The organism is Streptomyces sp. 142MFCol3.1, assembly GCF_000424945.1.
In the GTDB taxonomy this organism is placed as follows: domain Bacteria; phylum Actinomycetota; class Actinomycetes; order Streptomycetales; family Streptomycetaceae; genus Streptomyces; species Streptomyces siamensis.
This window is the reverse complement of sequence record NZ_AUKV01000031.1, coordinates 56,564-102,361: the sequence shown is the minus strand read 5'-3', so window position 1 is coordinate 102,361 and position 45,798 is coordinate 56,564. Positions and strand designations below refer to the sequence as shown.

Annotated in this window: 34 protein-coding genes, 9 tRNA genes, 4 pseudogenes and 1 riboswitch (1 of these 48 running past the window's edge); of the genes and pseudogenes, 22 read left to right on the top strand and 25 right to left on the bottom strand. The window is 71.1% G+C overall.

Annotated elements, in window-relative coordinates:
* The 3 genes and pseudogenes from H305_RS0135000 to H305_RS0134990 all read left to right on the top strand — a co-directional run.
* A pseudogene (locus H305_RS0135000) lies at positions 1-196 on the top strand (L-2-hydroxyglutarate oxidase); the annotation flags it as partial.
* A gap of 148 nt (positions 197-344) precedes the next feature.
* A complete protein-coding gene (trmB, locus tag H305_RS0134995) occupies positions 345-1,199 on the top strand; it encodes a tRNA (guanosine(46)-N7)-methyltransferase TrmB (RefSeq protein WP_028804547.1) in 855 nt (284 codons plus the stop codon).
* 115 nt (positions 1,200-1,314) lie between these two features.
* Positions 1,315-2,700, top strand: coding sequence for a PrsW family intramembrane metalloprotease (locus H305_RS0134990; protein ID WP_028804546.1), 1,386 nt, complete (start codon positions 1,315-1,317; stop codon positions 2,698-2,700).
* Between the two features lie 46 nt (positions 2,701-2,746).
* Here the strand turns inward: H305_RS0134990 and H305_RS0134985 are convergent, their stop codons facing one another.
* The 5 genes and pseudogenes from H305_RS0134985 to H305_RS0134965 all read right to left on the bottom strand — a co-directional run bounded on the left by H305_RS0134985 (position 2,747) and on the right by H305_RS0134965 (position 7,686).
* Complete coding sequence (locus H305_RS0134985) at positions 2,747-3,691, bottom strand: aldo/keto reductase (protein WP_028804545.1); 945 nt, start codon at positions 3,689-3,691, stop codon at positions 2,747-2,749.
* A 432-nt stretch (positions 3,692-4,123) separates the two neighbouring features.
* The gene (locus H305_RS0134980) at positions 4,124-5,161 is read right to left on the bottom strand and encodes a M23 family metallopeptidase (protein ID WP_028804544.1); all 1,038 of its coding nucleotides are present in this window, start codon (positions 5,159-5,161) and stop codon (positions 4,124-4,126) included.
* An 11-nt stretch (positions 5,162-5,172) separates the two neighbouring features.
* Positions 5,173-5,327, bottom strand: a riboswitch (cyclic di-AMP (ydaO/yuaA leader).
* 191 nt (positions 5,328-5,518) lie between these two features.
* Positions 5,519-5,871 (bottom strand): annotated as a pseudogene (locus H305_RS56495) (SpoIIE family protein phosphatase); the annotation flags it as partial.
* A gap of 507 nt (positions 5,872-6,378) precedes the next feature.
* Positions 6,379-6,452, bottom strand: a tRNA-Met gene (locus H305_RS0134970).
* A gap of 88 nt (positions 6,453-6,540) precedes the next feature.
* Positions 6,541-7,686 carry a dihydrofolate reductase family protein gene (locus H305_RS0134965; protein WP_028804542.1) on the bottom strand — a complete coding sequence of 382 codons (1,146 nt, stop codon included), beginning with the start codon at positions 7,684-7,686 and terminating at the stop codon, positions 6,541-6,543.
* 102 nt (positions 7,687-7,788) lie between these two features.
* Between H305_RS0134965 and H305_RS0134960 the strand changes: the two genes are divergently transcribed.
* Positions 7,789-8,292 (top strand): MarR family winged helix-turn-helix transcriptional regulator, encoded by a 504-nt coding sequence (locus tag H305_RS0134960; RefSeq protein WP_028804541.1) that lies wholly within the window; start codon positions 7,789-7,791, stop codon positions 8,290-8,292.
* Positions 8,293-8,489: 197 nt separating this feature from the next.
* The gene (locus tag H305_RS0134955; protein WP_028804540.1) at positions 8,490-9,116 is read left to right on the top strand and encodes a GTP cyclohydrolase II; all 627 of its coding nucleotides are present in this window, start codon (positions 8,490-8,492) and stop codon (positions 9,114-9,116) included.
* 79 nt (positions 9,117-9,195) lie between these two features.
* On the opposite strand, the gene H305_RS0134950 is transcribed toward H305_RS0134955, so the two are convergent.
* The 5 genes from H305_RS0134950 to H305_RS0134930 all read right to left on the bottom strand — a co-directional run bounded on the left by H305_RS0134950 (position 9,196) and on the right by H305_RS0134930 (position 14,562).
* Positions 9,196-9,268: transfer RNA gene (locus tag H305_RS0134950), tRNA-Lys, on the bottom strand.
* 121 nt (positions 9,269-9,389) lie between these two features.
* The gene (locus H305_RS0134945; RefSeq protein ID WP_028804539.1) at positions 9,390-10,925 is read right to left on the bottom strand and encodes an amino acid permease; all 1,536 of its coding nucleotides are present in this window, start codon (positions 10,923-10,925) and stop codon (positions 9,390-9,392) included.
* A 267-nt stretch (positions 10,926-11,192) separates the two neighbouring features.
* Positions 11,193-13,346 carry a DEAD/DEAH box helicase gene (locus H305_RS0134940; RefSeq protein WP_028804538.1) on the bottom strand — a complete coding sequence of 718 codons (2,154 nt, stop codon included), beginning with the start codon at positions 13,344-13,346 and terminating at the stop codon, positions 11,193-11,195.
* A gap of 238 nt (positions 13,347-13,584) precedes the next feature.
* A complete protein-coding gene (locus tag H305_RS0134935) occupies positions 13,585-14,097 on the bottom strand; it encodes a hypothetical protein (RefSeq protein WP_051371286.1) in 513 nt (170 codons plus the stop codon).
* 114 nt (positions 14,098-14,211) lie between these two features.
* Entirely contained in the window at positions 14,212-14,562 is a 351-nt protein-coding gene (locus H305_RS0134930; RefSeq protein ID WP_028804536.1) for a metallopeptidase family protein, read from the bottom strand.
* 203 nt (positions 14,563-14,765) lie between these two features.
* On the opposite strand from H305_RS0134930, the gene H305_RS0134925 reads away from it, so the two are divergent.
* From H305_RS0134925 to H305_RS0134890, 8 genes are all read left to right on the top strand, one after another.
* On the top strand, positions 14,766-16,349 hold the full coding sequence (locus H305_RS0134925) for a metallophosphoesterase family protein (RefSeq protein ID WP_028804535.1): 1,584 nt from the start codon (positions 14,766-14,768) through the stop codon (positions 16,347-16,349).
* Positions 16,350-16,429: 80 nt separating this feature from the next.
* Positions 16,430-16,502, top strand: a tRNA-Glu gene (locus H305_RS0134920).
* Between the two features lie 49 nt (positions 16,503-16,551).
* Positions 16,552-16,626 (top strand) — tRNA-Asp (locus H305_RS0134915).
* Positions 16,627-16,650: 24 nt separating this feature from the next.
* A tRNA-Phe gene (locus tag H305_RS0134910) sits at positions 16,651-16,724 on the top strand.
* Positions 16,725-17,200: 476 nt separating this feature from the next.
* Positions 17,201-17,560: a hypothetical protein gene (locus tag H305_RS47930; RefSeq protein ID WP_051371279.1), complete on the top strand. Its 360-nt coding sequence runs from the start codon at positions 17,201-17,203 to the stop codon at positions 17,558-17,560.
* A 68-nt stretch (positions 17,561-17,628) separates the two neighbouring features.
* Complete coding sequence (gene hrpA / locus H305_RS0134900) at positions 17,629-21,573, top strand: ATP-dependent RNA helicase HrpA (RefSeq protein ID WP_028804534.1); 3,945 nt, start codon at positions 17,629-17,631, stop codon at positions 21,571-21,573.
* A gap of 128 nt (positions 21,574-21,701) precedes the next feature.
* A tRNA-Asp gene (locus H305_RS0134895) sits at positions 21,702-21,776 on the top strand.
* 234 nt (positions 21,777-22,010) lie between these two features.
* Entirely contained in the window at positions 22,011-22,202 is a 192-nt protein-coding gene (locus H305_RS0134890) for a DUF6274 family protein (protein WP_028804533.1), read from the top strand.
* Between the two features lie 468 nt (positions 22,203-22,670).
* Here H305_RS0134890 and bldC read toward each other — a convergent pair whose 3' ends face one another.
* Both bldC and H305_RS0134880 read right to left on the bottom strand, forming a co-directional pair.
* A complete protein-coding gene (bldC, locus tag H305_RS0134885) occupies positions 22,671-22,877 on the bottom strand; it encodes a developmental transcriptional regulator BldC (RefSeq protein ID WP_003949541.1) in 207 nt (68 codons plus the stop codon).
* A 568-nt stretch (positions 22,878-23,445) separates the two neighbouring features.
* Positions 23,446-24,294 carry a hypothetical protein gene (locus tag H305_RS0134880; RefSeq protein ID WP_028804532.1) on the bottom strand — a complete coding sequence of 283 codons (849 nt, stop codon included), beginning with the start codon at positions 24,292-24,294 and terminating at the stop codon, positions 23,446-23,448.
* Positions 24,295-24,516: 222 nt separating this feature from the next.
* Here H305_RS0134880 and H305_RS0134875 point away from each other — a divergent pair, with 222 nt between their 5' ends.
* Together H305_RS0134875 and H305_RS0134870 are read left to right on the top strand one after the other, a co-directional pair.
* A complete protein-coding gene (locus H305_RS0134875) occupies positions 24,517-25,602 on the top strand; it encodes a Leu/Phe/Val dehydrogenase (RefSeq protein WP_028804531.1) in 1,086 nt (361 codons plus the stop codon).
* Positions 25,603-25,914: 312 nt separating this feature from the next.
* Positions 25,915-26,169 carry a DUF3073 domain-containing protein gene (locus H305_RS0134870; protein WP_028804530.1) on the top strand — a complete coding sequence of 85 codons (255 nt, stop codon included), beginning with the start codon at positions 25,915-25,917 and terminating at the stop codon, positions 26,167-26,169.
* Positions 26,170-26,317: 148 nt separating this feature from the next.
* Here the strand turns inward: H305_RS0134870 and purM are convergent, their stop codons facing one another.
* The 5 genes from purM to H305_RS0134845 all read right to left on the bottom strand — a co-directional run bounded on the left by purM (position 26,318) and on the right by H305_RS0134845 (position 31,558).
* Complete coding sequence (purM, locus tag H305_RS0134865; RefSeq protein WP_028804529.1) at positions 26,318-27,391, bottom strand: phosphoribosylformylglycinamidine cyclo-ligase; 1,074 nt, start codon at positions 27,389-27,391, stop codon at positions 26,318-26,320.
* 43 nt (positions 27,392-27,434) lie between these two features.
* The gene (gene purF, locus H305_RS0134860) at positions 27,435-28,961 is read right to left on the bottom strand and encodes an amidophosphoribosyltransferase (protein ID WP_028804528.1); all 1,527 of its coding nucleotides are present in this window, start codon (positions 28,959-28,961) and stop codon (positions 27,435-27,437) included.
* A 61-nt stretch (positions 28,962-29,022) separates the two neighbouring features.
* Positions 29,023-29,817, bottom strand: a complete 795-nt coding sequence (locus tag H305_RS0134855; protein WP_028804527.1) for an META domain-containing protein — start codon at positions 29,815-29,817, stop codon at positions 29,023-29,025.
* A 294-nt stretch (positions 29,818-30,111) separates the two neighbouring features.
* Positions 30,112-30,909 (bottom strand): maleylpyruvate isomerase family mycothiol-dependent enzyme, encoded by a 798-nt coding sequence (locus H305_RS0134850; RefSeq protein ID WP_028804526.1) that lies wholly within the window; start codon positions 30,907-30,909, stop codon positions 30,112-30,114.
* 10 nt (positions 30,910-30,919) lie between these two features.
* Complete coding sequence (locus H305_RS0134845; protein WP_028804525.1) at positions 30,920-31,558, bottom strand: TetR/AcrR family transcriptional regulator; 639 nt, start codon at positions 31,556-31,558, stop codon at positions 30,920-30,922.
* Between the two features lie 96 nt (positions 31,559-31,654).
* Here H305_RS0134845 and H305_RS0134840 point away from each other — a divergent pair, with 96 nt between their 5' ends.
* A complete protein-coding gene (locus tag H305_RS0134840) occupies positions 31,655-33,148 on the top strand; it encodes an MFS transporter (protein WP_028804524.1) in 1,494 nt (497 codons plus the stop codon).
* A gap of 58 nt (positions 33,149-33,206) precedes the next feature.
* Here H305_RS0134840 and purL read toward each other — a convergent pair whose 3' ends face one another.
* The 3 genes from purL to purS are packed head-to-tail and all read right to left on the bottom strand — an operon-like array spanning position 33,207 to position 36,405.
* On the bottom strand, positions 33,207-35,465 hold the full coding sequence (gene purL, locus H305_RS47925) for a phosphoribosylformylglycinamidine synthase subunit PurL (RefSeq protein WP_037766284.1): 2,259 nt from the start codon (positions 35,463-35,465) through the stop codon (positions 33,207-33,209).
* The gene (purQ, locus tag H305_RS0134830) at positions 35,462-36,142 is read right to left on the bottom strand and encodes a phosphoribosylformylglycinamidine synthase subunit PurQ (RefSeq protein WP_028804523.1); all 681 of its coding nucleotides are present in this window, start codon (positions 36,140-36,142) and stop codon (positions 35,462-35,464) included. Before purQ ends, purL begins: the two co-directional genes overlap by 4 nt.
* Positions 36,139-36,405: a phosphoribosylformylglycinamidine synthase subunit PurS gene (purS, locus tag H305_RS0134825; RefSeq protein ID WP_028804522.1), complete on the bottom strand. Its 267-nt coding sequence runs from the start codon at positions 36,403-36,405 to the stop codon at positions 36,139-36,141. Before purS ends, purQ begins: the two co-directional genes overlap by 4 nt.
* A gap of 361 nt (positions 36,406-36,766) precedes the next feature.
* On the opposite strand from purS, the gene H305_RS0134820 reads away from it, so the two are divergent.
* From H305_RS0134820 to H305_RS0134795, 6 genes and pseudogenes are all read left to right on the top strand, one after another.
* A complete protein-coding gene (locus H305_RS0134820) occupies positions 36,767-37,084 on the top strand; it encodes a histone-like nucleoid-structuring protein Lsr2 (protein WP_028804521.1) in 318 nt (105 codons plus the stop codon).
* Positions 37,085-37,226: 142 nt separating this feature from the next.
* Positions 37,227-37,298, top strand: a tRNA-Gly gene (locus H305_RS0134815).
* 79 nt (positions 37,299-37,377) lie between these two features.
* Positions 37,378-37,453: transfer RNA gene (locus H305_RS0134810), tRNA-Gly, on the top strand.
* Between the two features lie 194 nt (positions 37,454-37,647).
* Positions 37,648-37,975: pseudogene (locus H305_RS0134805) on the top strand (histidine kinase); the annotation flags it as partial.
* Between the two features lie 83 nt (positions 37,976-38,058).
* A pseudogene (locus H305_RS51455) lies at positions 38,059-38,647 on the top strand (DNA-binding response regulator).
* 23 nt (positions 38,648-38,670) lie between these two features.
* Positions 38,671-38,743, top strand: a tRNA-Gly gene (locus tag H305_RS0134795).
* Between the two features lie 201 nt (positions 38,744-38,944).
* On the opposite strand, the gene H305_RS0134790 is transcribed toward H305_RS0134795, so the two are convergent.
* The 5 genes from H305_RS0134790 to H305_RS0134770 form a co-directional block, all read right to left on the bottom strand.
* Positions 38,945-39,844 carry a phosphoribosylaminoimidazolesuccinocarboxamide synthase gene (locus H305_RS0134790; RefSeq protein WP_028804518.1) on the bottom strand — a complete coding sequence of 300 codons (900 nt, stop codon included), beginning with the start codon at positions 39,842-39,844 and terminating at the stop codon, positions 38,945-38,947.
* 110 nt (positions 39,845-39,954) lie between these two features.
* Positions 39,955-41,490, bottom strand: a complete 1,536-nt coding sequence (locus H305_RS0134785) for a N,N-dimethylformamidase beta subunit family domain-containing protein (RefSeq protein WP_028804517.1) — start codon at positions 41,488-41,490, stop codon at positions 39,955-39,957.
* 643 nt (positions 41,491-42,133) lie between these two features.
* Complete coding sequence (locus tag H305_RS0134780; protein ID WP_037766281.1) at positions 42,134-43,966, bottom strand: membrane protein; 1,833 nt, start codon at positions 43,964-43,966, stop codon at positions 42,134-42,136.
* Between the two features lie 378 nt (positions 43,967-44,344).
* Positions 44,345-45,598 (bottom strand): phosphoribosylamine--glycine ligase, encoded by a 1,254-nt coding sequence (gene purD, locus H305_RS0134775; protein ID WP_028804515.1) that lies wholly within the window; start codon positions 45,596-45,598, stop codon positions 44,345-44,347.
* 113 nt (positions 45,599-45,711) lie between these two features.
* Positions 45,712-45,798: the end of a DNA polymerase III subunit gamma and tau gene (locus H305_RS0134770; protein WP_028804514.1), read on the bottom strand. Its footprint extends 2,202 nt past the window's final position; 87 of the gene's 2,289 nt are visible here — the last part of the coding sequence; the start codon falls outside the window, past its right edge — the gene reads right to left on this strand; the stop codon is at positions 45,712-45,714.

Here is a 45,798-nt window from a genome sequence, read left to right as displayed (position 1 = left end):
GGACCTGGTCCCCGCGGCGGCCGGGGTGCGGGCCCAGGCGGTCCTGCGCGACGGCACCCTGGTGGACGATTTCCTGATCAAGGAGGGCCCCCGGACGGTCCACGTGCTGAACGCGCCGTCACCCGCGGCCACGGCCTCACTGCCCATCGGACGGGAGGTCGCCCGCAGGGCACTGGCCGCGCTGGCCGGCACATAACACCCCGGCGGCCCCCCGGCCTGCCCCTGCCCCTGCCCCTGCCCCTGCCCCTGCCCCTGCCCCTGCCCCTGCCCCTGCCCCTGGGGGGACCTTGCCCCGGCGGACCCGGATCCCCCACCCCGCACACCCCCGTAAAATCGACATCACTGTGTCTGAATTCCTTGACTCCCCCGAAGATGCCGGGCCGGCCACCGACGCCGGCTCGGGGCGGCATACCCGTGCGAAGGGCGAGCCCCGGTTCCCCGACGGCCCGAAGGCCGACCCCGCCGGGTCGCACTTCGAGCGGCGCATCCGGAGCTTCCAGCCGCGTCGCAGCCGGGTGACCGCCGGGCAGGCGGACGCGCTCCAGCGGCTGTGGCCCAAGTGGGGTCTGGACATCGACGGGCAGCGGACGATCGATCTGGCCGAGCTGTTCGGGACCGACTGTCCCGTCGTGCTGGAGATCGGCTTCGGGATGGGCGAGGCCACCGCGCAGATGGCGGCCGAGGACCCGAAGACCGGGATCCTCGCGGTCGACGTGCACACCCCGGGCCAGGGCAACCTGCTCAATCTCGCCGACCACAACGGCCTGTCCAATGTCCGGGTGGCCAACGGCGACGCGATCATCCTGCTCAGGGAGATGCTCCGGCCACAGTCCCTGAGCGGTCTGCGGGTGTATTTCCCCGACCCCTGGCCCAAGAAGCGGCACCACAAGCGGCGGCTGATCCAGCCCGAGTTCCTCAGCCTGGTGGCGACCCGCCTCAAGCCGGGCGCCCTCGTGCACTGCGCGACCGACTGGGAGCCCTACGCCGAGCAGATGCTCGAAGTGCTGAGCGCGCACCCCGACTTCGAGAACACCCAGCCCGACGGCGGTTACGCGCCACGTCCCGGCTTCCGGCCCCTGACCCGTTTCGAGGGCCAGGGACTGGACAAGGGTCACGTGGTGAACGACCTCCTCTTCCGGCGCGTACAGCAGCTCGAAGAACACGAAGAACACCCGGACCAGCAGTCCGCCGACGGCTGAAGGGCCGCTGAAGCCCCGGGAGCCACCCGGGCGTCCCTTCGGTGTCCGCGCGGGTGCCCCGGGCAGTGCCAGGCACCGTCGCGGGCTGAGCCCTTCCCTCGTTAGGGTCGATGCCGTGGCCACCTGCCCTCCGTACCCGACGTATCCGACGCACCCCGGCGGTCCCGCCGGCGGTGGGCTGCGGCACGCGCACTGGTGGCAGCGCCGATGGGTCCGCTACGGCGCGCTGATCACCCTGCTCGCGATGTCGGGGCTCGTGATCCTGGCGCTCGTCCGCGAGCAGACCGGCACCGAGGGCTTTCTGGTCGGCCTCGGTCTCGCCGTGTTCCCCGTGCCGCTCCTGATCGCCGCGTTCCGCTGGCTGGACCGTGTCGAACCGGGCCCCTGGCGCAATCTGATCTTCTCGTTCGCCTGGGGTGCCTGCGCCGCCGCGCTCATAGCGATCGTCGCCAACAGCTTCGCGACCAGATGGATAGCGACCTCGACCGCGGACCCGTCCAGCGCCGACACGCTCGGCGCGACCGTCATAGCGCCGATCGTCGAGGAATCCGCGAAGGCGGCGGCCGTGCTGCTGGTCTTCCTCTTCCGCAGACGGGACTTCACCGGGATCGTCGACGGGGTCGTCATAGCCGGGATCACGGCGACCGGCTTCGCGTTCACCGAGAACATCCTCTACCTCGGCACCGCGTTCGGTACCGACCAGCTCAGCGGGGAGAGGGGGCTCGCCTCTCTCACCGCCGCGACCTTCTTCGTCCGCGTGGTCATGTCACCGTTCGCGCATCCGCTGTTCACCGTGCTGACCGGCATCGGATTCGGCTTCGCGGCGCTGTCCGCGGAACGCCGGCATCTGCGCCGCGTGCTGCTGCCCTTCGGCGGACTGCTGCTCGCCATGGGCATGCACTCCGTCTGGAACGGCTCCTCGACGTTCGGGGAGTACGGGTTCTTCGCGGTGTACGCCGCGTTCATGGTGCCCGCGTTCGGACTGCTGACCTGGCTGGTCGTCTGGACACGGCAGCGTGAACTGCGCACCGTGCGCACGGAGCTTCCGGCGTACGCCGTCGCCGGCTGGCTGACCCCGGTCGAACCCCATGTGCTCGGCTCCATGCGGGCGCGGCGGCTCGCCCGCGAGTACGCGGGGCACCACGCCGGGAAGGCCGCGGCGCGCTCGGTCGCGGAGTACGAGGCGTATGCGACCTCGCTCGCGTTCCTGCGTCACCGCGGCCGCCGCGGCCGTGCCGGCGCCGACTTCGTCGTGCGCGAGCGGGAGTTGCTCGACGAGCTGTGGCGGCGCAGGGAGATCGCCCGGCCCGCCCTGGCGTACGCGGCACGGACGGTCGCGCCGCGGATTCCGGCCCCGCCGTGGCCCGCCCGGGGAAGCGCGTACGGCTACGGGTACACCTGGGCGTACGGACGGCCCGCGGAGCAACCGCAGGGACAGCCGCACGGGAACCCGTACGGCCCGGTGGCCCCGTACCCCGCCTACAACCCCTACCGCACCTAGCGACTGCTCCCGTCGGGCCGACGCCTTCGCCAGACCGACGCCTTCCTCAGGCCGACGCCTTCGTCAGCTTCGCCAGTTCCCCTTCCGTGAGGACCAGGTCCGCCACGCCCAGCAGCGCCGGGAGCTGTCCGACCGTGCGGGCGGAGGCGATGGGGGCCACGACAGTCGGCTGGGCGGCCAGCCAGGCCAGGGCGACCGTGGCGACCGGTGCGCCGTGCGCCTCGGCGACCTCGTCGAGGGCGGCCAGGACGCGAATGCCGCGTGCGGAGTCGAGGTGCTTGCCCGCCCCGGCGGCGCGGGCCGAGTCGACGCTCGCGCCCGGGCGGTACTTGCCCGTGAGGAAGCCGGACGCGAGGGCGAAGTACGGGACGGCGGCGAGGCCGGCGTGGGCGGCCACGTCGTGCAGGGGCCCCTCGTACGTGTCACGCGAGACGAGGTTGTAGTGGGGCTGCAGGGCGACATAGCGCGCGAGGCCCTCGCGGTCGGAGAACTCCAGGGACTCGCGGAGCCGCTCGGGGGAGATGTTGGACGCGGCGATGTGCCGGACCTTGCCCGCCCGCACCAGTTCGTCGAGCGCGCCGATGATCTCCTCGACGGGCACCTCCGGCTTGTCGAAGTGCGTGTAGTACAGGTCGATGTGGTCGGTGCCGAGGCGGCGCAGGGACGCGTCGGCCGCCGCCTTGATGTTGGCACCGGTCAGGCCCGGGTACCGGGGGTGCTGGCTGACCTTGGTGGCGAGGACGACGTCGGCGCGGTTGCCGCGCTTCTTCAGCCACGTGCCGATGAGGGTCTCGGACTCGCCACCCTCGTTGCCGTCGACCCACGCCGAGTAGGAGTCGGCGGTGTCGATGAAGTTGCCGCCCGCGGCGGTGTACGCGTCGAGCACGGCGAAGGAGTGCGCCTCGTCGGCGGTCCAGCCGAAGACGTTGCCCCCGAGGGCGAGCGGGAAGACTTCGAGGTCGGACGGACCGAGCTTGCGGAGAGGAGTCATACCTCACTGCAACACCCTTACCGGATGGGTGTATTCCGCACGCATCTGAAGACACCCGGATGCACCTGACCGGCAGCCCTGACGTCGAGGGGGTTGTCGTCAGGACCGCCGGAGACCGTTGCCGCGGAGGAAGGGGCGCCGCCTCGGCGGACGACGTGTGGTCGCGCCTCAGGAGTGGCGTCCCTCGCACCAGGGTCTGGACCCTCGGATCGGGATGAAGCCCTTGTACCCAGGGCGCGAAGCCCTGGGGTCGGGTGGAGACCCTCGACCCCAGGGTCGGATCCCTGAGCACAAGGGTGAAGACCCTCGGTCAGGAGAGATCCCCCGGCACAAGGGTGGAGCACCTCAGCCTGGGTTCGGTCCCCTCGGCACGAGGGTGAAAACCCTCGGCCCGGAACCGGAGCACCCGGCGCAAGGGTGGAGACGGTCGGCTCAGGGATTGAGGCCCTTGCCCCGCAGCCAGGCCATCGGGTCGATGGAGTCGCCCCCGCCGGGGTGCACTTCCAGGTGCAGGTGCGGTCCGGTGACGTTGCCCGTCGCACCCACGCGCCCGATCACTTCGCCCGTGGTGACCTTCTGCCCGGCGGTGACACTGATCGACGACTGGTGGCAGAACCACAGCTCCGTGCCGTCGTCGAGGGTGAGGACCGTGCGGTAGCCGTACGCGCCGGCCCAGCCGGCCTCCGTGATGGTGCCGCCGTGGATCGCCTTGATGAGCGTCCCGGTGGGCGCCGCGAAGTCGAGGCCGGTGTGGTAGCCGGAGGACCACATGGAGCCGGCCTCACCGAAGGTGGAGGTCAGCGTGTACGAGGAGGTGGGCAGCGAGTAGCTCTTGGCGAGCTCGGCGAGGCGCTCCGCCTCGGCCTTGGCCTTGGCCTCCTCCTCCGCCTTCTTCTTGGCGGCGGCGGCCTTGGCCTCGGCGGCGTCCTGCTGCTTGGCGGCGGTCTCGGCGGCCTGCTTCGCGGCGGCCGTCTCGGCGGCCTCCTGGGCCGCGCTGTCGACCTGATCCTGCTGAGACTCGGCCTGCTGCATGATGCGGGCGCGCAGCGCCTCACCGGCGTCGGCGCTGCCCTGCGCGGCGTCCGCGGTGGTCAGTCCGGCGGTGGTGAGGGGGGTGCTGGAGCCCTTGGGCGCGCTGGATCCGCCGTCGGAGATCAGGGCCTTGGCGGACTCGGTGACCGAGGAGAGGTCGGGCAGGGAGATCGAGACCGGCGGCTTGCCGGGCGCCGCGGTGGCCATGCCACCAGCGCCGACGGCGGCTATGACACCGACACCGAGGACGGTGGAGCTGCGCGCGAGTCCTCCGCCGCGCTGCTTGCTGACGCGGTGCCGGCCGCGGACGGGACGGACGGAATCCGCGGTGGGATTCCACTCCTCCCAGGGGCCCTCGTCGTTGCCGTACGCGTAGCCGATGGACTGGGTTTCGTCCGCCGCGAACGAGGTTGGCTGGGCAGGCCGGTTTGACGCCACGTGGGCGCGCTCCTTTCCTTCCTTCTCGCCTACCGGGTTAGCTGACGGGTTCGGAGCAGGAAGGTCTCCTACGTGCGTCCCTCACGGATATGACCGCGAAGAACGCCCGATTCACCCCAAGTTAGTGGTTCCCCGGTTCCCTTGCGGGATTCGGCGCGTGCGCACGGAGCCGCCTCTTGTGACGGCTGGGACGACCGCGCTGCGTTATCGAACGTTAATAGACGCGGGCCCCGGATTCCAAGCCGTTCGGATTGATCGTTAACGCTTTTGGCCTGGACTTTGGGGGCACCACCGCCGGAAACCGGGCGAGTTGACCGCACCTCGTAAACACGCCTTTCCCTGACGGTACGTCAGTCGTTATGCGGAGGGGTACGGTCCGGTCACCCCGGGTGACAACGATCGGGGACGTCGTACGGCGAGCAACGCCATGTCGTCCGTCGTGCCGCCTCCCGCGTGCCGCCGGACCTCCCCGGCCAGGACGGTCAACAGGGCGTCGGGACCGGGGAATACGCGTCCGGCGAGACGCGCCGCCGGGTCGTAGAAGTCCCCGCGTCCGTCGCGCGCCTCGGACAGACCGTCGGTGTAGAGGAGCAGCGTCGCGCCGTGCGGGAACTTCTCGCCCACCGCCCGTCGGGCCGGCCGTCCAACTCGCCCATCCCGAGCGGCAGTGCCGACGGCGCGCCGTCGAGCGTGACGAGCGTGCCGGCGGCGACGGCCGGCAGGCCGGCGAGCGCCGTGCTCAGCAGCGTGTAGAGCGGTGCGGCCACCAGCGGGGCGGCCGTGAAGAAGGGGGCGGCGGCGAACTCCGCCGCGGTCAGGTAGTCGTAGAGGACCCCGGCGACGACGAGCAGCGCGGGCGGCGTCTTGACGAAGGTCCGCACGGAGGAGACCCCACGCTTCCCGGTGCCCGCCGGGCGGGGCCGCGGGGTGTCTCCGACGCCGGGGTCGGGCACGGGGTCGCCGGGCAGCCGTCCACCGGACCGGTCGTACGGGCCCATGGCCACTCGCCGCTCGCTTCCTGCTCGCCCCACCCGTCCAGATATCCCGGCACGCGGGCGGGCAGCGACCGATGTGGACCGACCGGGGGAACGCGCCAGGTCGTGACCGGCCGCCAACAGGGGGCGCGGCAAGGACGAGGGGAAAGACCGAGAACCGGGAAGGGCCGGGGGAAAGACCAAGGGCCGGACTCGTCATTCCGAGTCCGGCCCTTGTTTCAGTAGCGGGGACAGGATTTGAACCTGCGACCTCTGGGTTATGAGCCCAGCGAGCTACCGAGCTGCTCCACCCCGCGTCGTTGAAACCAGTGTACGCCATCCGCGGGACCCGAAGCACACACGTCTGCCCCCGCCCCCGCCCGGCGTGTCGCGCGCGGCCGGGGGCTAGCCGAGAAGGTGCCGGTTGGGCGCCTTCGCCCGCTCCTCGAACTCCGGCAGTTCGAGGACGTCGACGCCCGCCGCCGTGAGCAGCCCGCTCCCGTCGGCCTCGGCGACGAACGTGTCGGGCTCGCGCCACGCGGTGACCACGCGCCGCACTCCGGCGTCGAGGATCAGCCGGGCGCAGGGGGCGGGCCGGGAGGCGCGTCGGGCACACGGCTCCAGGCTGCTGTACACGGTGGCGGAGGCCAGTCGGGGGTCGGCGGGGTCGATCTTGGCGAGCGCGGCCTCCTCGGCGTGCACGACGGGGTCGTCGCCCTCCCGGGAGTGACCGCGGGCCAGCTCGGTGCCGTCGGCCGCGACCACGACCGCGCCCACGCTGAACGCCGTCTCCGAGGGCGGGCACTGCGCGGCCAGCTCGCAGGCGAGGGCCAGCCACTGCCGGTCCGCGGCACCGGCGAGCTCCCCGGCGCCGGGTGCCGTGGGGACGTACCGGATGAGGACGACGTCTCCGACGGCCCGCGTCTCCACGAGGCGCATCCGCCCGGGGGGATACGCGCCCGGGCCGAACAGCCGCGGCGCGTCCGGCTGGCCCACGAAGAGCGGTGCGACGGCGAGTTGCAGCTCGTCCGCGAGCCCTTCGAGCATCAGCTGGGTGTGGACCCGCCCGCCCCCCTCGACCATGAGGCGGCGCACGCCGCGGACGTCGTGCAGGTGCTCCAGCAGCGCGCGCCAGTCGAGCTCGGGGCCGGTGGAGACGATGTCGATGCCGAGGTGGTCGAGTCCGCGCAGGGCCTCGGCCGCCCGGCCCGCCCCCTTGTCGGTCGTGTAGACGGCCTTCTCGCCGCCGGTGTGCCAGAACTGCGCCGCCGGGTCGAGGTCGCCGGACCCGCTGACGGTGACCTTCAGCGGATACTCCGGGCGCCCCGCGGCGATGCGTGCCGCGCGGCGCTCGGCGGAGTTGACCAAAAGGCGCGGGTTGTCCGCGCGGATCGTGCCGGCTCCGACGAGGATCGCGTCGCTGGACGCCCGCACCTCGTCGACCCGGTCGAAGTCGGCCGCTCCCGAGAGCAGCAGCCGCTCGGGGCCGGTGTCGTCCAGGAAGCCGTCGAGGGAGACGGCGGCGGACAGCAGGACGTAGGGATGGGGCATGGGAGACGCACCCTCCGGCTCTAGGCGGTTCGAACCGGCTCGCGGCGGCCCGGCCCGGCTGACTCAGTGGTTCAACTTTTAAACAATACCTAGACTGGCGGCATGACGACCCGCTGGCTCTCCCCCGCCGAACAGCGCGCCTGGCGCTCGTACGTCTCCGCCTCCTCGCTCCTGGAGGACACGATCGACCGCCGGCTCCAGGCGGAGGCGGGCATGCCGCACCTTTACTACTCCATCCTCGCCATGCTCTCCGAGGCGCCGGACCGGCGGCTGCGCATGACCGAGCTGGCCGAGCTCCTGAAGATCACCCGCAGCCGGCTGACGTACGCGGTGACACGGCTGGAGAACGACGGGACGGTGCGCCGCGAGGGCTGCCCCACCGACAGGCGCGGCCACGTGGCGGCCCTCACCGACGAGGGCATGGCCGTCCTGGAGCGGACGGCGCCGGGGCACGTGGAGACGGTGCGGGCGGCGCTCTTCGACCATCTCGCCCCGGAGCAGGTCGGCCAGCTGGAGGAGATCTGCGGGGCCATCACGCGGGCGATCCAGGGCGAACGGGCCGGAGCCTGCGGGGAAGATCTGCCCTGGCGGCGGCGTTCTTCGTGAGGTCCGCGCGAGACGCGCGGAGTGGGGGGACACCCGAGTCGGCACCGGCCTCGGGCCGCGCCGCAGGGCACATCGGGCGCCACGCGGCACGGAACGCATTGCTTGAACTTTAAAGCACCATGTATTGTCTCCCTCCGAGTGCTTGCTTCAAATCTGAAGCACCCGTCGGGAACGAACCCGCTGGACGGAGAGACAACATGCGCGACTACCCCACCGCCACGGTGCGCACCCGCGTCCGCGTGCCGCTGCGCTTCGGTGACGGCTACTCCGTCGACGCGGAGCTGGTCACCTTCCACGGCCTCGCCGACGAGCAGGAGCACCTGGCGGTCGTGCTCGGCGAGCCCGGGGCCGATCCGCTGGTGCGGCTGCACTCCGAGTGCCTGACCGGCGACGTCTTCGGCTCGGCCCGCTGCGACTGCGGCCCGCAGCTGCGCGAGGCGGTGGAACGGATCGCGGACCGCGGAGGCGTGCTCCTGTACCTCCGCCAGGAAGGCCGCGGGATCGGCCTCTACAACAAGCTCGACGCGTACGCCCTCCAGGACCAGGGCCTCGACACGTACGCCGCCAACGCCGCGCTCGGGCTGCCCGAGGACGGTCGCGACTACACGGCCGCCGCCCAGATGCTCCGGGCCCTCGGCATCGACTCCGTGGACCTGCTCTCCAACAACCCGGACAAGGCCGACCAGCTCCGCGACCTCGGCATCACGGTCGCCCGGCGTGTCCCGACGGGCGTCTTCACCACCGCGCACAACGTCCGCTACCTGCGCGCCAAGGTCCTCCAGACCCAGCACACGATGCCCCTGCCGGAACTGACGGCGGGCTGACGCCCCGCCGCCCCGCGGCGCTCGCCCGCACGGACGACGACGGCGCCCCACCCGAGACCGGGTGGGGCGCCGTCCGCGGTAGACCCTGTGGGACTCGAACCCACAACCAATGGATTAAAAGTCCACTGCTCTGCCAATTGAGCTAAGGGTCCACGCACCGGCGGATGCCCACGCGCCGCACCGGCCCGCGCCGATGCACCCCCGAGCATAGCCGGACGTGGCCGGGACTCCGATCGGGTATCGGCGCACCGGCCACGCCAAAAGCGCGCTAGGTCACGGATCGACCGGTTCGGGCGTACCCCGGCGCGCCGCCTCACGGGCGATCGTCCGTTCGTGGTCGGGATTGAGGAACCAGTGGCGCGCCGAGACCAGCCACCAGGTCGCCGCGAACCCGAGGACCACGAGCACCGCCACCGGGGCGTAGTTGAAGGTCTCCCAGGTGACGGGCGAGACCTGCGGCAGCATGAACAGGACCGTGATGACCACGACCCAGGAGACCGCGACCACACCCACGAGGCGGGACCAGCGGCCCAGGTGCCAGGGGCCGCGCTCGAAGGCGTCGCCCTTGCGCACGCGCAGCAGCGTCGGGATGACGTACGCGACGTACAGTCCGATGACCGCGATCGAGGTCACCGCCGCATAGGCCGTGTAGTTGATCAGGTACGGCAGGCCGAGCACCAGCGCTCCCATCGCGGCCAGCCACACCGCCGCCACCGGTGTCCGCGTCCGCGGGTTCACGGTGTGCCACACATGGGAGAACGGCAGCGCGCCGTCCCGCGAAAAGGCGTAGATCATACGGCTGTTGGCCGTGACCGACGCCATCCCGCAGAACAGCTGCGCGCCGATCACGACGAGCAGGAGCAGCTTGCCCGCCGTCGCGCCCAGCGCGTCGAGCAGGATCTGGGCGGGGGGCGCGCCCGTCGCCGAGTTCAGCTCCGCGTCGTAGGACTGGATGGCGTACGTGAAGCCCAGCAGCAGGACGAAGCCGGCGATCCACGACGTCCAGATGGACCGCACGATGCCCTTGGGACCCGCCGTGGACGCGTCGTGGGTCTCCTCCGTCATGTGGGCGGACGCGTCGTACCCGGTGAACGTGTACTGGGCCATCAGCAGGCCGATGAGGACGACGTACACCCCGCTGCCCCAGCCCGTGTTGTCGACGAACTCCGTGAACACGAAGGACGTGGACTGGTGGTGGTCCGGCACGAAGGCGAGCGCGCCCACGATGACCGCCACGCCCAGCACGTGCCACCACACGCTGATGCTGTTGAGGAGGGCCACGATCCGGACGCCGAAGGTGTTCAGCAGGCCGTGCAGCACCAGGATCCCGGCGAACAGGACGACGGTGCGGCCCGGGGTCACCTCGAAGTCGAACTGGAGGTTCAGATAGGCCCCCAGGAAGGAGGCCGCGCCGAAGTCGATACCGGCGGTCACCGCCACCTGGCCGAGGACGTTGAACCATCCGGTGAACCACGCCCAGGCCGCGGCGCTGCGCTCCGGGGCGAGCCGGTGCGCCCAGAAGTACAGCCCGGCCGAGGTCGGATAGGCCGAACAGATCTCGGCCATCGCCAGCCCGACGAACAGCGTCATCAGCCCGACCGCCACCCAGCCCCAGGTGATCACGGCGGGGCCGCCGGTGTTCATGCCGAACAGATACAGCGTCAGACAGCCCGAGAGGACCGAGATGATGGTGAAGGAGACCGCGTAGTTGGAGAACGCCGACATGCGGCGGGCGAGAACCTGCGTGTAGCCGAGCTGGGCAAGCCGTTCTTCGTCCGACAGCCCAGTCGCGATGGCGTCATCTTTCATGCCCCCAGCGATTCCCTTGCCGGGGGCATGACATGCGCCCATCGGTTGGCCAAAAGAGACCCTTGCGGCCCTGCCGTCCGCAGGCGATCTTCACCCTCGAACCGAAGGGACCGTTCCCCTTGCGGTCGTCGCGGCACGGCGTGCCGTCGCCGTCCCGCTTTCTCGGGCGAACGGGAGGACGTCCGCGCGGCTCCCGCCTCGCGAACGACGACGTGGCCACCACCCGAGTCGGGTGGGGGCCACGTCAGTTCACTGCTTCAGCGGGCGTCAGCCGTTGCGCTTCCAGCGCGGCTTCTCGTCGCGGCGGCCGAAGGAGCCGGTGCCGTGGTGGTCGTCACGACGGCCGTACGGGCGGTCGTGGCTGCCGGAGCGGAAGCCGCCGGAGGGGCGGTCGCCCTGACGGTCGCGATTGAAGGGGCGGTCGCTGCCGCGGTGGCCACCGCGGTCGTCACGGCGCTCGAAGGAACGGCCACCACGGTCGTTGTCCCGACGGACGCCGCCACGGTCGTCGCGACGCTCGAAGGAACGGCCACCACGGTCGTCACGACGCTCACGGTTGAAGCCGCCACGGTCGTCACGGTTGAAGCCGCCACGGTCGTCACGGCGCTCGAAGGAACGGCCACCGCGGTCGTCGCGGCGGTCGTCGCGGCGGTCACGGTTGAAGCCACCACGGTCGTCACGGTTGAAGCCGCCACGGTCGTCACGGCGCTCGAAGGAACGGCCACCACGGTCGTTGTCCCGACGGAAGCCGCCACGGTCGTCACGACGCTCGAAGGAACGGCCACCGCGGTCGTCGCGGCGGTCGTCGCGGCGGTCGTCGCGGCGGTCACGGTTGAAGCCACCACGGTCGTCACGGCGCTCGTAGTTGCCCCGCTCGTCGCGGCGCTGACGCGGCTGCTCGTAGGCGGGACGCTCGGCGGGCTGCTCGGCGGCGGCCGCCTCCGCGGGCTCCGCCACGACGGCCTGCTCGGCGGCCTCGGCCGCCGCGGCCACGGCGGCCTCCGGGTCGTCGCCCCGCTCACGCGCGGCACGGGCGACCAGACGGTCGGCCTCCTCGCGCAGCTCGGCCGCACGACGCGTCGCACGCTCCAGCTGCTTGGTGAGGTGCGAGACCTCACGCTCGGCCTGCTGCGCGGCGTTGCCCGCGGACTCGGCCTGGACCTCGGTCATCGAGCGGGCGCCGGTGATCTCGGCGACCTCGGGCTCGAAGGCCGTACCGGAGTTGATGATGTGGCGCGAGGCGTCGACGCCCGCGTCCTCCATCAGCCGGAAGATCTGGCGGCGCTGGTGCGGCAGGGACAGCGACACGACGGTGCCGGAGCGGCCCGCGCGGGCGGTACGGCCGGAGCGGTGCAGGTAGTCCTTGTGGTCACCCGCCGGGTCCACGTTCAGCACCAGGTCGATGCCGTCGACGTGGATGCCGCGCGCGGCGACGTCGGTCGCGACGAGCGCGTTGACGTAGCCCTCCTTGAAGTCGGCCAGCGTGCGGGTGCGCGCGCCCTGCGTCATGCCGCCGTGCAGCGCGTCGGCCTTCACGCCGGCCTCGCGCAGCTGCTCGGCGATGCGGTCGGCGCCCAGCTGGGTGCGGACGAAGATGATCGTGCGGCCCTTGCGGGAGGCGATCGCGGCGGTGACCGGCGCCTTGTCCTTGGGCTTCACGATCAGGATGTGGTGCGACATGGTCGTGACGTTGCCCTGGGCGCTATCGACCTCGTGCGTGACCGGGTCGCTCAGGTAGCGCTTGACCAGCGTGGAGATCTCGTTCTCCATGGTGGCCGAGAACAGCATGCGCTGGCCGCCGGCCGGCACCTGGTCGAGCAGCTCGGTGACCTCGGGCAGGAAGCCCAGGTCGGACATCTGGTCGGCCTCGTCGAGGACGGCGACCTCGACGTTCTCCAGGGAGCAGGCGCCGCGGTTGATGACGTCGCGCAGTCGGCCCGGGGTGGCGACGAGGACGTCGACGCCGCGCTCCAGGGCGTAGATCTGGTTGCCCATCGACGTACCGCCGCAGACGACCTTCATCTTCAGGCCGAGGACGTCGCCGTAGGGCTGGAGCGCGTCGGCGACCTGCATCGCCAGCTCACGGGTCGGCGTGAGGATGACGGCGCGCGGCTTCTTCTTCTCGGTACGGCCGTCGGCGAGACGGGCCAGGGCCGGCAGACCGAAGGAGAGGGTCTTGCCGGAGCCGGTGCGGCCACGGCCGAGGATGTCCTTGCCGGCCAGGGCGTCCGGGATGGTCGCGGCCTGGATCGGGAAGGGGGTGGTCACGCCGTTCTGAGCGAGCTTGCGGACGACGCCCTCGGGCAGACCGAGGTCACCGAAGGTGATCTCGGGAGCGCCCTGCGTGCTCTCGACGGCCTCGGCGCCCTCGTTCTCGTTGTTCTCGGGCACGACGACGTGATCAGTACTGGAAACGGACATGCGAAATGCGAACCTTCCGGAGTTCTACGGCACGCGCCCAAACTCCGTGAAGTCGCAATCGACCGCCTCAATGCGGTCCGGCCACGGCAAGGGAGAGTACGCGCCAACGCGGCGCTCTCTGCAATGGCGCCGGGCAAATGGGATCAAACGATCTACCACCATACGCACCCACCACCCCTGAAGGCAAACCGAGCCCGAAGAAGCAGGTCAGCGGCGTCCGCGACGGTCCGCGGGCCGGTCAGGCCGGCACCCCCGCCTCGGGTGCCGGCTCGCGTTCCACGAGCTGCGCGGCCTGCTGCTCGTGCGCCGAGGACGATGGCTCCGCCGTGCCGGGATCGGTGGCCGGCGGTGGTGTCTCCGGCGGGGGCGGGGGAGGTGTCGGCTCGGCCGTCGTGTGCGTGGGCGTCGGCTGCCCCGGCGGCGGCTCGGGCACCTTGGAGGATCCCTTGCCACCCTTGTCCCGGGCCTTGGCCGAAGGTTTCCCGCCCTTGGAGGGCGACGTCGACGCGGACTCCTCACCGGACGCGGACTCGCCGGGCTTCGCCGCGCGGGAACCCCCCTTCGCCCCCTTGCCCCCGTGGAAGCCGGCGCCGCCTCCGGTCACCGCGCCACCGCCGTCGGGAGCCTTCCCGCCGTGCTGTCCCGCAGAGTGCGAGGGCCCTGGCTGCTGCCCGTCGTCACCGACGTTCATGCAGCCGGCCGCCGCGGCCGCGGCCAGGACCGTGACGGCCAGTCGGACGGGTACGTACATGGCGCGCACGGGCAGCCACCTCCGAGGGCGGGTACGGGAGTCCCCCTGCCCAACTCCCGCCGCCCGCAAGAGGACACGCGCCCCGGCGGACCGACCCGTCGGAACCGGCCGCCGTCACCCGTAGCCGAGCGCGTGCAGCCGGGCGTCGTCGATCCCGAAGTGGTGCGCCACTTCGTGCACCACGGTCACCTCGGTCTCGGCGACGACGTCCTCGCGGGTGTCGCACATCCGCAGCGTCGGGCCCCGGTAGATCGTGATCCGGTCGGGGAGCACGCCCGCGTACCACTCCCCACGGTCCGTCAGCGGAGTCCCCTCGTACAGACCGAGCAGCTCGGGATCGTCGGCGGGCGGTTCGTCCTCGACGAACACCGCCACGTTGTCCATCAGCCGGGTCAGTTCCGGGGGGATCCGGTCCAACGCCTCGGCGACCAGTTCCTCGAACTCCTCGCGCGTCATCTCCAGCACCCGGCCATTGTCCGGCACGACACCGCCGTACGAGAGCCGGCGACGCCTGCGCGCGAGTGCCCGCGACGACGGCATACGGGGGCACCGACGGCGGCACGCGCGGGCGGACGGTGCCGGCGCGGGTGAGGGGTCCGCGGGCGACGGTCCGTACGCCGGCGGGCCGCGCCCGCATACCCGCCCGCGCACCTGGGCATACGGGACCAATGGCCCGCGTCCCCGCTGCCGTGACCGCCACCGTGCACCGCATACGAAACGGCGCGCGCACGGTGCCCCGCGCCGTGACCCGCCGCCACCGCTCACGCCGGACCCTCACGGCGGTCGGACTCGACCCCCAGCCGCGCCCCTGGACCCGTGCGCTCGGCCTGCTCTGCGTCGTCCTCCTGGGCGCCTGGCTGGGGCTGCTGGTCGTCGGCAACGTCCGCGTGCCGGTCGGCCCCATGAACACCACGATGACCCTGCGCCCCTCACTCACCGGCGGCACCAAGATCAACGTGTCTCCGCTCGGCGCGCTGGAGCTGCGCAGCCACGAGGCCCCGATCCGCCTCGACGTGGATGTCGACCAGCTCGACCCGGTCCGCTCGCAGGCCCTGGTCGACCACCCGGAACGGCTCTCCGGCCTCCAGGACGAGGTCGCCCGCGACGTCGAGCACGGCACCCGCGACGTCGCCGTGCGGTCGTGCATCGCCGTCGTGTCCGGCGCCACGGCCCTCGGCCTCGCCGTCTACCGCCGCCCGCGCCGGGCCCTCGCCGCGGGCGGGCTCGCGCTCACCCTGCTGGCCGCCTCCGGCGCGACCGCCTTCGCGACCTGGAATCCGAACTCGGTGCTGGAGCCGAGGTTCTCCGGGCTGCTCTCCTCGGCCCCCTCCCTGGTCGGCAACGCACGCAGCATCGTCAGCGAGTTCGACGTCTATCAGAAGGAGTTGGCCCGGCTGGTGACGAACGTGACCAAGCTGTACGACGTCACGTCCACCCTTCCCGCGTACGAGCCCGACCCGACGACGATCCGCGTGCTGCACGTCTCCGACATCCACCTCAACCCGGCGAGCTGGAAGATCGTCGCCTCGCTGGTGAAGCAGTACTCCATCAACGTGATCGTCGACTCCGGCGACACCATGGACCACGGCACGGCAGCCGAGAACGGCTTCCTGGACCCCGTCGCCGACCTCGGTGCCCCGTACGTCTGGGTCCGGGGCAACCACGACTCCCGCGTCACCCAGCGCTATCTGGAGCGGATGAAGAACGTGCACGTCCTGGACGACGGCCGGGCGGTCACGGTCGCGGGCGTGCGGTTCGCCGGCATCGGCGACCCCCAGTTCACCCCGGACCGTTCCGTCGAGCCCGGTGGCGGTGCCGCGGAGGAGCTCGCGGGCGCGCGGCTCGCCTCGGCCCTGCGCGACCAGCGGGCGGCGGGCACGCCCGTGGACGTCGCCGTCGCCCACGAACCGTCCGCGGCGCGCGAGACGGACGGCGACGTGCCCCTCGTGCTGTCCGGCCATCTGCACCACGAGGAGATGGAGGTCATGAAGTACGGCACCCGTCTGCGCGTCGAGGGGTCGACGGGCGGCAGCGGCCTGCGCGCCGTGGAGGGCAAGTACCCGGACCCCATCGAGGCGTCGGTCCTCTACCTGGACCGCGACACCCGGCGCCTGCAGGCCTGGGACGAGATCGAACTGGGCGGCCTGGGGCTGACGACGGCCGAGGTCAGCCGCCATCTCCCGAAGGAGAACCAGCCCGGCGCCACACCGACGCCGCCCCCCTCCCGCACGCCCTCCCCGAGCGCCCCGTAAACCGTTTTGGCGATACCTCCCGCCATCCCATATGCTTCTCACGTCCCCGACGCGCTGAGAAGCGCGCAGGCGGGCCGATAGCCCTCATCGTCTAGCGGCCTAGGACGCCGCCCTTTCAAGGCGGTAGCACGGGTTCGAATCCCGTTGGGGGCACGCAAGACGGTGTGCGACACTAGGTTCGCCTGTTCGCACACAACAGCTTGGTCCTGTGGAGCAGTTTGGAGTGCTCGCCACCCTGTCAAGGTGGAGGCCGCGGGTTCAAATCCCGTCAGGACCGCTGAGGTTTCCACGGAAGCCTCGTGGCTGGGTAGCTCAGTTGGTACGAGCGATCGCCTGAAAAGCGATAGGTCGCCGGTTCGACCCCGGCCCCAGCCACAAGAACGAAAGCCCCCTCCGGGTACACCGGAGGGGGCTTTCGTCGCTCGTGGGACCTCAGGGGGGTTCCAACGACATCAAGGGCGGGGTCGGCGCCGGCCTGCACAGGTACCGCGCCCTACCCGGATCAAGGACGCGGACGCGTCGCCCGAGCCTGTCACCAAGGGCCGGACGATCACCGTCAAGGGCGTGCTCCCGCCGCGCGCGGCGGGCACCACCGCCTGGAAGGCGTACGGCGCCAAGAAGGCGCGGACCCCCTTCCGGCCCAAGGGCAGGACGGCCTGGTTGCGAGGGCCGGGAGGACTACGTCGACGTGCGATGACACCCGCGCGGACGGCTTGAGCGGGGGCGGACCGAACGGATCGCCCCTTGTCCGTGCACCGGCACAGTCCCGGTGCGGTCGGCTCGCTTGGCACCGCACTCGGTCGGCGCTACCTTCTGGCTGATCGAGCGGGTTCCACGGGGGCGGGGAAGGCATGAGCCGGGACGAGGCCACAGTCATTCGGGACACCGAGCTGGAGAGGTACCGGGCGCGGTACGGGCTGCTCTCGGTCGTCATCAGCAATCTCGCCATCGCCGGCGTCGCGGTCTTCGGGGTCTGGCGGCTCGGCGGCGACAAGGCCGTGATCGTCGGCGTGCTCACCTCCGCGTTCACCGCGGTGAGCAGCATGACCACCGCCTACCTGGGCATCAAGGCCATCTCCAACACCGCCCGGTCCATGGCCCCGGGAGCGGGTCCGGCCGGTCACCGGCGGGAGCCCGCACCCACCCGGGAGCCCGTGCCCGCCACACCGGCCGCCGCAGCGCCCGAACCCCCCGCGCAGCGCGCGCCCTGACCCCGCGGCCGCTCCCGGGGCAAAAGCGTTCGCCAGTCATTTCACGGAGGTGAGATCCTGGACCGCGTATGTCTACGCATCCCGCCCCCGCCCTGGCCGATCTCGCCCCCCGCCTGGCCGAGCTGTCCCTGCGCGACGCGCACCGGCTCGGGCGCAGGCTCGAAGGCGCACGCAAGATCCGCAAGCCCGAGGCCCGCACGGCCGTCCTCGCCGAGATCGAGGCCGAGGTCACCAAGTGCGAGGCCCGCATGGCCGAGCGCGCCGCGCGCATACCTGCCGTCACGTACCCCGAACAGCTGCCGGTCAGCCAGAAGAGGGGCGAGATCGCGGACGCCATCCGCGATCACCAGGTCGTGATCGTCGCGGGTGAGACCGGCTCCGGCAAGACCACCCAGATCCCCAAGATCTGCCTCGACCTGGGACGCGGCGTGCGCGGCATGATCGGGCACACCCAGCCCCGCCGCATCGCCGCCCGCACGGTCGCCGAGCGCGTCGCGGAGGAGCTGGACACCCCCCTCGGCGAGGCCGTCGGCTGGAAGGTCCGCTTCACCGACCAGGTGAACCAGGACAACACCTTCGTCAAGCTGATGACGGACGGCATCCTGCTCGCCGAGATCCAGACGGACCGCGAGCTGCGCGCGTACGACACGATCATCATCGACGAGGCCCACGAGCGGTCCCTCAACATCGACTTCCTGCTGGGCTACCTCGCCCAGCTGCTGCCCAAGCGGCCGGACCTCAAGGTCGTCATCACCTCCGCGACCATCGACCCGGAGCGCTTCTCACGGCACTTCGGGGACGCCCCGATCGTCGAGGTCAGCGGGCGGACGTATCCCGTGGAGGTGCGGTACCGGCCCCTTCTGGAGGAGGACTCCGAGGACGCCGACCGCGACCAGATCACCGCGATCTGCGACGCCGTCGAGGAGCTCCAGGCCGAGGGCAAGGGCGACATCCTGGTCTTCCTCTCCGGCGAGCGGGAGATCCGTGACACCGCCGACGCGCTGACGAAGAAGAACTACCGGTTCACGGAGGTGCTGCCGCTGTACGCCCGCCTCTCGCACGCCGAGCAGCACCGGGTGTTCCAGCCGCACACCGGCCGCAGGATCGTTCTGGCGACCAACGTCGCCGAGACCTCGCTGACCGTCCCCGGGATCAAGTACGTCATCGACCCGGGCACCGCCCGGATCTCCCGGTACAGCCACCGCACCAAGGTCCAGCGGCTGCCCATCGAGCCGGTCTCGCAGGCGAGCGCCAACCAGCGCAAGGGCCGCTGCGGCCGTACGTCCGACGGCATCTGCATCCGCCTCTACTCCGAGGACGACTTCGACGCCCGTCCGGAGTTCACGGACGCGGAGATCCTCCGTACGAACCTCGCCTCCGTCATCCTCCAGATGACCGCGGCAGGCCTCGGGGACATCGAGAAGTTCCCGTTCATCGACCCGCCGGACCACCGCAACATCCGTGACGGCGTCCAACTCCTGCAGGAACTGGGCGCGTTGGACCCGGCCCAGAAGGACGTACGCAAGCGGCTCACGCAGACCGGCCGCAAGCTCGCCCAGCTGCCGGTGGACCCGCGCCTGGCCCGCATGGTGCTGGAGGCCGACAGGAACGGCTGTGTGCGCGAGGTCATGGTGATCGCCGCCGCGCTCTCCATCCAGGACCCGCGCGAACGCCCCTCCGACAAGCAGGCGCAGGCCGACCAGCAGCACGCCCGCTTCAAGGACGAGACGAGCGACTTCCTCGCCTTCCTCAACCTGTGGCGGTACGTCCGCGAGCAGCAGAAGGAGCGCGGTTCGTCCGCGTTCCGCCGCATGTGCAAGCAGGAGTACCTGAACTTCCTGCGCATCCGCGAGTGGCAGGACATCTACTCCCAGCTGCGCACGGTCGCCAAGCAGATGGGCATCCACCTGAACGAGGAGGACGCGGCCGACCAGAGCATCCATGTGTCGCTGCTCGCGGGCCTGCTCTCGCACGTCGGGATGAAGGACGTCAAGGACGGCGCGAAGAACGAGTACCTGGGAGCCCGCAACGCCAAGTTCGCGGTCTTCCCGGGCTCCGCCCTGTTCAAGAAGCCCCCGCGGTTCGTGATGTCCGCCGAGCTGGTGGAGACCTCGCGGCTGTGGGCGCGCGTCAACGCGAAGATCGAGCCCGAATGGGTCGAGCCGCTCGCCGGGCACCTGCTGAAGCGGACGTACAGCGAACCGCACTGGGAGAAGGACCAGGCCGCGGTGATGGCGTACGAGAAGGTCACCCTCTACGGCGTGCCGATCGTCGCCCAGCGCAAGGTGAACTACGGGCGGATCGACCCGGAGGCGTCCCGGGAGCTCTTTATTCGCAATGCCCTCGTCGAGGGCGACTGGCGCACGCACCACAAGTTCTTCGCCGACAACCGCAAGCTGCTGACCGAGGTCGAGGAGCTGGAGCACCGGGCACGGCGCCGCGACATCCTCGTGGACGACGAGACGCTGTTCGACTTCTACGACCAGCGGGTGCCCGAGCACGTGGTGTCCGGAGCGCACTTCGACTCCTGGTGGAAGCACAAGCGCCACGACGAGCCCGAACTCCTCGACTTCGAGCGCTCGATGCTGATCAACGAGCGCGCCGGCGACGTCAGCAAGGACGACTACCCGGACACGTGGCGGCAGGGCCCGCTGAAGTTCAAGGTGACGTACCAGTTCGAGCCGGGCGCGGACGCGGACGGCGTGACCGTCCACATTCCGCTCCAGGTCCTCAACCAGGTCACGGACGAGGGCTTCGACTGGCAGATCCCGGGCCTGCGCGAAGAGGTCGTCACCGAGCTCATCCGCTCCCTCCCGAAGCCGATCCGCCGCAACTACGTCCCGGCCCCGAACTTCGCCCAGCGGTTCCTGGAGCGGGCGGTTCCCCTCCAGGAGCCGCTCACCGCCACCATGGCGCGCGAGCTGAAGCGGATGGTCGGCGTGCCGCTCACGGCCGACGACTTCGACTGGTCCCGGCTCCCCGACCACCTGAAGATCACTTTCCGGATCGTCGACGAGCGGCGCCGCAAGCTCGACGAGGACAAGGATCTTCAGGCCCTGAAGCTGCGCCTGAAGCCGAAGGCGCGCAAGGCGATCTCGCAGGCCGCGGCGGCGACGGCCGAGCGCACGGGCGGTGAGTCCCTGGAGCGCACCGGGCTGGCGGACTGGACGATCGGCTCGCTGACCCGTGTCTTCGAGACCCGCCGGGCGGGCCAGCCCGTGAAGGCGTACCCGGCGCTCGTCGACGACGGCGACACCGTCTCCGTACGGCTCTTCGACACGGAGGCCGAGCAGCAGCAGGCCATGTGGAAGGGCACGCGCCGGCTGATCCTGCGCAACATCCCGGTCAACCCGGGCAAGTTCGCGTCGGACAAGCTCAGCAACGCCCAGAAGCTCGCCCTGTCGGCGAACCCGCACGGCTCGGTGCAGGCCCTGTTCGACGACTGCGCCATGGCGGCGGCGGACAAGCTCATCGGTGACTTCGGCGGCCCGGCGTGGGACGAGGAGTCGTACCGGAAGCTGTACGACAAGGTGCGCGCCGAGATCGTCGACACGACGGTCCGCACGGTCGGGCAGGTGCAGCAGGTGCTGGCCGCCTGGCAGTCCTGTGAGCGCCGTCTGAAGGGCGTCAGGAGCCCCACGCTGCTGACGAACCTCACGGATGTGCGCGGCCAGCTGGACGCCCTGGTGAAGCCCGGCTTCGTCACGGAGACCGGGCTCCGCCGGCTGCCCGACCTGATGCGCTACCTGGTGGCCGCCGACCGCCGGCTCCAGCAGATGCCGACGAACGTGCAGCGGGACACCACGCGCATGGAGAAGGTCCACGAGATGCAGGACGAGTACGCGTGGCTGCTGGAGCAGCTGCCGCAGGGCCGTCCGGTCCCGCAGCAGGTCCTGGACATCCGCTGGATGATCGAGGAGCTCCGGGTCAGCTATTTCGCCCACGCGCTCGGCACGGCGTACCCCGTCTCCGACAAGCGGATCGTGAAGGCGATCGACGCGGCCGCACCGTGATCGAGCCCGCACGCTGGGTGAGTTCGACCCCGGGGCCACCCTCCTGTACAGTCTCTTCTCGCAGCGCAACGCACGAATCGCACTGCGAAACTCCCCCCGGTGCCTTGAGCGTCCGGGAGGGGCTCCCAGGTCCTGTGGAGCAGTTTGGAGTGCTCGCCACCCTGTCAAGGTGGAGGCCGCGGGTTCAAATCCCGTCAGGACCGCAGTGAACAAAGGCCCGGAGCTTCGGCTCCGGGCCTTTCGCATGTGCGGGCAGCGGCGGGCCCGTGGGCACGCCCCCGAAGCCCGGAGGTCCGCAGGCGCCCACAGCGGCTCGTACGCGTCCGCAGCGGCCGTGGACGGCCCGGAGGAGGGCCACGAGGGCGCACCGTCTCTTGACGGCGTCACATTCCGCCGGTACCCCGGAAACCAGGGCCCTCGACCCCCTGGAGGTGCGTATGGCGGCGACCGCTAGGCACGAGACGCGAGCACTGCTGCGCGCCCACCTGTCGGCCGCCTCCGGGTACCGCCATCTGACGCGGCACTGTCCGATCTGCCACCAGCTCCTGCGACTGGCCATGGAACCCGGCCCGCGCGGCGAGGAGGACATCGAGAGCGCCGCCGAGGACGAAAGTCCCTCGAAGGCGTGACCAAAGGCGTGCGACGCGGTCACCACCCGGTGGCACGCTGGGCGTGCGCCCCGGCGCACACGGCCCCAACTCCCTTAGCTCAGAAGGCTCGCGCGTAACAAGGACTGTGTCATGTGACGGGAGTCACCGCATAAGTTTTCAGAAGTGCGGAACTTACACCCCACCTACAACTGGTCAATTTAATATGTGCAATTGCACCGCCGATCGGGGCCTCGGGTAGAAGATCCGACACCGCCCCCCAGACTCCGACAAGGCCGCTCACTGGCCGGCCACCGGGACATGGTCCTGGCACAAAAAAGATCGCGCTGGACCCGGCGGAGTCCAGCGCGATCGACGACGCACCCTTGTCACTTGCCTAGAAAGCCTGGGCGTGGGCTCTGTTGGGGCAGAACCCGCGTCGCTTGGAGCTTTGGTGTGGACGCCTCGACGGGTTGGGGGACCTGCCGATTTGTCCGGTTATGTAGTTGTTCAGGCCTCGCTGCGCTGCTGCGGGATACCCGCGAGCAGTGCGCGGACCTCAGCCTCGCGGTAACGGCGATGCCCGCCGAGCGTGCGAATGGACGTGAGCTTGCCGGCCTTCGCCCACCGCGTGACCGTCTTGGGGTCGACGCGGAACATCGTGGCGACCTCAGCCGGGGTCAGCAGCGGCTCGGCATCAGGGGTGCGAGCGGTCATGAGCGGCCTCCTCGGGAGAACCGAACCTTCTCGGTTCTTTCCTCTAAATTCTGCACCTTGACCCGCGTTGCCCGAAATGGCGGACGCGAGTCGAGTCGGTTATAGGACGAACGGCTTGTCCTCGGCACTACAACTACACCATCTGTCCAGCCGCGTCGGCCAAACCGATGGAATTGCCCTCCCAGGTGTTCATCAGCGACGGAAGCCGATGGACCATGCCATAGCGGACAGTCACGCCACTGTGACGATCAGTCACAGGGCGATCAGGAGTCATCAGACCCCCCATAGCGTGCAATGCTGAGATTCCACCCATACGTGGGCGGATAGAGTCCTCCCCCGGACTCCTTGTCCTATTTTGGCATGGGGAGGGGCAAGCGATGCAAGAGTCAGGTAAGTGCCGTCCGTCACCCTTGACACACGCTTGACGCATAAGCCCGGATCAGGACCTACGTCCTGGGGTGAGGGTCCTTCAGCGTGTGAGGACCATACGCGAGTTCGACACCCCGCCGGTGAGAAGCAGATCACACCCCGGCAGACCGCCCCAGGCGGGCCCTTCGCCCGCCGCGCGTCAGTTCGCGGAACGCCGGTCCCGGACCGCGCGCCAGCGCTCCACCAGCCGCCCGTACGCCTCGCCCGCCGTGGCGCCGTCCCCGGCGCGCAGCGCCTCGATGCCCTCGGCGACGTCCGCGGCCGAGTGGTCGCCCTCCAGGTGCCCGGCCGGCAGGGCGTGCACGAGCCCCCCGTAGTCCAGTTCCACCAGCGAACGCGGGTGGAACTCCTCCAGCCAGCGCCCCACGTCCACCAGGCCCTCGATCAGGGGGCCGTCGTCGAGGGTGTCCTTGAGCGTCTTCAGGGCCCGGGCCGTCCGCCGCCGGGCCTGCACCATCGGCGTCCGGTAGCGCAACACCGGCTCGGCCCCGCCGGGCCCCGCCCCCTTCTCGTACTCCCGCTCCTCGTCGGAGACCAGCACGAACCAGTTCAGCGGCACCTGCCAGGTCGCGGAGCGGATCCACGGGCGGGCGTCGGGGTTGGCGGCCAGCCAGCGCTCGTAGTCCTGGGTGGCCTGGTGGCGCACCAGGGGCGGCAGGACCGCGTCGAGCACGGGCGCCGGGAACTCCTCGGCCAGGTCGCCCAGGGCCAGCCAGCCGCGCAGCCGGGTCTGCCAGGGACAGACGCACACCACCCCCTCGACCTCCAGCACGAAGGCCTCGCCACTCTCGTGCACCGGGACGGGCACAGGCGGGGTGGGCAGCAAGTCGGCCAGCGAGCGGCGCAGTTCGTCCTGGTACGAGGGCCGGTCGGCGCGGCGGGCGTAGCGCGCCCAGCGACCGCGCTCCGGTTCCGGAAAGGCGGCCAGCGGTTCGTACACCCGTAGGTACGACGCATAGGGGACGATCACGGAGGACACCTTCGGCACGCCTGCTCCCTCCCCCGTCGGCAACCGGGAAAACCAGCGAAATCCACGCACGACCTGACGAGAAATCTATGCAAATCGAACCATGGCTGTACGCCACAGGTAGGTGATCCTGAACACTGCACCGATAGCGGGCGGGTGCAGGCTCTACCCTCATGCCCACGAAGCCCGCCACCCGCACGGGCTCCGCACTCAACCGCCGCTTATTACCTGGGAGTCACCACAGTGACCGACGTAACCGACGGCGTCCTGCACACCCTGTTCCACTCGGACCAGGGCGGCCACGAGCAAGTCGTGCTCTGCCAGGACCGCGCCACCGGCCTCAAGGCCGTCATCGCCATCCACTCCACCGCCCTGGGCCCCGCCCTCGGCGGTACGCGCTTCTACCCGTACGCGAGCGAGGAGGCGGCCGTCGCCGACGCCCTCAACCTGTCGCGCGGGATGTCGTACAAGAACGCCATGGCCGGTCTCGACCACGGCGGCGGCAAGGCCGTGATCATCGGCGACCCGGACCGGATCAAGTCCGAGGAGCTGCTGCTCGCGTACGGACGGTTCGTGGCCTCGCTCGGTGGCCGGTACGTGACCGCCTGCGACGTCGGCACGTACGTCGCCGACATGGACGTCGTGGCACGCGAGTGCCGCTGGACCACCGGCCGCTCGCCCGAGAACGGCGGCGCCGGCGACTCCTCCGTGCTCACCGCCTTCGGTGTCTTCCAGGGCATGCGGGCCTCGGCCCAGCACCTGTGGGGCGACCCCACCCTGCGCGGCCGCAAGGTCGGCGTCGCCGGTGTCGGCAAGGTCGGGCACCACCTCGTGCAGCATCTGCTCGACGACGGCGCCGAGGTCGTGATCACCGATGTGCGGCCCGAGTCCGTGCAGCGGATCCTGGAGCGGCACCCCTCCCGCGTCACGGCCGTCGCCGACACCGAGGCACTCATCCGCACCGAGGGCCTCGACATCTACGCGCCGTGCGCGCTGGGCGGCGCGCTGAACGATCTGTCCGTGCCGGTGCTCACCGCCAAGGTCGTGTGCGGTGCCGCCAACAACCAGCTGGCGCACCCGGGCGTCGAGAAGGACCTCGCGGACCGCGGGATCCTGTACGCCCCCGACTACGTGGTCAACGCGGGCGGAGTCATCCAGGTCGCCGACGAGCTGCACGGCTTCGACTTCGACCGGTGCAGGGCGAAGGCGTCGAAGATCTTCGACACGACGCTCGCCATATTCGCACGTGCGAAGGAGGACGGGATTCCGCCGGCCGCCGCGGCCGACCGGATCGCCGAGCAGAGGATGGCCGAGGCGCGGCGCCACTGACCCCGGAGCCGCGCATTCCGGCCCCTGGGGCACTTGTCAGGGACCCGCCGACGGAACGCTTAGAGAGAACTCTCACGTCTGTCGGCGGGTCGTACGCCAAGAAGAGGTTAAAATCGCGGTTGACCAGCGGGGACGGGGCACCTCGCGGGTTCTGGGCGAAGGCGCGTCCTGCGGGCGACGTACCGTATGGGCGCGGGCTCAGGTACCGTGGAAGCCCTACGGACCGGTCTCTCCACGGAGAGCCCGTTCTAGATCATGAACGCGTGTCAAGACTCTGGGGCCGTCGAGCCCCGTCACCGAGGGGGTCGAGCCATGGGGCGCGGCCGGGCCAAGGCCAAGCAGACGAAGGTCGCCCGCCAGCTGAAGTACAACAGCGGCGGGACTGACCTGTCGCGTCTGGCCAACGAGCTGGGCGCTTCGACTTCGAGCCAGCCGCCGAATGGCGAGCCGTTCGAGGACGACGACGAGGAAGACGACCCGTACGCCCAGTACGCGGATCTCTACAACGACGACGACGAGGACGAGGACGATCAGTCCGGTCCCCAGTCGCAGCGTCGCGGCGCTTGACGCAAGCGTCCTTCGCAGTTCCCGCGATCTCTCGTAGCGGATTTCTCGTAGATCTCGCCTAGCGGACATGTCGTAGCGACTGCACCTGTGCACCTCACCCGGTCCGGGCCTTCAGCGCCGGACCGGGTTTCGTGCTGCCCGACGGGCCTCAGTTCGCGTAGTCGCCGACCAGCTCCGCGCCCGTCGCGTGGTCGCCGCGCTCGGTGATCTCACCGGCGATCCAGGCGTCCACACCGCGATCCGCGAGGGTGGCGAGGGCGACGTCCGTGGACTCCTCGGGGACGATCGCGATCATGCCGACGCCCATGTTGAGGGTCTTCTCCAGCTCCAGCCGCTCAACCTCGCCCCGCTTCCCGACCAGTTCGAACACCGGGGCGGGGGTCCAGGTCCCGCGGTCGACGACCGCGTGCAGGCCGTCCGGGACGACACGGGCCAGGTTGGCCGCGAGCCCACCGCCGGTGACGTGGCTGAAGGCGTGCACCTCGGTGGTCCGGGTCAGCGCGAGACAGTCCAGCGAGTAGATCTTGGTGGGCTCGAGGAGCTCCTCGCCGAGCGTGCGGCCGAACTCCTCGATGTGCTGGTCGAGGTTCAGGTTCGCCCGGTCGAAGAGGACGTGCCGGACCAGCGAGTACCCGTTCGAGTGAAGACCGGAGGCCGCCATGGCGATCACCGCGTCACCCGTACGGATGCGATCCGCGCCGAGCAGCAGGTCTGCCTCCACCGCGCCGGTGCCGGCGCCCGCCACGTCGAAGTCGTCCGGACCGAGCAGGCCCGGGTGCTCCGCCGTCTCGCCGCCCACGAGGGCGCAGCCCGCGAGGACACAGCCCTCGGCGATGCCCTTCACGATCGCGGCGACGCGCTCCGGGTGGACCTTGCCGACGCAGATGTAGTCGGTCATGAAGAGCGGCTCGGCGCCGCACACCACGATGTCGTCCATGACCATCGCGACCAGGTCGTGGCCGATCGTGTCGTAGACGCCCATCTGGCGGGCGATGTCGACCTTGGTGCCCACGCCGTCGGTGGCGGAGGCGAGCAGCGGGCGCTCGAAGCGCTTGAGGGCCGAGGCGTCGAAGAGGCCGGCGAAACCGCCGAGGCCGCCCAGGACCTCGGGGCGCTGCGTCTTCTTCACCCACTCCTTCATCAGCTCGACGGCGCGGTCGCCCGCCTCGATGTCGACGCCGGCAGCCGCGTAGGAAGCACCGGAAGGACTGGTCTCAGACATTGCCTGGGATCTTTCGGGTTGGTGAAACGGGGCTCTACGGCGCTTACGGGCGACGGATGGCGTCAGCCGCGGCCGTGGCGGCGGGACCCGCCGCCAGCTCGGTCTCCAGGAGCTGCTTGCCGAGCAGCTCGGGGTCCGGGAGCTCCATCGGGTACTCGCCGTCGAAGCAGGCCCGGCACAGGTTCGGCTTGGCGATGGTGGTCGCCTCGATCATGCCGTCGATGGAGATGTACGAGAGGGAGTCGGCACCCAGCGAGACGCCGATCTCCTCGATGGTCATGCCGTTGGCGATCAGCTCGGCGCGAGTCGCGAAGTCGATGCCGAAGAAGCAGGGCCACTTCACCGGGGGCGAGGAGATCCGGATGTGGACCTCGGCGGCGCCCGCCTCACGGAGCATGCGCACCAGGGCGCGCTGGGTGTTGCCGCGCACGATCGAGTCGTCCACGACGACCAGGCGCTTGCCCTTGATGACTTCCTTGAGCGGGTTCAGCTTCAGACGGATGCCGAGCTGACGGATCGTCTGCGAGGGCTGGATGAAGGTCCGGCCGACATAGGCGTTCTTCACCAGACCGGCACCGAACGGGATGCCGGAGGCTTCCGCGTATCCGATCGCTGCGGGCGTCCCGGACTCCGGGGTCGCTATCACCAGGTCGGCCTCGACAGGGGCTTCCTTGGCGAGCTTGCGGCCCATCTCGACCCGCGAGAGGTACACGTTCCGGCCGGCGATGTCGGTGTCGGGGCGCGCCAGGTAGACGTACTCGAAGACACAGCCCTTGGGCTTCGCTTCCGCGAACCGAGAGGTGCGCAGGCCGTTCTCGTCGATGGCGACGAACTCGCCCGGCTCGATCTCGCGGACGTAGCTGGCACCGCAGATGTCGAGGGCGGCGGACTCGGAGGCGACCACCCAGCCGCGCTCCAGACGGCCCAGGACCAGCGGGCGGATGCCCTGCGGGTCGCGGGCCGCGTAGAGGGTGTGCTCGTCCATGAAGACGAGGCTGAAGGCGCCCCTGACCTGCGGGAGGATCTTGGCGGAGGCCTCTTCGATGGTCAGCGGCTTGCCGTCGTCGTCCACCTGGGCCGCGAGCAGCGCGGTCAGCAGGTCGGTGTCGTTCGTGGCCGCAACGCGCGTGGTGCGGCCGTCCTGCTTGGGCAGGTCGGCGACCATCTCGGCGAGCTGAGCCGTGTTGACGAGGTTGCCGTTGTGGCCGAGCGCGATGGAGCCGTGCGCGGTGGCACGGAACGTCGGCTGGGCGTTCTCCCAGACGGAGGCACCGGTGGTCGAGTAGCGGGCGTGACCGACCGCGATGTGACCCTGGAGGGAACCGAGGGAGGTCTCGTCGAAGACCTGGGACACGAGGCCCATGTCCTTGAAGACGAGGATCTGGGAGCCGTTGCTGACCGCGATTCCCGCGGATTCCTGACCCCGATGCTGGAGGGCGTAGAGCCCGAAGTAAGTGAGCTTGGCGACCTCTTCGCCCGGAGCCCAGACCCCGAAGACGCCGCAAGCGTCCTGGGGGCCTTTCTCACCGGGGAGCAGATCATGATTGAGTCGACCGTCACCACGTGGCACGGCTCCGAGTGTAGGCGAGATCGACCACTGGTCCGAATTGGGGATACGGGACCCTGATGGGTCACCGCTCGGCCACGGCGCTGACGACGGAGCCGTTTGTGCTGGTCAGCGTGAGGGTGCGGTGATCCAAGTCGTAGCGGACCGTGCTGTCGAAGAGGCCCAGGAGGGTCTTCTCGGTGGCCACGAGTGAGCCGTCGCACATCATGCGGGTGGTCTTGGCCCTGCCGAGGGTGAGGTGGCCGTCGCGGACGGTGGCCTCGGCGGACACGTGGTTGCAGCCGAGGCGGCCGGACAGCGTGCCGTCCTTCTTGTCGAGCACGAAGTAGGCGTCGGCCCCCTTGGGCAGGGACTGGGAGACGTTCGCGTCGCCGAGCGCGGTGACGGTCCACTTCGTGCCGTAGAGGGGGGCGTCCTGCTCCTTGGTGAGGTTGACGCGGTCACCGTCACGGGTGGTGAGGGTGAGCTTGTCGCCCTTGACCTCGCTGGTGAGCCCGCCGTCGGCGATCGCGCGGCCGAGGCGCTGCTCGAAGGCCATGGGGGCCTTCTGGCAGCCCATGTCGGTCATGCTGACGTCCCCGAAGTCGACGCGGTCGCCCTTGACGGTGGCGGTCGAGCCGAAGCTGTTGCAGCCGGCGTTGCCGCTGACGCGGCCGTCCGCGCCGATCCGCAGGTAGGCGCTCGCGGGTGCCTTCGTCGTCGTGCCGTCCACGGTGAGGCTGTCGACGGTCCAGTGGACGCCGGTGACCGGTGACGAGCCCGGTCCCACGGAGTTGCTGCCGCTGCCCGGCTCGGTGCCGCAGGCCACCGCGAGGGGGAGCAGGGTCAGGGCGGTGAGGGTCAGTCGCTGCTTGTCCATGCCGATGTGACGGGAGGGGTGGGGTGGTCGGTTCCCCTCGGGGGGTGACGACGGGCCTGTCCATGGAGGGCGGCGGAACGTCCCCGGAATGACGGCGGACCCGCGACCGGCGGACCGGCGGGCCCCGCGGACAGGCGCGGCGGACAGCGCGGCGGGTTTGCCTCGCGGGCGGCGGACCCGCGACCGGGGCGCCAGCGGGACCCGCGGACAGGCCCCGCGGACAGCGCGGCGGGCTCGCCTCATCGGGCGAGCGCCCGGGCGGCGGCGCCGGGGCTTCCCCGCGCGGTCGTGGGCTCAGCTCATGAGGGGCAGCAGGGCGCCGAGATCGGCCCGTTCCCCGCTCGCGCTGACCTTCGCGTCCTCGACGGCCGCCTTCCACTTCGTGCGTCCGGCCGCCAGCCGGATCCAGGTCAGCGGGTCGGTCTCGACGACGTTCGGCGGGGTGCCGCGGGTGTGCCGGGGGCCTTCCACGCACTGCACGACGGCGTACGGCGGGATCCGCACCTCCGTGGACGCACCGGGCGCCTTCACGGCGAGGGTGTCGGCGAGCAGCCGGGTGCAGGCGGCGAGCGCCTGGCGGTCGTACGGGATGTCGAGTCCGGGCACGGCGCGGTTCAGGTCGTCGGTGTGGACGACGAGTTCGACGGTGCGGGTGACCAGGTAGTCGGCGAGCAGCAGGGCGCCGGCGCTGGTGTCGAGCAGCCGGGCGCCCGGGTGTTCGGCGAGGAGCGCGGTGAAGTGCCGTTCGGTGTCGGCGAGGTGGGCGGCGAGGTCGGGGGTCCGCTCGGCGAGCTCATGGGCGTACGCGGCGATGGCCGGGGAGTCGGCGTGGATGGCGGACGGCCAGTCGAGCAGCGTGCCGTCCTGCCGCGCCGGCTCGGGCCGGCCGAGCAGCACGCCCACCGCGCCGAGGGCCGTCCCGATGTGCGCGACGAGTTCCCGCACGCTCCAGTCGCCCAGCCCGGAAGGAAGCGCGAGTTGCCCCGGCGTCAGGGAGTCGACGCCCTGCCGTACGTTCCCGAACTGGGCGAGGACCGCCGCGCGGATCTTGGCGGGGTCGTACGTGCGCACGCGCTTCTTGGCCGGGGGCATGACCGCGAGCCTATGCCTTCACGGCGTAACCGCTCAGGCCGTCCTCGATCAGGGCGAAGGCGTGCCGGGCGCGCTCGGCGGCGTCCGCGGCGACGGCGTCCGGGCTCTCGCCCGCGGCGATGCGGTCGTGGTGCTCCTCGATGAGGGCGTTGCGGGCGGCGCTCAGCGTGGCGGCGGCGATGACGGCGAGCATCGGGTCCCCGGTCTCCTCGGCGAGGAGCGCGGCCAGGTCGCGGGTGCCCTTCTGGGCGCCGAGGACGGCGCGTTCCATCAGGGCCGGGGTCTCCATGACCAGCCGGCGCACCTGACCGGCGAAGGGCTCGGCGTGCAGGCCGACCGCCGGGTCCCGGGTCTCGACCATCTCCAGGAACTGCCGGCGCACGGCGTCCACCGCGGACTCGCCGGGGTGCCGCTCGCGCACGGCCCGGGCGGCGTCGCCGAAGTGCTCCTCCATGGGCCGGAAGACCAGGTCCTCCTTGGAGCCGAAGTAGTTGAAGACGGTCATCTTCGACACCTCGGCGGCGTCGGCGACCTCCTGGACGGACACGTTGTCGAAGCCGCGCTCGACGAACAGCGCGACGGCGATCCGGTAGATCCGCTTCGCCGTCTGGATCTTCTTGCGTTCGCGCAGCCCCATCGGTTCGGCCATACCGGCACTGTACCAAGGCGAAATTTAAGCCAGACCTAAAAATCATCCGAGCAAAAACATTGACTCGGTACACGCATGGAGTCCACGCTGGTCCCCATGACCGAGACCCAGCGCAAGATCGGCTTCCTCGTCTGCCTCGTGACGATCGTCCTGGCCCTCCTGGACCTCCAGATCGTGTCCGCGGCCACCGTCCCGATCGTCCGGGACCTCGACCCCGACCACGGCATCGACAAGATTCCTTGGCTGGTCAGCGCCTACGCCCTCGCCTCGGCGGCGATGCTCCCGCTCTACGGCAAGCTCTGCGACACCCTCGGCCCCCAGCGCGTCTTCACCGGCGCCATCGCCACCTTCCTGCTCGGTTCCGCACTGTGCGGCGCCGCCCGGTCGATGGCCCAGCTCATCGCGGCCCGCGCCGTGCAGGGCCTCGGCGGAGGCGGGTTGATGAGCGTCACGATGGTCGTCATCGCCCACCTCAAGGGCCCCGGGGAGAAGGGCGCCGGCAAGGGCGGCAACGTCGGCGGCCTGGTCGCCGGCGGCGCGATGGCGATCGGCCCCTGGATCGGCGGCCTGCTGGCCGACCACGCGAACTGGCGCTGGATCTTCTACGTCAACCTGCCGATCGGCCTGGTGGTCCTGACCGCCTCCGCCCTCGCCCTGAAGCTCCCCGGACAGCACGTGCGCCGCCCGATCGACTACCCGGGCGCCCTGCTCGCCGCGGCGTTCTCCAGCGCCCTGCTCCTGGTCACTGACTGGGGTGGCAACCGGTACGCGTGGTCCTCCCCCGCCGTCGTCGGCCTGATCGTGACCGCCGTCGCGACCCTCGCCCTCTTCCTGTGGCGGCAGACCCGGGCACCCGAACCGGTGCTCCCGCTCTCCCTGCTCCGCGTCCGTGAGGTGCGCCTCGGCTTCGCCGTCCAGGCGATCCTCGGCGGCGCCATGATGTGCGCCATCTACTACGTGCTCGTCTACCTCCAGATCGCCCGCGGCATCAGCAGCTCCTCGGCGGGCCTCTACCTGGTCCCGATGGCCGTCGGTCTCACCGCGGTCGGGCTGCTCTCCGGCCCGCTCGGCGCCCGCGGCTGGTCCGCGCGCACCTTCACCGTCAGCGGCACGGTCACCACCGCCGTCGCCTTCGCCCTGCTGGCCACCACGACCGGACCGCACACCTCACTGTGGCTGGTCCGCGGGGAGCTCCTGCTGGCCGGCGCCGGGTTCGGCCAGCTCGTCGGCCAGCTGATCCTGCTGGTGCAGGACTCCGCCCCGCGCCACCAGCTGGGCGTCGCCACCACCGGCATCCGCTTCTTCCAGACCCTGGGCAGCGCCCTCGGCACCGCCGCCTTCGGCACCCTGCTGGCCCGCCTGTACGTGGCGCACGGCCCCGGGGGCGACATCAGCGCGCTGGCCCGGCTGACCGGAGCGGCCCACGCGGACGGCGTGCACGCCTTCGTCGACGCGACCCGGTTCGTCTTCTGGGGCGGTGCGGCGCTGATGGGCCTGGCCGCGGTGCTGGCGCTCAGACTCCCGCGGCCCCACCGCACGCAGACGGTCGCCGGGTCCTGCGCGGAGCGCACGGAACCGGTCACGGCATGACGAAGGCCCCGCCCGTGGGAACGGGCGGGGCCTTCCGACGTGTGCGACCGCCTGCGGGCTACGCGAGCAGCGCCGGGATGGTCGCCTCGTGGGCCTCGCGCAGCTCCTCCAGCGAGAGCGCGAACTCGCCCTGCACGTCGACCGCGTCACCGTCGACGACACCGATGCGGGTGACGGGCAGACCCCGCGCGCCGCACATGTCGGTGAAGCGGAGCTCCTCCGAACGCGGGACGGCGACGACCGCGCGGCCCGCCGACTCCGAGAAGAGGAAGGTGAACGCGTCCAGACCGTCGGGCACGACCAGACGCGCGCCCTTCCCGCCGAGCAGCGCCGACTCGACCACGGCCTGCACCAGACCACCGTCGGACAGGTCGTGCGCGGAGTCGATCATGCCGTCGCGGGAGGCCGAGATGAGGATCTCGGCGAGCAGCCGCTCACGCTCCAGGTCGACCTGCGGCGGCAGACCGCCGAGGTGGTCGTGGATGACCTGCGACCAGGCCGAACCGCCGAACTCCTCGCGGGTGTCGCCGAGCAGGTAGAGGAGCTGGCCCTCTTCCCGGAAGGCGACCGGCGTGCGCCGGGCCACGTCGTCGATCACGCCGAGGACGGCGACGACCGGGGTCGGGTGGATGGCCGCCTCGCCCGTCTGGTTGTACAGGGAGACGTTGCCGCCGGTCACCGGGGTGCCGAGCTGCTGGCAGGCGTCGGCGAGCCCGCGGATGGCCTCCGCGAACTGCCACATGACGGCCGGATCCTCGGGCGAGCCGAAGTTCAGGCAGTCGGAGACGGCGAGCGGCTTGGCACCGGTCGTCGCGACGTTGCGGTACGCCTCGGCGAGGGCGAGCTGCGCACCCGCGTACGGGTCGAGCTTCGCGTACCGGCCGTTGCCGTCCGTCGCGATGGCGACGCCGAGGCCGGTCTCCTCGTCGATGCGGATCATGCCCGAGTCCTCGGGCTGCGCCAGCACCGTGTTGCCCTGCACGAAGTGGTCGTACTGCGAGGTGATCCACTTCTTGGACGCCTGGTTGGGGGAGGCCACCAGCTTGCGGACCTGGTCCTTCAGCTCCTCGGCGGTCTCCGGGCGCGGGAGCTTGTTCGCGTCGTCGGCCTGGAGGGCGTCCTGCCAGGACGGACGGGCGTACGGCCGCTCGTAGACCGGGCCCTCGTGGGCGACCGTGCGCGGGTCGACGTCGACGATCTTGCCGCCGTGCCAGTAGATCTCCAGGCGGTCGCCGTCGGTGACCTCACCGATGACGGTGGCGATGACGTCCCACTTCGCGCAGATCTCCAGGAAGCGGTCGACCTTCGCCGGCTCGACCACCGCGCACATGCGCTCCTGCGACTCGCTCATGAGGATCTCCTCGGGCGAGAGCGTGGAGTCGCGCAGCGGTACGTCGTCGAGGGTGACGCGCATGCCGCCGGAGCCGTTCGAGGCCAGCTCCGAGGTAGCGCAGGACAGACCGGCGGCGCCGAGGTCCTGGATGCCGACGACGAGCTTCTCCCGGAAGGCCTCCAGGGTGCACTCGATGAGGAGCTTCTCCTGGAAGGGGTCGCCGACCTGGACGGCGGGACGCTTCGACGGCTTGGCGTCGTCGAAGGTCTCGGAGGCGAGGATGGAGGCGCCGCCGATGCCGTCGCCGCCGGTGCGGGCCCCGTAGAGGATGACCTTGTTGCCCGCGCCGGACGCCTTGGCGAGGTGGATGTCCTCGTGCCGCATGACGCCGATGGCGCCGGCGTTGACCAGCGGGTTGCCCTGGTAGCAGGCGTCGAAGACGACCTCGCCGCCGATGTTGGGCAGGCCCAGGCAGTTGCCGTAGCCGCCGATGCCGGCGACCACGCCGGGCAGGACGCGCTTGGTGTCGGGGTGGTCGGCGGCGCCGAAGCGCAGCGGGTCGACGACCGCGACCGGGCGGGCGCCCATCGCGATGATGTCGCGCACGATGCCGCCGACGCCGGTGGCCGCGCCCTGGTAGGGCTCGACGTACGACGGGTGGTTGTGCGACTCGACCTTGAAGGTGACCGCGTAGCCCTGGCCGACGTCGACGACACCGGCGTTCTCGCCGATGCCGACGAGGAGGGCGTCGGACTGCGGGGCCTTCTCGCCGAACTGGCGCAGGTGCACCTTGGAGGACTTGTAGGAGCAGTGTTCGGACCACATGACCGAGTACATGGCGAGCTCGGCGCCGGTCGGGCGGCGGCCGAGGATCTCCACGACCCGCTCGTACTCGTCCTTCTTCAGACCGAGTTCGGCCCAGGGCAGCTCGACATCGGGGGTCGCGGCCGCGTTCTCGACCGTGTCCAGAGGCGTGCGGCTCATGCGTTGACCAGCTTCTTGAGGATCGAGGTGAAGAAGGGGAGGCCGTCGGTACGACCGGTACCGATCAGCGGCTCGACGGCGTGCTCGGGGTGCGGCATCAGGCCGACGACGTTCCCGGCCTCGTTGGTGATGCCGGCGATGTCCCGCAGCGAACCGTTGGGGTTGAAGTCCAGGTAGCGGAAGGCGACCCGGCCCTCGGCCTCCAGCATGTCGAGCGTGCGCTCGTCGGCGACGTACCGCCCGTCCATGTTCTTCAGCGGGATGCGGATCTCCTGGCCGGCCGTGTAGTCGGCGGTCCAGGAGGTCTCCGCGTTCTCCACCCGCAGCTTCTGGTCGCGGCAGATGAAGTGGAGGTGGTTGTTGCCGAGCATCGCGCCGGGGAGGAGGTGCGCCTCGGTGAGGACCTGGAAGCCGTTGCAGATGCCGAGGACCGGCATTCCGGACTTCGCCTGCTCGATCACGGTCTCCATCACGGGCGAGAAGCGCGAGATCGCGCCCGCCCGCAGATAGTCGCCGTACGAGAAACCGCCGGGCAGCACAACGGCGTCGACCTGCTTGAGGTCCTTGTCCTTGTGCCAGAGAGCGACGGGTTCGGCACCGGCGAGCTTGATCGCGCGCTGCGTGTCGCGGTCGTCGAGGCTGCCGGGAAAGGTGACGACTCCAATACGAGCGGTCACTTTCCGGCCCCCACCTTCTCGTCCTCCACCTTGACGGTGAAGTCCTCGATCACGGTGTTGGCGAGGAAGGATTCCGCGAGTTCACGGATGCGGGCGAGCGCGGCGTCGTCCACCGGTCCGTCCACTTCCAGTTCGAATCGCTTTCCCTGACGTACGTCGGAGACACCTTCGAAACCGAGGCGCGGCAGTGCACGCTGCACCGCCTGGCCCTGGGGGTCGAGGATCTCCGGCTTGAGCATGACGTCGACTACGACGCGTGCCACTGGCACTCCCGGTGTGTGGTGCTGAGCAGGTCCCTTCAGACTACCCGCACAAAATTTCTACTCGCGTAGATTCGTAGAATCCTACGTGACCCCCATCACGATCCCGCATCGACGCGGGGACCTGCACGGAAAATCCTGGGAAAAACCGCAGAAGAGCGGCAGGGGCCCATTGCCTTCGGACACGCGCAAGGTTTTAGTCGGGCTTCACAATGCAATGCCGGGCACTGTACAAAGGAATTGGCAATAGCCGATACTTTGCCCAATAACAGCCGGACAGTCGACATCTCCCCGACAACTCCGTGACGTCTGCGCACGTCATGACCGTTGATCGCAGAGGTGCCGCACGAAGGGACCGATATTCGTGGCGCAGCGTGTCGTGGTCACTCTCTTTGACGACATCGACGGCTCAGAAGCGGCGGAGACGATCGCCTTCGGACTCGACGGCAAGTCGTACGAGATCGACCTCAATCCAGCCAATGCCAAGAAACTGCGTAAGGCGCTCGCGCCCTACGTCGAGGCCGGCCGCAAACGGGCGAAGTCCGGGAAGGCGTACACACACACCGCGCTGACCCCCGACCCCGCCGCCGTCCGCGCCTGGGCCCGCTCCAACAAGATGGACGTGCCGCCCCGCGGACGCATCCCCAAGAAGGTCTACGAGGCGTTCACCGAGGCGCACTGACCGCACGGGTCCTCCGGGGGCACCCGCGAGGACCCGTCACCGGACCCTGGGAACAACCGACTTGCGCTGACCCCCCGCTGATCAGCTAAAGTCTGGAGCACGCCGAGGGGCAAGGCCGAAGGGCCGGACCCCGAGGAGTCGTGCGGGTGTAGTTCAGTAGCAGAACATCCCCCTTCCAGGGGGAAGGCGCAGTGTGCAATTCCTGTCACCCGCTCTGCACCTCTTACCGATCGCGCTTGTCGATCAGGTAGGGTGGTGCTCGCGCCGATCGGTGAGAGCCGGTCGGAGGCAATGCGGACGTAGCTCAGTTGGTAGAGCGCAACCTTGCCAAGGTTGAGGTCGCGAGTTCGAGCCTCGTCGTCCGCTCCACGGAGCAAAGGCCCCGGTCATCGACCGGGGCCTTTCTCGTGTCCGCTTCCGCGGCGACCAGCATTTGTCATGCGGAGCGATGACACCGCGCACCGCCGGCGCGCCCGGTCCGCGGCGACGCTGAATTCATGAGCACGAACGAGCACGGCGACGTGATCGAGGTCACTGATCCGCGGCGCGTGTACGGGGGAGACGGGCGCGACCCGCACGACGTGAGGGGCCGCAACCTCGCGGTGATCGCGCTCAAGAGCGAGTTCGCCGTGCAGCTGACACGGCGCGGCCGGCCCGAGGCGGTGGAGCAGATGGTCGAGGTGCGGCGGAGCGCCCGCGGCTACCGGCGTGAGGTGCGCGAGGCCGTCCGCGGCTACCGCGATGCCGCCCCGGGCGGCGAACTCGCGGGCGCCGAGGGCGTGCTGTCGGCCGCCGGCATCGACTGCGAGGTGTCCGCCCTCGGCGGCCGGCCTGCCGCCCGGGTCCAGTCGGGCGCTCGGCTGGGTCGCGCGGGAGGCGACCACCAGCGTGCACGTCGGTGAGGTCACCCCACGACATCCGTACCGGCCGCCACACTCGTCACACCGGCCCCATCCGTCCGGCCCGTACGGCAGCTGCCCGCCGACGACGAGCACCTCATCCGGGGAGCGCTCGCCGCGCTGCTCGCCCTGGAGGACGACTGGTCGTCGTCGCCGAGGCGGCGACCGGGCCCGAGGCACTGGCGATGGCGTGGGCCCACGAACCCGATGTCGCCGTCCGCCCCCGGCATCTGAAGATCCAGGTGTGAGGGTGGCCACATCCCTGCGGGCCGAACTGCCCGGCTGCCAGGTGCCGATCGTGACGAGTCACGGACGGCCCGGGCACATGAAGCGAGCGCTTGAGGCGGGTGTGCGCGGGTTCGTCCCGAAGGCGGTCGGCGCACAGCGGCTCGCCGAGATCATCCGCGCGGTGCCCGCCGGAAACCGTTACGTGGACCCCGAGTTGGCCGCCGACGCGATCTCCGCCGGGGACTCGCCGCTGTCGCCTCGCGAGGCACGAGGTGCTCGAATTCGCCGCCGCCGGGGCGCCCGTCGCGCAGATCGCGGAGCGGGCCGCGCTGTCCCAGGGACCGTGCGCGACTATCTGCCGTCGGCCGCCTCCAGGCTGGGGGCGGACGACCGGCACGCGGCGGTGCGTCTCGCACCTGAGCGAGGTTGGGTATAGTGGCTGTCGCGCCACGGCGCAATGCGGACGTAGCTCAGTTGGTAGAGCGCAACCTTGCCAAGGTTGAGGTCGCGAGTTCGAGCCTCGTCGTCCGCTCCGGTGAGAAGCCCCCGATCTGTCCCGGATCGGGGGCTTCGTCGTATGTCCGGGAACCGGGTGTGCCTGCGTCGGGGGCGGCCCGCGGGTGCGCCGGGGAGCCGGGACCCAGCCACCCGCTCGCAATGAGCCGGAGCACCGTCGCACATGCGGTGGGACCCGGCTCGTCGCCGGGCCCCACCGGGAGTCGCGCCGCGGGGGCTACGACCAGCTGGTGCCCGTCAGACGCTCGTACGCCTCGATGTACTTGACGCGGGTCGCCTCCACCACCTGCGGCGGCAGCGCGGGCGGCGGCTGCTCGCTCCTGCGGTCCCAGCCGGACTCCGCGGAGGTCAGCCAGTCGCGGACGAACTGCTTGTCGAAGGACGGCTGGGCGTGGCCCGGCTCCCACTGGTCGGCGGGCCAGAAGCGGGAGGAGTCCGGGGTCAGCACCTCGTCGGCCAGCACGAGCGTCTCCCCGTCGAAGCCGAACTCGAACTTGGTGTCCGCGAGGACGATGCCCCGCTCGCGGGCGATGTCGCGGGCACGGGCGTAGACGGCGAGGGTCGTCTGGCGCAGCTGGGCCGCCGTGTCGGCGCCCACCTGCCGGGCCACTTCCTCGTACGACACGTTCTCGTCGTGCTCACCGACCTCGGCCTTGGTGGCCGGGGTGAAGATCGGCGAGGGCAGCTCCGAGCCGTCGACGAGGCCTTCGGGGAGGGCGAGGCCGCACACGGTCCGGGACTCCTGGTACTCGGCGAGGCCGGAACCGGTGAGATAGCCGCGCGCGACGCACTCCACCGGGACCATCCGCAGCGACTTGCAGATCAGGGTCCGGCCCTCCCAGTCGGCGGGGGCGCCCGGCGGGAGCTCGGCACTGATCACGTGGTTGGGCGCCAGCTCGGCGAGCTGGTCGAACCACCACAGGGAGAGCTGGGTGAGGGTGCGGCCCTTGTCGGGGATCTCCGTGGGCAGCACCCAGTCGTAGGCGGAGATACGGTCGCTGGCGACCATCACGAGGTCGCCCGCCTCGTTCTGGTACAGGTCGCGCACCTTGCCGGTGTGCAGATGCACCAGACCCGGCACCTGAAGGGGCTCGGGCTTTTCGACGAATCCGGACACGGTTCCTCCCCGTGGTTCTGTCCAAGTGGCTCGATTCTCCCGTATGCCGGGAGCGGCTCCGGCCAGGGGGTGCCGGACGGCGCGCGACACGTCCGGCGTCCGGTGCTCGGTCAGTCGCGTTTGCAGATGCGGTCGAGGAGGTTGGCGGTGGCTCGCTGGATACGGGTGTCCACGTGCCCGGGACGGTCCAGCGCCGGGGACCACGCGAACGTCCCGGATGCGAAGACGAGGGCGCCGGACGGGGCCCGGTACAGGGAGGTCTCCTGGTGCCGGACCGTTCCCTCACTGTCCTCGTAAGGGGAGTGGGCGAGCAGAATCCGGCCCTGGTGCTCGGGGAGCGGGGTGCGCGGGAAGTACCGGTCGGCCTCGCCGGCGACCATGCCCTCCAGTTCGTCGCCCTCGTGCGCGCCGGTCGCCTCCCACAGCCAGTGGTCCGCGTTGCGGACGACGAGGGGGTGCGGCTCGGGGACCCGCCCCGCGTACTGGATGCCGATGATCTGCTGCTCCGGGCGGTCGATCTCCCGCCACAGGGCCGGCCTTCCGGGGCCGCGGCGCTTGCGGCAGGTCAACAGGCGGTCGGCGACTCCCGACGGGGAGGGCCCCAACTCCACCTGCCAGTACATGGTGTTGGCGGAGAGGAAGACGAGCGAGGTGCCGTGCTCTCGGGCGAGTTCCACGGTGCGGCGCATGTGCGCGGACCAGTACTCGTCGTGGCCCGGGAAGACCAGGCCGCGGTAGCGCGAGGGGTCGACACTGCCGGCGTGCAGGTCGCGGGCGTCGGCGTACGCGAGGTCGTAGCCGTAGCGCTCGGCCCAGCGGATGAAGTCGTAGGCGTGGCCGACGTGCAGGGGCAGGCCCGCGCCCGCGTACGGCCGGTCGAAGGAGACCGTCGTCGCGGCATCCGCCTCGCCGAGCAGCCGGCCGTCCTCGTCCCACGCGTGGTACAGGCTGGCGCCCGTGTGACCGTCCTCCGGGTACAGGTTGTACGCCTGCCAGGTGACGTCCGGGAGCAGGAGCAGCAGGTCCGCGGGGTGGTTGTCGCGGATGGTGAACGGCACGTGGGACCGATAGCCGTCGAGGGTGGTGAGCACGGCGACATAGGCACCGATGCTCCAGTACGACGGGATCTGGAGCCGCCAGGACAGCCACCAGTGGTGGCAGGAGACCGTGCGGTCGGCGGTGAGCGGCGGGGGCTGCACGATGCCGGACAGCCGCGGGCTGGTGGTGATCTTGCTGGCGCCGTCGCCTCCGTAGTGCCCGATCCGGTAGATGTCGACGCTGAATTCCTGGGGCGGGTCGACGGTGATGTGGAAGTCGATGGCCTCGCCGGGCGCCGCCGCGCCGGTGGAGGTGAAGCCCTTGATCTGGCGATGGACGTCGTCGGCGGAGCGGGGGCCGCCGGCCCGGGGGTGCGGGATGGCCCGCACGGCTCGTGCCTTGGCGTCCCGCCCGTCGCGCGGGTCGCGCACGAGGGTGGCGCCCTGGGCCGGGTCGATGTGGTCGATGTACCAGGGGACGACGTGACCGCTGTCGTCGAAGTAGTGCTCGTCGCCGCGGAGCCACGGAACGGGACCCTGGCCGAAAGGATCCGTCACGGCGTGCGCGAGCGCGCCCGACTCCCAGCGGCGAATCTGCTCCGACCCCATGCCTGCTCCCCTCCCTCGTGCCCCCGTCGTCTGTCTGCAAGCCCTTGCCCTGTGCGCGATCGGTCCCAGCACATCACATTACGCACGCACTCCGTCACCGTTCGTCGCGAATTGACGCGAGTGGAACCCCGGGATCCGCCCGTGCGTGGGGGCGCGGCCCTGTCCCGTCGCCGCGTTCCGGCCCGTCCGGGGCGCCACGACGAGGCCGCCCCGCCCGGACCGGGGGTGCGGGCCGAGCCGGCGGGAGCCGGGCGGACGAGGACACACGGGGCGAAAAATCGCCGACACCCGGCGCCGTCCCGGGCGAGCCCCGCACGGCGGACGGGACAGAACGGCCGGGGCCCGCTCGGGTCGGCGGGCACCGGCGCCCGGACGGGGCGACGGGCCGATGCCCGCCGGCAGGCACCGCCGGCCCCGGGAAGGCAGCCGCCATCGGGCCGGCGGCCACCACCGCAGCACATCAGGCAACCGGAGCCGTCGGGCCGGAAGGCGCCGCGGGGCCGAAAAGGCCCCGGCGAGCCGGAAGGTGCCGCAGGGCCGGAAAGGCCCCGGCGAGCCGGAAGCCGCAGGGCCGAAGGCCCCGTCGGGCCGGAAGAGCCCCGTCGGGGCGGAAGGCGCTGTCACGACGGCAGGCATCCTCGGGTCAGACGAGGCGTACCGGCTTCTCCGGCCGGACGCCGAGGTGCGAGAGCCACTCCCGCAGAGGGTCGGGATCCCCCGTCTCGACGAGGGTGCGGACACGCGGCCCGAGGTCGCCGGCCCGTTCGCCGCCGACGAGCAGGGAGGGCCCGTCCAGCCAGTCGAGCCCGGGCGCCGCCCCCACCGTGTCCATCGCGCAACAGCACACCATCGCCGTGACGTGGTCGGCCAGCAGTTCCCGGCCGGTCCTGGGCGGCTGGAGGGGGAAGAGGGGAAGCGTCCCGTCGTCCCACAGCGCCCGGTCGGGGTCCTGCTGCTCCGCGCCCCCGCCCGGTGCGGGCGCCGCGGCCGGGGCCGCCGTCTCCTCACGGGCGAGCTCCGCGGTGAGCCCGGCCGCCAGCGCGGCCGAGCGCTCGCTCCCGAGGCCGAGCTCGTCCTCGTCCATTCCCATCCCCGCGTACGCCGCCGGACCACCGACGGTGCCGTCATCGGCGTCCGGGCCTGCCGTGTGCCGGTCCTCCGGCGGCACGGAGAGGTGGTCCATCACCCTCGCCAGCGTCGGCCCCTCCGGGTCGGGTGCCGCCGGATCGGCCGACTGCCGGATGCCCAGTGCGTCCAGCACCCGGTGGAGGCGGGCCGCGTCGGTGCGCCATTTGCGGTCGACGACCTCGTCCGGATACTCCTGCCAGTCCACCGGCGCCCAGTCGGGACCCGGTTCGGCGGGGCCTCCGTGGAAGAGGCGGGCGGCGAGGAGGGAGGTCGCCTCGTCGATCGTGCCGGGCTCTTCGAGCAGGTCGCAGGCGGGGCGCTCGCCCAGACGGGAGGCGAATCCCTCGGCCAGGCGGTCGCGACGGGACAGTTCGGTGAGGGCCGCGACCACGCCGGCGTCCAGCCGGGACGGCCAGCGGCCCATCCTCCAGGCGGGCAGCGCGACGCGGGTCAGCAGCCGGTCCCAGCCCGCGTACGCCAGGCCCACCTGTTCCTGGGCGACGATCCGCAGGCCGTAGTCCACAGCCTGTGCACGCTCGGCGGCGGCGGCCGCCACTCCGCGCTCCATCTCGGCCGCGTGGCCGCGACAGCTGCGCAGCAGCAGACGGGTCACCCAGCCGACGCCCGCGCGGACCGTACGGGACAGGGATCCGCCGGTGGGTGCCGAGGTCACGGCCACCGCCGCGTCCAGGCCCCGTACGAACCGGCGCGCCGCGGCTATGTCGGGTTGTGCGGACGGGCCCGTCCCGGCGACCACCGGGGCGAGGACCGCGCGCAGCTCGCCCACCCGCATCCACCACAGGAAGGGGGAGCCGATGACGAGGACGGGGGCCGAGGGGGAGCGGCGGGACCGTGCGGACAGACCCCGTACGCCTTGGGTTCCGCGTATGCCGCGCAGGGCGTCCAGGCCGTCCCTGTCGTCCCGCTCCACGGGCGGCGGGCCGTGCGCCGGATGCGTACGGTCCTCCAGCCAGCTGTCGCAGTCGGGGGTGAGCGCTATCGCGGAGGGGGCCGGCACGTCGAGACGGTCGGCCAGGTCGCGGACCATGCGATACAGGTCCGGGGCGGATTCCTCGGCGATCGGGACCGTGGGGCTGACGGCGGGCCGGGACCGGGCGACGACGAGGGCGATGCCCGCGGCCGCGAGGAGGACGACGACGGCCAGGACCGTCACGACCCAGCGCGTGACGCCCCAGTGCCCGCCGACGATGTGGCCGGTGGAGCCGCCGACGAGCAGCACGACGGCGACGGCCGCGGGCAGCAGGGCGACGGCCAGCGCTCTGCTGCGGATGCGCAGCACGGCGAGAGCCCGGGAGCGCGCTGCCTGCGCGCCCACCTCCACACCCATACCGGTCACGACCGGACGTCACCCCCTACGTGTCCGTCCGGCACCGGCTGTCGCACAGCCCGTGCCGACGGATGTCCTGGCGTTGCTCACTCCCCCACTGTGGCACCCGCCACGGACATCGCAATGCCGGTGGGCCAAGTGCCGGAACGCTTTCGCCGCACCCTAGTTGGGGCCCCGGCCCCCGTCAGCCGGATAGAACATCGGTCACTCGATGGAATGGCTTTGGGGAAAGGTGAATGACAGTGGGCAATGATCAGGCCCCGGATTCCTTGCGGAGTCCGGGGCCCTGGGCCTCGCACGAGGGTGACGGTCCGCACGAGCGGAGCGCGACGCCCGGGCCCGCGGAGACGGCCCGGGACGACCGGAGACGACCGGAGGTCAGGCCTCCGCGGCGGCCTTCGCCGCGATGTCCGTACGGTGCTGCGAACCGTCGAGGCCGATCCGGGCGACCGCCGCGTAGGCGCGCGCACGGGCCTCGGTGAGGTCGGTTCCGGTCGCCGTGACGGACAGCACCCGGCCGCCCGCGCTGACCACGGCGTCGCCGTCGCGCTTCGTGCCGGCGTGCAGGACGTACGCGTGCGGGGCGTCCTGGGCGGCGACCTCGTCGAGTCCGGTGATCGGGTCGCCGGTGCGCGGGGTGTCCGGGTAGTTGTGCGAGGCCACGACCACGGTCACGGCCGCGTCGTCGCTCCACCGCAGGGGTGCCAGGTCGGCGAGGGTGCCGTCGGCCGCGGCACGCAGCACACCCGCGAGGGGGGTCTTCAGGCGGGCGAGGACCACCTGGGTCTCCGGGTCGCCGAAGCGGGCGTTGAACTCGATGACCCGGACGCCGCGGCCGGTGATCGCCAGACCGGCGTAGAGGAGGCCCGAGAAGGGCGTGCCACGGCGGCGGAGTTCGTCGACGGTCGGCTGGAGGACGGTCTGCACGACCTCCTCGACGAGCTTCGGATCCGCCCAGGGCAGCGGTGAGTACGCGCCCATGCCGCCGGTGTTCGGGCCCTCGTCGCCGTCCAGGGCGCGTTTGAAGTCCTGGGCGGGCTGGAGCGGGACGACCGTCTCGCCGTCCGTGATCGCGAACAGGGAGACCTCGGGGCCGTCGAGGAACTCCTCGATGACCACGCGGTCGCACGCGTTGGCGTGCGCGCGAGCCTGCTCCAGGTCGGCGGTCACGACGACGCCCTTGCCGGCCGCGAGCCCGTCGTCCTTCACGACGTAGGGGGCTCCGAAGGCGTCGAGCGCCTCCTCGACCTCCTCCGGCGTCGTGCACACGTAGGAGCGGGCGGTGGGCACGTCCGCCTCCGCCATCACGTCCTTGGCGAAGGCCTTGGAGCCCTCCAGCTGCGCGGCCTCCTTCGAGGGGCCGAAGCAGGGGATGCCCGCCTCGCGCACGGCGTCGGCGACACCCGCGACGAGCGGGGCCTCCGGACCCACCACCACCAGCTCGGCGCCGAGCTCCGTGGCCAGCGCGGCGACAGCGGCACCGTCGAGGGCGTCGACCGCGTGCAGCTGGGCGACCTCCGCGATGCCTGCGTTCCCGGGGGCGCAGTGCAGGGCGGTGACGTCGGGGTCGAGGGACAGGGAACGGCACAGGGCGTGTTCGCGGGCGCCGCTACCGATGACGAGGACCTTCACGGGGTCAGCCTAACCGCCGGGGACCGATGCCCTTGTGAGGGCTTCCGAAGCGAAGGGCCTCCGGCGTTGGTGGGATCCTCCAAAAAAGGGTGCCGACGCGGTGCGGACCACCGTCACTCGTTCGAGAACTCCTCCACCACTGTCGCCCCCAGTTCGCGGACGATCAGGTCGTGGCCGGAGAGGGCGGACTCGTCGAGGTC

Coding starts and splice junctions, on each gene's coding strand:
- H305_RS0134985 (WP_028804545.1), bottom strand. CDS start 3,691: ATGACTCCTCTCCGCAAGCTCGGTCCGTCCGACCTCGAAGTCTTCCCG.
- H305_RS0134965 (WP_028804542.1), bottom strand. CDS start 7,686: ATGCCCCATCCCTACGTCCTGCTGTCCGCCGCCGTCTCCCTCGACGGC.
- H305_RS0134960 (WP_028804541.1), top strand. CDS start 7,789: ATGACGACCCGCTGGCTCTCCCCCGCCGAACAGCGCGCCTGGCGCTCG.
- H305_RS0134955 (WP_028804540.1), top strand. CDS start 8,490: ATGCGCGACTACCCCACCGCCACGGTGCGCACCCGCGTCCGCGTGCCG.
- H305_RS0134945 (WP_028804539.1), bottom strand. CDS start 10,925: ATGAAAGATGACGCCATCGCGACTGGGCTGTCGGACGAAGAACGGCTT.
- H305_RS0134940 (WP_028804538.1), bottom strand. CDS start 13,346: ATGTCCGTTTCCAGTACTGATCACGTCGTCGTGCCCGAGAACAACGAG.
- H305_RS0134935 (WP_051371286.1), bottom strand. CDS start 14,097: ATGTACGTACCCGTCCGACTGGCCGTCACGGTCCTGGCCGCGGCCGCG.
- H305_RS0134925 (WP_028804535.1), top strand. CDS start 14,766: ATGGCCCGCGTCCCCGCTGCCGTGACCGCCACCGTGCACCGCATACGA.
- H305_RS47930 (WP_051371279.1), top strand. CDS start 17,201: ATGAGCCGGGACGAGGCCACAGTCATTCGGGACACCGAGCTGGAGAGG.
- hrpA (WP_028804534.1), top strand. CDS start 17,629: ATGTCTACGCATCCCGCCCCCGCCCTGGCCGATCTCGCCCCCCGCCTG.
- H305_RS0134890 (WP_028804533.1), top strand. CDS start 22,011: ATGGCGGCGACCGCTAGGCACGAGACGCGAGCACTGCTGCGCGCCCAC.
- bldC (WP_003949541.1), bottom strand. CDS start 22,877: ATGACCGCTCGCACCCCTGATGCCGAGCCGCTGCTGACCCCGGCTGAG.
- H305_RS0134870 (WP_028804530.1), top strand. CDS start 25,915: ATGGGGCGCGGCCGGGCCAAGGCCAAGCAGACGAAGGTCGCCCGCCAG.
- purM (WP_028804529.1), bottom strand. CDS start 27,391: ATGTCTGAGACCAGTCCTTCCGGTGCTTCCTACGCGGCTGCCGGCGTC.
- H305_RS0134855 (WP_028804527.1), bottom strand. CDS start 29,817: ATGGACAAGCAGCGACTGACCCTCACCGCCCTGACCCTGCTCCCCCTC.
- H305_RS0134850 (WP_028804526.1), bottom strand. CDS start 30,909: ATGCCCCCGGCCAAGAAGCGCGTGCGCACGTACGACCCCGCCAAGATC.
- H305_RS0134845 (WP_028804525.1), bottom strand. CDS start 31,558: ATGGCCGAACCGATGGGGCTGCGCGAACGCAAGAAGATCCAGACGGCG.
- H305_RS0134840 (WP_028804524.1), top strand. CDS start 31,655: ATGACCGAGACCCAGCGCAAGATCGGCTTCCTCGTCTGCCTCGTGACG.
- purL (WP_037766284.1), bottom strand. CDS start 35,465: ATGAGCCGCACGCCTCTGGACACGGTCGAGAACGCGGCCGCGACCCCC.
- H305_RS0134785 (WP_028804517.1), bottom strand. CDS start 41,490: ATGGGGTCGGAGCAGATTCGCCGCTGGGAGTCGGGCGCGCTCGCGCAC.
- H305_RS0134780 (WP_037766281.1), bottom strand. CDS start 43,966: ATGGGTGTGGAGGTGGGCGCGCAGGCAGCGCGCTCCCGGGCTCTCGCC.